At 40.1% G+C, this 57,671-nt stretch carries 45 protein-coding genes and 1 pseudogene (2 of these 46 cut by a window edge); 28 read left to right on the top strand and 18 right to left on the bottom strand.

The window, feature by feature from the left end; translation table 11 throughout:
* Positions 1-67, top strand: partial view of a ketose-bisphosphate aldolase gene (locus IGI82_RS17460; RefSeq protein ID WP_252708837.1) — the 3' portion only. Its footprint begins 833 nt before the window's first position; 67 of the gene's 900 nt are visible here — the last part of the coding sequence; its start codon lies off the left edge, out of view; it ends in the stop codon at positions 65-67.
* A 63-nt stretch (positions 68-130) separates the two neighbouring features.
* On the opposite strand, the gene IGI82_RS17455 is transcribed toward IGI82_RS17460, so the two are convergent.
* Positions 131-1,546: a helix-turn-helix domain-containing protein gene (locus tag IGI82_RS17455; protein WP_252708836.1), complete on the bottom strand. Its 1,416-nt coding sequence runs from the start codon at positions 1,544-1,546 to the stop codon at positions 131-133.
* Positions 1,547-1,838: 292 nt separating this feature from the next.
* Here IGI82_RS17455 and IGI82_RS17450 point away from each other — a divergent pair, with 292 nt between their 5' ends.
* Entirely contained in the window at positions 1,839-8,033 is a 6,195-nt protein-coding gene (locus IGI82_RS17450) for a Spy0128 family protein (protein WP_438842577.1), read from the top strand.
* A gap of 81 nt (positions 8,034-8,114) precedes the next feature.
* Here the strand turns inward: IGI82_RS17450 and IGI82_RS17445 are convergent, their stop codons facing one another.
* A complete protein-coding gene (locus IGI82_RS17445) occupies positions 8,115-8,786 on the bottom strand; it encodes a prepilin peptidase (RefSeq protein WP_438842576.1) in 672 nt (223 codons plus the stop codon).
* 125 nt (positions 8,787-8,911) lie between these two features.
* On the opposite strand from IGI82_RS17445, the gene IGI82_RS17440 reads away from it, so the two are divergent.
* Positions 8,912-9,400 (top strand): Dps family protein, encoded by a 489-nt coding sequence (locus IGI82_RS17440; RefSeq protein WP_005230382.1) that lies wholly within the window; start codon positions 8,912-8,914, stop codon positions 9,398-9,400.
* A gap of 40 nt (positions 9,401-9,440) precedes the next feature.
* On the opposite strand, the gene argH is transcribed toward IGI82_RS17440, so the two are convergent.
* Positions 9,441-10,820 (bottom strand): argininosuccinate lyase, encoded by a 1,380-nt coding sequence (gene argH / locus IGI82_RS17435; RefSeq protein WP_438842575.1) that lies wholly within the window; start codon positions 10,818-10,820, stop codon positions 9,441-9,443.
* A 54-nt stretch (positions 10,821-10,874) separates the two neighbouring features.
* A complete protein-coding gene (locus tag IGI82_RS17430) occupies positions 10,875-12,089 on the bottom strand; it encodes an argininosuccinate synthase (RefSeq protein ID WP_429968889.1) in 1,215 nt (404 codons plus the stop codon).
* 406 nt (positions 12,090-12,495) lie between these two features.
* On the opposite strand from IGI82_RS17430, the gene rplM reads away from it, so the two are divergent.
* Positions 12,496-12,942 (top strand): 50S ribosomal protein L13, encoded by a 447-nt coding sequence (gene rplM / locus IGI82_RS17425; RefSeq protein WP_301280258.1) that lies wholly within the window; start codon positions 12,496-12,498, stop codon positions 12,940-12,942.
* Between the two features lie 15 nt (positions 12,943-12,957).
* Positions 12,958-13,350 (top strand): 30S ribosomal protein S9, encoded by a 393-nt coding sequence (gene rpsI / locus IGI82_RS17420; RefSeq protein WP_003128901.1) that lies wholly within the window; start codon positions 12,958-12,960, stop codon positions 13,348-13,350.
* Between the two features lie 216 nt (positions 13,351-13,566).
* Here the strand turns inward: rpsI and IGI82_RS17415 are convergent.
* Positions 13,567-14,019 (bottom strand): annotated as a pseudogene (locus IGI82_RS17415) (transposase family protein); the annotation flags it as partial.
* Between the two features lie 191 nt (positions 14,020-14,210).
* Between IGI82_RS17415 and IGI82_RS17410 the strand changes: the two are divergent.
* From IGI82_RS17410 to IGI82_RS17375, 8 genes are all read left to right on the top strand, one after another.
* A complete protein-coding gene (locus IGI82_RS17410; RefSeq protein ID WP_438842574.1) occupies positions 14,211-14,360 on the top strand; it encodes a hypothetical protein in 150 nt (49 codons plus the stop codon).
* A gap of 342 nt (positions 14,361-14,702) precedes the next feature.
* Positions 14,703-16,748, top strand: a complete 2,046-nt coding sequence (locus IGI82_RS17405) for an NACHT domain-containing protein (protein ID WP_438842573.1) — start codon at positions 14,703-14,705, stop codon at positions 16,746-16,748.
* A gap of 1,249 nt (positions 16,749-17,997) precedes the next feature.
* Positions 17,998-19,785 carry an RNA-directed DNA polymerase gene (locus IGI82_RS17400; RefSeq protein ID WP_438842572.1) on the top strand — a complete coding sequence of 596 codons (1,788 nt, stop codon included), beginning with the start codon at positions 17,998-18,000 and terminating at the stop codon, positions 19,783-19,785.
* Positions 19,786-20,476: 691 nt separating this feature from the next.
* Complete coding sequence (locus tag IGI82_RS17395; protein WP_438842571.1) at positions 20,477-21,544, top strand: hypothetical protein; 1,068 nt, start codon at positions 20,477-20,479, stop codon at positions 21,542-21,544.
* Between the two features lie 376 nt (positions 21,545-21,920).
* Entirely contained in the window at positions 21,921-22,499 is a 579-nt protein-coding gene (locus IGI82_RS17390) for a restriction endonuclease subunit S (RefSeq protein ID WP_438842570.1), read from the top strand.
* Between the two features lie 4 nt (positions 22,500-22,503).
* On the top strand, positions 22,504-25,578 hold the full coding sequence (locus tag IGI82_RS17385; protein WP_438842569.1) for a type I restriction endonuclease subunit R: 3,075 nt from the start codon (positions 22,504-22,506) through the stop codon (positions 25,576-25,578).
* A 165-nt stretch (positions 25,579-25,743) separates the two neighbouring features.
* The gene (locus IGI82_RS17380; RefSeq protein WP_438842615.1) at positions 25,744-26,910 is read left to right on the top strand and encodes a restriction endonuclease subunit S; all 1,167 of its coding nucleotides are present in this window, start codon (positions 25,744-25,746) and stop codon (positions 26,908-26,910) included.
* Positions 26,911-26,925: 15 nt separating this feature from the next.
* Positions 26,926-28,542: a type I restriction-modification system subunit M gene (locus tag IGI82_RS17375; RefSeq protein WP_438842568.1), complete on the top strand. Its 1,617-nt coding sequence runs from the start codon at positions 26,926-26,928 to the stop codon at positions 28,540-28,542.
* Positions 28,543-28,924: 382 nt separating this feature from the next.
* Here the strand turns inward: IGI82_RS17375 and IGI82_RS17370 are convergent, their stop codons facing one another.
* Positions 28,925-29,146, bottom strand: coding sequence for a helix-turn-helix domain-containing protein (locus tag IGI82_RS17370; RefSeq protein ID WP_438842567.1), 222 nt, complete (start codon positions 29,144-29,146; stop codon positions 28,925-28,927).
* Between the two features lie 256 nt (positions 29,147-29,402).
* Here IGI82_RS17370 and IGI82_RS17365 point away from each other — a divergent pair, with 256 nt between their 5' ends.
* The 10 genes from IGI82_RS17365 (at position 29,403) to IGI82_RS17320 (ending at position 43,256) form a co-directional block, all read left to right on the top strand.
* Positions 29,403-32,450: a glycoside hydrolase family 2 TIM barrel-domain containing protein gene (locus IGI82_RS17365; protein WP_438842566.1), complete on the top strand. Its 3,048-nt coding sequence runs from the start codon at positions 29,403-29,405 to the stop codon at positions 32,448-32,450.
* Positions 32,447-33,742 carry an ABC transporter substrate-binding protein gene (locus IGI82_RS17360; RefSeq protein WP_438842565.1) on the top strand — a complete coding sequence of 432 codons (1,296 nt, stop codon included), beginning with the start codon at positions 32,447-32,449 and terminating at the stop codon, positions 33,740-33,742. The genes IGI82_RS17365 and IGI82_RS17360 overlap by 4 nt, the downstream gene beginning before the upstream one ends.
* Positions 33,743-33,764: 22 nt before the next feature.
* Complete coding sequence (locus tag IGI82_RS17355) at positions 33,765-34,646, top strand: carbohydrate ABC transporter permease (RefSeq protein ID WP_015510593.1); 882 nt, start codon at positions 33,765-33,767, stop codon at positions 34,644-34,646.
* On the top strand, positions 34,643-35,458 hold the full coding sequence (locus IGI82_RS17350; protein WP_375838794.1) for a carbohydrate ABC transporter permease: 816 nt from the start codon (positions 34,643-34,645) through the stop codon (positions 35,456-35,458). Before IGI82_RS17355 ends, IGI82_RS17350 begins: the two co-directional genes overlap by 4 nt.
* Positions 35,459-36,132: 674 nt before the next feature.
* Positions 36,133-37,125, top strand: coding sequence for an ABC transporter permease (locus IGI82_RS17345; RefSeq protein WP_005233042.1), 993 nt, complete (start codon positions 36,133-36,135; stop codon positions 37,123-37,125).
* A 15-nt stretch (positions 37,126-37,140) separates the two neighbouring features.
* A complete protein-coding gene (locus IGI82_RS17340) occupies positions 37,141-38,025 on the top strand; it encodes a carbohydrate ABC transporter permease (protein WP_005230433.1) in 885 nt (294 codons plus the stop codon).
* 48 nt (positions 38,026-38,073) lie between these two features.
* Complete coding sequence (locus IGI82_RS17335) at positions 38,074-39,681, top strand: ABC transporter substrate-binding protein (RefSeq protein ID WP_002323465.1); 1,608 nt, start codon at positions 38,074-38,076, stop codon at positions 39,679-39,681.
* Complete coding sequence (locus tag IGI82_RS17330) at positions 39,682-41,166, top strand: glycoside hydrolase family 32 protein (protein ID WP_034869507.1); 1,485 nt, start codon at positions 39,682-39,684, stop codon at positions 41,164-41,166. It begins immediately after the preceding gene.
* Between the two features lie 176 nt (positions 41,167-41,342).
* Positions 41,343-42,335, top strand: a complete 993-nt coding sequence (locus IGI82_RS17325; RefSeq protein ID WP_008381799.1) for a LacI family DNA-binding transcriptional regulator — start codon at positions 41,343-41,345, stop codon at positions 42,333-42,335.
* Positions 42,336-42,386: 51 nt separating this feature from the next.
* Positions 42,387-43,256 (top strand): ROK family protein, encoded by an 870-nt coding sequence (locus tag IGI82_RS17320; protein WP_002323462.1) that lies wholly within the window; start codon positions 42,387-42,389, stop codon positions 43,254-43,256.
* Positions 43,257-43,688: 432 nt separating this feature from the next.
* On the opposite strand, the gene IGI82_RS17315 is transcribed toward IGI82_RS17320, so the two are convergent.
* Entirely contained in the window at positions 43,689-44,228 is a 540-nt protein-coding gene (locus IGI82_RS17315; RefSeq protein ID WP_438842564.1) for a DUF1697 domain-containing protein, read from the bottom strand.
* A gap of 43 nt (positions 44,229-44,271) precedes the next feature.
* On the opposite strand from IGI82_RS17315, the gene IGI82_RS17310 reads away from it, so the two are divergent.
* On the top strand, positions 44,272-44,424 hold the full coding sequence (locus IGI82_RS17310; protein ID WP_228766589.1) for a hypothetical protein: 153 nt from the start codon (positions 44,272-44,274) through the stop codon (positions 44,422-44,424).
* 78 nt (positions 44,425-44,502) lie between these two features.
* On the opposite strand, the gene IGI82_RS17305 is transcribed toward IGI82_RS17310, so the two are convergent.
* Genes IGI82_RS17305 through IGI82_RS17260 form a run of 10 tightly spaced genes read right to left on the bottom strand, consistent with a single transcriptional unit; the run spans position 44,503 to position 52,224 of the window.
* Entirely contained in the window at positions 44,503-45,894 is a 1,392-nt protein-coding gene (locus IGI82_RS17305; protein ID WP_438842563.1) for an oxaloacetate decarboxylase subunit alpha, read from the bottom strand.
* On the bottom strand, positions 45,891-46,445 hold the full coding sequence (citX, locus tag IGI82_RS17300; RefSeq protein WP_050759624.1) for a citrate lyase holo-[acyl-carrier protein] synthase: 555 nt from the start codon (positions 46,443-46,445) through the stop codon (positions 45,891-45,893). Before citX ends, IGI82_RS17305 begins: the two co-directional genes overlap by 4 nt.
* On the bottom strand, positions 46,426-47,958 hold the full coding sequence (citF, locus tag IGI82_RS17295; RefSeq protein ID WP_213335044.1) for a citrate lyase subunit alpha: 1,533 nt from the start codon (positions 47,956-47,958) through the stop codon (positions 46,426-46,428). The genes citX and citF overlap by 20 nt, the downstream gene beginning before the upstream one ends.
* Positions 47,959-47,960: 2 nt before the next feature.
* Positions 47,961-48,848 carry a citrate (pro-3S)-lyase subunit beta gene (gene citE, locus IGI82_RS17290; protein WP_438842562.1) on the bottom strand — a complete coding sequence of 296 codons (888 nt, stop codon included), beginning with the start codon at positions 48,846-48,848 and terminating at the stop codon, positions 47,961-47,963.
* Positions 48,836-49,144, bottom strand: a complete 309-nt coding sequence (citD, locus tag IGI82_RS17285) for a citrate lyase acyl carrier protein (RefSeq protein WP_005230465.1) — start codon at positions 49,142-49,144, stop codon at positions 48,836-48,838. The genes citE and citD overlap by 13 nt, the downstream gene beginning before the upstream one ends.
* Positions 49,145-49,156: 12 nt before the next feature.
* Positions 49,157-50,152 (bottom strand): [citrate (pro-3S)-lyase] ligase, encoded by a 996-nt coding sequence (gene citC, locus IGI82_RS17280; protein WP_115232991.1) that lies wholly within the window; start codon positions 50,150-50,152, stop codon positions 49,157-49,159.
* Positions 50,153-50,164: 12 nt separating this feature from the next.
* Positions 50,165-50,290, bottom strand: coding sequence for an OadG-related small transporter subunit (locus IGI82_RS17275; RefSeq protein ID WP_008381833.1), 126 nt, complete (start codon positions 50,288-50,290; stop codon positions 50,165-50,167).
* Positions 50,291-50,314: 24 nt separating this feature from the next.
* Positions 50,315-51,430, bottom strand: coding sequence for a sodium ion-translocating decarboxylase subunit beta (locus tag IGI82_RS17270; RefSeq protein WP_005230469.1), 1,116 nt, complete (start codon positions 51,428-51,430; stop codon positions 50,315-50,317).
* 23 nt (positions 51,431-51,453) lie between these two features.
* Positions 51,454-51,867: an acetyl-CoA carboxylase biotin carboxyl carrier protein subunit gene (locus tag IGI82_RS17265; RefSeq protein ID WP_005230471.1), complete on the bottom strand. Its 414-nt coding sequence runs from the start codon at positions 51,865-51,867 to the stop codon at positions 51,454-51,456.
* 9 nt (positions 51,868-51,876) lie between these two features.
* A complete protein-coding gene (locus IGI82_RS17260) occupies positions 51,877-52,224 on the bottom strand; it encodes a hypothetical protein (RefSeq protein WP_438842561.1) in 348 nt (115 codons plus the stop codon).
* Positions 52,225-52,655: 431 nt separating this feature from the next.
* Here IGI82_RS17260 and IGI82_RS17255 point away from each other — a divergent pair, with 431 nt between their 5' ends.
* From IGI82_RS17255 to citG, 3 genes are all read left to right on the top strand, one after another.
* Positions 52,656-54,002, top strand: coding sequence for a CitMHS family transporter (locus IGI82_RS17255; RefSeq protein ID WP_167827245.1), 1,347 nt, complete (start codon positions 52,656-52,658; stop codon positions 54,000-54,002).
* Between the two features lie 116 nt (positions 54,003-54,118).
* On the top strand, positions 54,119-54,814 hold the full coding sequence (locus IGI82_RS17250; protein WP_005230494.1) for a GntR family transcriptional regulator: 696 nt from the start codon (positions 54,119-54,121) through the stop codon (positions 54,812-54,814).
* Positions 54,807-55,670: a triphosphoribosyl-dephospho-CoA synthase CitG gene (gene citG, locus IGI82_RS17245; RefSeq protein ID WP_438842560.1), complete on the top strand. Its 864-nt coding sequence runs from the start codon at positions 54,807-54,809 to the stop codon at positions 55,668-55,670. The genes IGI82_RS17250 and citG overlap by 8 nt, the downstream gene beginning before the upstream one ends.
* On the opposite strand, the gene IGI82_RS17240 is transcribed toward citG, so the two are convergent.
* Positions 55,647-56,363 carry a response regulator transcription factor gene (locus tag IGI82_RS17240; RefSeq protein WP_005230498.1) on the bottom strand — a complete coding sequence of 239 codons (717 nt, stop codon included), beginning with the start codon at positions 56,361-56,363 and terminating at the stop codon, positions 55,647-55,649. The genes citG and IGI82_RS17240 overlap by 24 nt on opposite strands.
* A 53-nt stretch (positions 56,364-56,416) precedes the next feature.
* On the opposite strand from IGI82_RS17240, the gene IGI82_RS17235 reads away from it, so the two are divergent.
* On the top strand, positions 56,417-57,671 hold the 5' portion of the coding sequence (locus IGI82_RS17235; RefSeq protein WP_438842559.1) for an ATP-binding protein. The gene runs 551 nt beyond the window's last position; the window shows 1,255 of its 1,806 coding nt (coding positions 1-1,255); the start codon lies at positions 56,417-56,419; its stop codon lies off the right edge, out of view.

Here is a 57,671-nt window from a genome sequence, read left to right as displayed (position 1 = left end):
TGCAATTGGGAAAGCAGCTCTGTATCGCCAGCAAAACGTCCAGCCATGGCGTAGTGAGCAAAATTAAACAGTAAATAAACAACAAAAAAACCCTCAAAAATCGCTAAATTGCGGCTTTTCGAGGTTTTTTTTATTGCGCATTCTTTTCTTGCAGCATCCGAATCCCCTTTTCCTGAATCTGCCGAGCGATAAACGCCAAATCATTCGAAGTCAGGTTGATGTCTGCATAATGAAACACATTTTTTCTGCAGGAGGGGGTCAAATTGCCGATGATCAAATCATAAGTCTCGTCCAGTTTGGTCAGAGAAAACGAGTCCAGAGGATTTAAAATCGTGATTGTTAGCTGATAAGGAATAAACTGTTGGATTTTCGTCTGGATAAATTCCGTATGGTAACTATTTGTATCATAAAACAAAGCTAAGCGAAAGTCAGCGTGGGCATCGATGATTTCTTTGGCGAAATTTGGAAAAGAGGTATGGAAAATATAAATTAGGTAATTGATTGTACTTGGTCGAATGATTGGCAAATTTGAATGGGTCAAAACCTGAACGATGTCTTGATTGACTGTCTGTTGGACCAAATCACAGTTATTGACAAAACGAGCAAAGCGATCATCCAAGATGCAGTAAGGAACCTGCAAGTTGATTCCAAGAAAATAGGAAAAGACGACGGCATCCAACTTCTCTTCAAAATTGGCTTCATGATAGTTGTATTTTTTAAATATACGCTTGGTCATTTGATAAAACTCTTGTTTGGTCTCGCGAAATACAGCGGGGTCTTGACCGATATGGGTTGTGATATAGCCGACCATTTTCTCGACGTAAGCACGACTGTAGCCAGTAAATTCGCTTAAATCGATTTTTTCTAAGAAATATTCGATGTGGTTCCCATTGGGATTGGAAGCGTATAAGCGATCGCGCTTCGTGTTGATATAGATTACAAAGGCAATTTTTTTGATGTCGGAAAAATAAAGTTTTAAGGGTGTCGCAGCCGCCATGATACGGGCGATCTTCAAGAAATCCTGCTCTTGGTTAATGTTGGCATCCACAAATTCATACTGGTACTTCTCTAAGAAGAAAATCAGAAAAAATTGGCGAATATTGTTTTCATTTCCTTTTAACTGGATGGGTTTGGTTGCGATGAAGAAATCATACGGTGCCAGAACCAAATTGATCCTCTTGATCAAACGAATGATCGATGACTTGCTTAAATTTAATTCTAGTGCCAGCATGTCATAACTAGTGAAACTCGATGAGAAGAGTAGTTCTAACAATTGAAACGCAGACGAGCGATTTAAAAACTGGCTGTATACGTCTAGTCGAGTAGCGAAAGGATGCAAGTGTAGGCGAACAGCTGAATAATCGTCAAATTGTAAGTCCAGAAACGAAAATTCATTGTCGATTTCCGCGATATAGGTTTTTGTTGCAGACATTGAAATGGAAAATTTCACTGCCAAATCGTGAAGACTCGTCCCCTGATCGTCTAATAAATACTCAATCAGCTGTAGTTTCTTTTGTGTTGTAGATGATAACAATTTCCGTAACATGATTGCCCCTGAGCCCCCTTTTAAGTAAATAGTATCACGTTTTTACATGTATTCAAAAAAATTGCGTGTTGTATTTTTTTTGAATACATCCCACCCCAAAATTTTGGGAAAATAGAAGTGTGGGATAGTAGTAATACGTTTGATACAAGTAGCAAAGACCAAAATTTTTGAATCATGGGGAGGAGGCAAAAAGCAGTTGTTTGTTGGGATATCTTGCTCACTGTTGAACAATATTATTCGTCGAGCGCTTCCGAGATCAATTGAAAAAATTTATAAAAAGGAATGAGCAATTATGAAAAAACAATTTTCTATTTATATATGTTTGCTAGTCTTGCTTGGTTCTATCCTTTGTGAACCAACGATCATACTGGCAGAAGCAATCAACGCAACCGAAAGCACCGAAAGAACGACCGAAACGTTAGAAAGTACTGAACCTGTGACCGGAACGATCGATACGGAAAAAGCACCTACGGATTCATCGACAGCGGGAGCAGTTCAGTCAGCAACGAGTCAAGCAGAAGAAGAACAAGCAACCGTTCCTAGTGAAAGTCAAGCAACCCAAGCATCTTCGACACTGAATCAAAACAGCATTCAACCCCGAGCACCAGATGCTGAGACGGAAACGGAAGCTTCTGCTACCGCTGAAAATCTTAGTGCCAACCTGAATGAACGGGGCGTGCAGCTTTTTGACAATGTCCGAATCACTGACTTAAACGATCAGCCTTTCACTGCCGAAAATCCACCGATGTATAATGACAATATCAAAATTCATTTTGACTGGTCGTTAGCAGATACGGAAGAAATTCGTGCTGGTGATTATTATACGTATCAATTGCCGAATTATTTTGCCATTCATAACACCGTCAGTGGTGAATTGACCCGTTCCGGCGGACAATCGTTCGGAAGCTTTACCTTAGCACTCGATGGTACATTGACCGTTACTTTTAATGAGGCAGCACAAACACTTTCCAACCGCTCAGGGACTATTGATCTGATCACTGAATTAAGTGTAAGCACCGTTACTGAGGAAGTGACCATTCCTACCGGGATTTACGATGAAGATGGCCATGAGATCATCATTACATTACCTATTTATGAGGTCGATATCATTAAGACGGGGAACGTGACTTCCAGCGGTTCAGTGGTTTGGGAAATTATTTTTAACCAAGCCAGTCGTGAATTGCATGATGTTGTGATCACCGATAAGATGCCACAAGGATTAGCTTATAGTACCTCGACAGGCTACTTGTACGATGAATCCACCGATGAATGGATTCGTACTGATGGCTTATATACGTTTAACAGTGTTAACAACACGTTTACCTTCAATCAAACGGTTAATCAACCGGTTCGAATCGTGATCAATAGTGCAGTCACCGATCCAACGGCTTCTTCTTTCAAAAACACGGCAACAATCAACGGTAGCGATTTTACAGAAAAAACCGCAGAAGCAACGGTTACCTACGATGAACAATCAGAATACAAACGATTTAAAGGCTACGATCCAGAAACGAAACGAGCATCTTGGGAAATTTCCGTTACATTGGACAAAGATCAAGCCAGAGTTTTGGATCAGACCTACTCGGGAACAGATCCTGAAAAAGCCTTGCACTTTTTTGTTCCAGAAACTTTGGTGATCACTGACAAAGACGGTAATCCAATCCCTTCAGAGGACTGGTCCTTTGATGGGACAGAACAACAGAATAAAGAGGGGGAAATCGTACGCTTTGGCATCACGTTTGCCAAAGCTGGCTACTACAAGATTCAATACGACACTCAGTTGTATGAATCGGTTTTAGCCGATACCCGTATATACAACTACGCTTCGATCCGCGACAATCAAAATACCTCTTTGACGGGCAGTGGGACAGTGACACCAACCAAAACGATCGGTGTCGTGAAAACCGCTGGCACCAAAGACTATGAAACGAAGACTGTCGCATGGAAAATTGAAGCTAATACCAATCAGCAAAAAGTTAGCGATCTGATTATAGAAGACCGCTATCAATTGATCTCTGGCGCAAACAGCAGTGCTTTAGCTTTATTGGCGGATACGCTAGTAGTGACAGCCAGCGGGGTGACCGAGCCTTTAGAGCTCAATACCGACTATACGCTAGAGCTGATCACAGAAACGAAAACGCTAGCCGATGGCTCAACGAAGGAACTTGAGAGTGGTTTTCGCATCAAGTTGCAAGGGGCGTACCAAACGACTTCGACAACGATCACTGTCAACTTCAAAACCAGCTTTGATATCGTGCAACAGGGTACGTTACCGGGCAGCTCTACCGGACGTTTTAGTAATGCAGCGTTTGTTCATTATAAAGACGAAGCTGGCAATACGTTCACGGAAGCTTCTGAAACCAATACATGGATGGACACCAATTGGTTAAAAAATGCCTTGAAATACGGCCTATTCATTGGTGAAGGCGAAGATGTCGCCAAAGCGATTACCGCTGTATTTGGTCGGAATCTAGGAACTATTTTTGATGAGCAGACAGCTTCAAGCGATCAAGTCTATTGGATGGGGCTATTCAATACGTACAAAGAAAAAATCAATAAAGATGCAACCATCACGGACCAGCTGCAAGAAGGCCAAACCTTGAAAGACTTGGCGCTTTACACGGTCACAGTAACTGGGTATACGACGCAAGTCAGAGCGCTGAAAGAACAATTGGTGGAGAACGAGGATTACATCTACACCTATGATCCTGATACGAAGAAAGTTACGATCACCTTGCTGAAAGAAACGTCTGAAACACTGGCGGTCTTCTTGGCAACCGAAGCAGCTGAAGAGGTATTTACCTACAAAAATACCATCACATTGACGGACAATGACACAACCTTGACTGCCGATGGCCAAGTCGACAAGTCCGCGAAAACGGACTGGTTGATGAAAAACGGCAGCCAGAATGCCGAGAACAATCGGTTGCTCGATTGGGAAATCATGATCAACGCTGACAGTCGCAAAATCCACAATGCGGTAGTGACCGATACCATCAACTACAATCAGCACACCTTTTTACGCGATGCCGACGATAACGTGATCGTAGATGTGTATGAAGCGGTCTTAAACAATGGCACTTGGGAAAAAGGGGAAAAAGTCACCTTCATCAACGAAGACAATCCGAAAATCACCTCGGATGTGGTCGCAGGGACGCAATCGTTAGTGATCGCTTTTGAAGAAATGATTGATAAACCGTACTTTATCGTTTATCAAACACAGCTTGATCCCGGGATTTTGAACAATGAACGGGTGGCCAATAGTGTCAATTTGACGGGTAGTGAGATCGAAATTCACACAGTGACCAAAGAAGTTACCATCAAGTCGACAGACGGTAGCGGAACCTCTTCTGGGACAAACGGCTCCTTGACGATCGTGAAATACGATGCCGATGGCACGAAAGAACGAGGGATCGATGAAGAAGCAGTTTTCCAATTAAGCCGCAAAAATGCGCAAAATACCTATGAAGTCATCTTGTCGAATCTGGTGGTCAAAAACAATCAGATCATGGAAAACGGCAACGCCATTGATCGGATCGACAATCTGCGTTACGGCGATTATATGATCCAAGAAATCACCGCACCAGAAGGATACGAACGAGATGCGACTCAGTACACCTTCACTATCTCTGATAAAGAAGTCAATTATGTCTTTGAGCTAGCCAACAAGCGAGAAATCAAAGAAACGACCCATGCTTTGAATGTCCAGAAGCTGCTTCATGGACGCGAGCTGAAAGACGGCGAATTTACTTTCTACCTGGTGGATGAAGCTGGCTCTGTGATTCTAACCCAAACCAATGACGGTAACGGACAAGTCACCTTTGACGACATCACTTACAATGAGCCTGGCGATTACCATTACACGATTCGGGAAAAAGCCGGCGATGATCCAACCATCACCTATACTGACAAAGAACTAAAGGTAACTGTGACGGTGACAGAAGAAGACAGTCAGTTGATTGCGACAGCAGTCTATGAAGGTAATCAAGTCTTCGAAAATGATTATACGCCAAAAGCCGGTAGTGTCGTTTTGAATGCTGAGAAAGTACTGATCGGTCGTGATTTGAAAGCAGAAGAATTTGACTTCGAATTAGTTAATGAAGCAGGAACTGTACTTCAAACAAAAGCCAATGATGCCACGGGCAAGATCTACTTTGACGCTATTCCTTACGATAAAGCAGGTGAATACCGCTACACCATCCGTGAGAAAGCAGGAACTGACGGTACCATCACCTACGATGCAAAAGAACTTGCGGTAGTTGTGACCGTCACGGATGAAGACGGGCAGTTGACTGCAGTAGCGGAATATGAAGGCAATCAAGTCTTCGAAAACAGCTATCAACCAAAAGCTGGTAGTGTCGTACTAAGTGCCGAGAAAGTCTTAACTGGTCGTACCTTACAAGCAAATGAATTCGATTTTGAACTAGTCGATGAAGCAGGCAACGTACTTCAGACAAAAGCCAATGATGCCACGGGCAAGATCTACTTTGACGCGCTCCCTTACGAGGAAACAGGTGAGTATCACTACACCATTCGTGAGAAAGCAGGAACTGACGGCACCATCACTTACGATGCAAAAGAACTTGCGGTAGTTGTGACCGTCACCGATGAAGACGGACAGCTCACGGCAGTTACCGAATACGAAGGCAATCAAGTCTTTGAAAATGACTATGCGCCAAAAGCTGGCGGTGTGGTCTTGAATGTAGAGAAAGTGTTGACGGGTCGCTCGTTAGAAGCCAACGAGTTTGCCTTTGAACTAGTCGATGAAGCAGGCGATGTAGTACAGACGAAAAGCAATGACGCAATTGGTCAAATCTATTTCGATGAATTGACGTATGACGAAATCGGCGAATACCGCTATACGATTCGGGAAAAAGCTGGTGCAGATAGTACCGTTACCTATGATACGAAAGAAATTGGCGTTGTTGTGAGAGTCACCGATGAAGACGGGCAACTGGTGGCAACAGCAACGTATGAGGGCAATCAAGTCTTTAAAAACGACTATACGCCACAAGCAGGCAGTGTCGTACTAAGTGCCGAGAAAGACTTGATAGGTCGTACCTTACAAGCAGAAGAATTTGCCTTTGAACTAGTGGATGAAGAAGGGAACGTTCTTCAAACAAAAGCCAACGACGCCACTGGCAAGATCTACTTTGATGCTCTTGCATATGACGAAGCGGGCGAATACCGCTATACTATCCGTGAACAAGCTGGCAACAATAGTACGATCACGTATGATGCAAAAGAACTTGCAGTAGTTGTGACTGTGACGGATGAAGGGGGACAGCTCACGGCAGTTGCCGAATACGAAGGCAACCAAGTCTTTGAAAACAGCTATCAACCACAGGCTGGCAGTGTCGTGCTAAGTGCCGAGAAAGTCTTAACTGGTCGCACGTTACAGGCAAATGAATTTGATTTTGAACTAGTCGATGATGAAGGCAATGTGCTTCAGACAAAAGCCAATGATGCCACTGGCAAGATCTACTTTGACGCGCTCCCTTACGAGGAAACAGGTGAGTACCACTATACCATCCGTGAGAAAGCAGGAATCGATGGCACAATTACGTACGATAGGAAAGAACTGGCGGTAGTTGTCACTGTAACGGATGAAGACGGACAGCTCACGGCAGTTGCGGAATACGAAGGCAATCAAGTCTTTGAAAACAGCTATCAACCACAAGCAGGCAGTGTCGTACTAAGTGCCGAGAAAGTCTTAACTGGTCGTACGCTACAAGCAAATGAATTCGATTTTGAACTAGTCAATGAAGACGGAACTGTTCTTCAAACAAAAGCCAACGACGCAACCGGACAAATCAGTTTCGATGCTCTTGCATATGACAAAGCAGGTGAGTACCACTACACCATCCGTGAGAAAAAAGGAACTGACAGCACTATCACGTACGATACAAAAGAGCTTGCAGTAGTTGTGACTGTGACTGATGAAGACGGACAGTTGACCGCAGTTGCCGAATACGAAGGCGATCAAGTCTTCGAAAACAGCTACCAACCACAAGCAGGCAGTGTCGTACTAAGTGCTAAGAAAGTCTTGACGGGTAGAGACTTGCAGGCCAACGAATTCGCATTTGAATTAGTGGATGAAGCTGGAAAGGTTCTGCAAACCCAACGCAATGACGCAAATGGAACGATTACCTTTGATGCATTGACGTATGACGATGCTGGGGAACATCGTTACACGATTCGTGAAAAAGCTGGCAACGACGCCACGATCATCTATGATGAAACCACCTATCAAGTAACGGTCACCGTCAAAGATCAAGCAGGAAAATTAGTAGCTGAAGCGGAGCAAACGGCAGACATGGTATTCAACAACCGTGTCAAAGAAGGCAAAACAACGAAACCGGGAACTGGCAACTTACCGAAAACCAATGACACCACAACCGCTGGTTGGGTCGTCTTGGGACTGTTGTTAGTAGTGATCGCAGTAGGCATCTACCTTGATCGCAAAAAAAGGACGCCGTTATCATAGGCAGGGGAAGCAACAGAGCAGAAAGAGAAAGCGGGATGAGGCCAACTTGTCCCGCTTTTTCCTGTCCTGTTTTTCTTCACTTCAAAGAAAAAAAGCGTCAAAAGTATGAAACACTAGAAAGCGAACAATCAGCAAACCCAGACTCAAGAAGGGGACGAAGGGCAACTGCGCCAATCGTTTCTTCCAGATGCTTTGATAGCTAAAAAAAGCGAGAAGCCCGAGACTGCTGGCTACTAGTAAGAGGGCCAAAAGTGTCGACGGCGATAGCCAAGTGCCCCAGCCTGCCAGCACTAAGAGATCGCCGCCGCCCATTTTTTCCTGCCAGACAAAAAAGACCAGTGGAACCAGCAAGCCTAAAGACAGCCATTGAAAAGAAGCGCCGCTTCTAAGCTGTGCCAGCGCTAGCAGTAGGTGGGCGGGGTACAGCAGTTGCGGGTAGACGCTATAGTCTATCAAGTCGGTCAAGCTGAGTAAAAAGGCACTGGTCAGCCAGACAAAAGCCAGGAAGCTTTCCGAAACATGAAAGGCAACCCCGCAAAGTCCGCCATAGCATATGCAAGCGAAGACCCAATAAAACGGGGGTGAAAGCCATCTTGTAGGAAGGCGAAGAAACCAATGGTTATCCGAAACTTTGTTCACTTTCTGGTAGTGAGAACGAGAATCACTTTTTGGCAGATTCCAAAACAGGGTTTGTAAGAGCAAAAGCCAAAAGAAGCCGAGTAAAGCACCTAAAAAAAACACGAAAATCGTCATTTTTCGTCCCCCCTTATAAAGAAATACGTAAGAGAGTGAGAAATTTTCTCAAATAGATGATTTTGTTGTACTTTTTATTTGTTTCGTATTATCCTTAAAATAGATAATTTAGAGGAGGAATCGTTATGAAATTTGAACAAACAAAAGAAGTATTAAACCAACTTGTTGCTGATTTAAGCCAAATGGCTATGGTCGTTCACCAAACACACTGGTACATGCGTGGACCTGGCTTTTTGACATTGCATCCAATGATGGACGAATTCATGGATGATCTAAATGAGCAATTGGATGAAGTTTCTGAACGCTTGATTACATTAGACGGTTCACCATATTCAACTTTGCGTGAAATGGCAGAACACACTCAAATCCCTGATGAAGTGGGTAACTGGGACCGCACGATTCCAGAACGCTTAGCTACATTGGTGGAAGGTTACCGTTACTTAGCGGACTTATACCAAAAAGGGATCGAAGTATCTGGTGAAGAAGGCGACGATCCAACCCAAGATATCTTCATCGGCTTCAAAACAGCCATCGAAAAACGTATTTGGATGATCCAAGCGCACTTAGGCGAAGCGCCATTGATCGATCCAGCGAAATCTCGCGTACGTCATTAATCAACAAAAAACCAGCGAAGAATTTTCTTCGCTGGTTTTTTTACTTGCCCGCCAATAATGCTTTAGCGGCTTCAATTTGCTGTGCCACTTGATCAAAACCGGTGCCGCCATAAGAATGACGATTTTTGACGGCGGTATAGGAGTCAAGTTTTTCAAAAATATCGCTGTCGATGGCAGGATGGATCGCTTGGTATTCTTCCAAGGAAACATCTTGTAGATAGATGCCTTTACTCAAACACTCGCTGACGAGCTTGCCGACGATCTCATGGGCTTGTCTGAAAGGCACGCCTTTGCCAGCTAAGTAATCCGCTAATTCTGTTGCGTTGGAAAAATCCTTTTCAGTGGATTCTTGCATTCGTGCTTGATTGACCTTCATCGTTGCGATCATGCCCGTCATGATCTGCAAGCTTTTCGTGATGGTTTCGGCACTGTCAAACATGCCTTCTTTGTCTTCTTGGAAATCTTTGTTGTACGCCAGCGGCAAGCCCTTCATGACCGTCAAAAGGCCAAAGAGATTCCCATAGACACGTCCTGTTTTTCCACGGATCAGCTCCGCCATGTCAGGGTTTTTCTTTTGAGGCATAATGGAGCTGCCGGTGGAGAAGGTATCGGTCAGTTCCACGAATTGGTACTCGTGGCTGCACCAAAGAATCAGCTCTTCACAAAAACGAGACAGATGCATCATCAATAAAGAGGCGTTGCTTAAAAATTCCAAGATAAAATCACGATCACTGACCGCATCTAGGCTGTTGCTGTAAATATTGCTGAACCCTAACTCTTGAGCAGTGAAAGCACGATCGATAGGGAAGGTAGTTCCTGCCAAAGCAGCACTGCCTAAAGGCATCACATCGATGCGGCTCAAACTCTCTTTGAAACGCTCCTGGTCACGCGTCAGCATACTGTAATAGGCTAAGAGGTGATGGGCAAAAGAAATCGGCTGTGCATGCTGCAGATGGGTATAACCGGGCATGATGGTGTAGATGTTGGCTTCGGCTTGTAAAACCAGCGCTTCTCGCAATTCAGCGATCAAAGTGATCACGTCTTGCACGACTTCTTTCAAATACAAATGCATATCGGTCGCCACTTGGTCATTACGACTACGGGCAGTATGCAATTTGCCTGCCACTGGTCCAATCAATTCATGCAAGAATGTCTCGATGTTTAAATGGATGTCCTCATTTTCAATCGTGAAGGTCAATTCGCCAGCGGCTAATTGCTGCTGAATCGTGGTCAAGCCGCCAATGATCGCTTCGCCATCGGTTTGATTGATGATGCCCGTATGGACCAGCATTTTGACATGTGCCAAACTGCCAAGAATGTCTTGCTTTGCTAACTTTTGATCAAACGTGATGGAAGCCCCAAAAGCATCGATCCATGCTTCGTTTTTCCCATCGAAACGTCCGCCCCATAATTTTGCCATATTCTCACCTCAAAAAAAGATTACGGCTGAAGCGGCAGCTTCAGCCGTGCATACTTAAATCAATGTTTCTGTTAGTTGCTGTTGTGCTTGGATCTCAGCGTGCACTTTGCTTGGCAGTCCCCATAATTTGATGAAGCCGATAGCCGCATGCTGATCAAAGGTATCTGCAGAAGTATACGTTGCTAAGTTTTCATCGTACAAGCTGTTTTCAGATTTCCGTCCTTCACAAATGACGTTGCCTTTGAACAATTTCAAACGCACGATCCCGTTGACGTAGACTTGCGTGCTTTTCAGGAAGGTAATCAAGGCTTCCGTCAATGGATTGAACCAAAGACCATCATAGATGACTTGGGCTAATTGCTGCTCAATGATTGGCTTGAAATGCGCCAATTCCCGCACGAAGACCAAATCTTCCAATTCTTTATGAGCCGTCATCAAAGCGATCGCTCCCGGACATTCATAAACTTCCCGTGATTTGATTCCCACCAAACGATTTTCGATATGGTCGATCCGACCAACGCCATGCTCGCCAGCCACCCGGTTCAGTTTCATGATCAATTCTGCTAGATTCATCGTCTCACCATCAATGGCGGTCGGTATCCCTTGATCAAAAGTGATCTCAACGATCGTCGGTACGTCAGGAGTATCTTCTAATTCTTGCGTGATGGCGTAGGCTCCTTTTGGCGGGGTTGCCCAAGGGTCTTCTAAGACGCCGCACTCACAGGCACGTCCCCACAAGTTTTGATCGATGGAATACGGATTGTCCAAGTCAGCGGGAATCGGCACCCCTTTTTCAGCCGCATAGGCAATCTCTTCTTCCCGGGACCATTTCCATTCCCGAACCGGCGCGATGACTTTCAAGTGAGGCGCTAAAGCGGCGATCGCTACTTCAAACCGAACTTGGTCGTTGCCTTTACCAGTACAGCCGTGGGCGACGGTTGTTGCGCCAGTCGCTAATGCCAATTCCACCAATTTCTTGGCGATCAATGGACGAGACAAAGCGGAAACAAGAGGATAAGAATTTTCATAAAAAGTATTGCCTTGTAAAGCGATCAAAGCAAAATCTTGGGCGAATTCTTCGCGGGCATCGATGGCATAAGATTCAATCGCGCCAACTGCCAAAGCTTTGTCTTTAATGGATTGGGTGTCGCGACCTTCACCGATATCTAGGCAGCAAGCCACCACATCATATCCTTGGTCCGTTAACCATTTAATTGAAACGGAGGTATCTAATCCTCCAGAATAGGCCAATATTACTTTTTCTTTCATACTTATTAACTCCTTTTCCGCGTGTTTTCAAGTGATTGAAGCTATCTTATCAGAATAAAAATAATAAATCAAGGGTAAAATTAAATATTTATACATAAAAGTGGTTATTATCAGGTTTTTATACTATTATCGATGGTTAAGGAAAAGAAGTGGATGCTCACTTTGTTAATGAAAGTTTATACATAATATTCATTATGGTATTCAGTTTTAGAAACCTGCAACAACAAGTTTCGTTTTTCAGAGAAAATGGCAGAAAACGAATGGAGAAAATTTTCAAAAAGAGGCGGAATTACGTTGACATTAGGCTTTATAGAAGGTATTATGTTATATGGTATTGTTTGCCCCACAAGAGCCCCGGAAACTCAAGTGTATGTCAAACATTCGTGAAATTGAATTGGAGGAAAAAATTGTGCGTACAACATATATGGCCAAACCAGGCGAAGTAGAACGTAAATGGTACGTAGTAGATGCAACAGATGTTCCTATGGGTCGTCTTTCAGCAGTAGTAGCATCTGTCTTACGTGGTAAAAATAAACCAACATTCACACCTCATGTGGATACAGGCGATTTCGTAATCGTCATTAATGCAGAAAAAATCAAATTAACAGGTAACAAAGCAAGCGATAAAATTTATTACCGTCACTCAAACTTCCCAGGAGGATTGAAATCAGTCTCTGCTGGAGAATTACGTGCTAAAAATTCTCGTCGTTTGATCGAAACTTCTGTAAAAGGCATGCTTCCTAAAAACACTTTAGGCCGTAAACAAGGAATGAAACTTCATGTTTATGCTGGCGCTGAACACCCACATGCTGCACAACAACCAGAAGTATTGGACATCACAAACTTAATCTAATAGGAGGGAATTTCATTGGCACAAGCTCAATATATCGGCACTGGCCGTCGTAAAAATGCAGTAGCCCGCGTACGTTTAGTACCAGGTACTGGTAAAATTACTGTTAACAAAAAAGATGTTGAAGAATACATCCCACACGCAGACTTGCGTGAAGTAATCAACCAACCATTCGGCGTTACAGAAACTAAAGGTTCATACGATGTTTTTGTAAACGTAAATGGTGGTGGATACGCTGGACAATCAGGTGCAATCCGTCACGGTATCGCACGCGCATTGTTACAAGTTGATCCTGATTTCCGTTTAGCTCTTAAACGTGCTGGCTTACTTACACGTGACGCACGTATGGTTGAACGTAAGAAACCAGGTCTTAAGAAAGCTCGTAAAGCTTCACAGTTTTCAAAACGTTAATCTTTTTATATCGATATTTTCAAAACACTCTCCTTTGGGAGGGTGTTTTTTTTGCTCTTTAACATTTTGTATTTATAGAGAAAGGTACAACTGAAAATTTAGTCATAGCTAGTTAGACAGAGTGTTTAACTGGTTTTTATTTCACTTGGAAGATTAAGCCTTGACTGAGGTGAATTTTCGCTCGAAAGTTGTAGAAATTTCGATAGCTGTAGGTTATGTTTTTAAACAGATGTGCAGGACACGCAGGATGGTTAAGTCAGAGACAAAACAGCGATCGGCAGTTTCTTTTCTTGTTGTATTCTTCGCCAGTTCCAAGGCATTTTGAACCTTTAATTCCTTTGAAAGATAGCAGTTTTCATCTACCAAATTTGTCTGAGTATTGAATGTCGACTGACATTCTTTACAGTAAAAGCGCGTACGTACCAAGCGTAATTCTGTTTTGGTTGCTCGATAAGGCAGAAGTTGGACCTTCGTTTTGTGGGAGCCATTTTTGATGGTTTGTCCTTCATTTTTGATGCCACATTTACGGCAATGACTTGGTATATAGCTAAGTTTGGCATGGATAAGATTGGTGCGAAACCCCTCTTCTTCTTTAGTCTCTAACCATTCTTCTTCGAAGAATAAATTTTCATCTGTTAAACCTAACAATTTTCTAGTACAATGATCCATGGAGATATCCTTTCTTGGTTTGGTTTTGTTTTAGTCGACTAAATTCTACCAGTTAGGCTATCTCTTTTTCTATATTTTTTGCAAAAAAAGTGTCAGTAGAAAATCCATAGACTTTCCATCAAAACTAAATATTGTAGAACCGCAATTTATACAGTTATACTAGGTAGTAATAAATAAGGGAGATCACAGGAATGAAGCATGACAATTTCAATTTTGAAGAATACCCGAGTAAGGAAGAGTCGTTGAGAATTGAGCAAATGATACAATTTCATGAAAAAAATATAGTTAATGTAGATACAGAAAATAAAGATTTTCAAGAAGTCTGGGAAAATATTATTTAATCAGCCATCAATTATACAACAATCCGTGCTGAATGGAACTATTTAAATAATGAACTAAAAGCTGAAAAAGATCCATCAAGAATAATGATACATAATACTGTTCTTAGTAATTTTATTGTCTTGGAACGCATATTAAGTTAAATTCATAGAACAGTATTAGTTGGACTAAAGAGCTATTTTTACAAGGCAAGGAAGAGAATAGAACAAATTATATATTTATATGAACAAACAATTGAAGCTTCTATAGTTAACGATGATTAAAAATAACGGGAGTAGATTTTATTTTGATGAGTGATGTTAATTTGGAGATGAATACTATAATAGTTAAAAGGAGAATATTTTATGTTAGGTGAGTTAATTGGTGGTGCGTTATTAGAATATAATCTTGGAGAATTAAGCCGACTAACAGTAGGTGGGCTAGTTGAATCATGGGAACATTTTGAAACTAAGTACAATAAAAGCTTTGAAGAATACTTTCGAAAGTCTTTTGAAAAATATAACAAAATTCGTACAATAATTGATAGCAGTAAAGTTGAAAAGTTGACAGAGGTTTTTCAACCGACATCATTACAACAAATAGACAGGGAAAAGAGACGATCTGAAAAAAGAAGACTCACATCAGATGAATTTTTACCTTACATTCAAAGTAAAAAATACGTTTGGATTACAGGGCATGGTGGGATAGGGAAATCGACATTAATGAAGCACACTATGCTAACTATTCTTGGAGATGAGAAAAAAAGTAAGAATAAAATTCCTGTATATATTGAGCTTAGAAAATACAATCATGAGAAAGGTAAACGGGAGGGGATTCTTGATTTTATTTATCATGAAATGAGCTGTGTAGGATTCAATTTTGAACAAAATTTATTTGAGTATATGTTGGAACAAGGGAGATTTCTTTTTTTATTTGATGCTTTTGATGAGATTGTCTCAGATAAATCTTTTAAATTTTTACAAGAGCTTGAAAATTTTTTGACAAAGTATGATAAAAATCAAATGATAATTTCAAGTAGATTTATGCCACGAGGAAACTTAGATAATTTACTGGAATTACATGAATTAGAAACCAATGGACTTACTAAATATGAAGCAATAGAAATGATAAAAAAAACAAAAATTGAAGATGAAGAGATCAAGATAGAGTTTATTGAAAGGTTAACTGATGGATTGTTTGAAGAATATGAAAGTATAGCATCAAATCCAACATTATTATTATTGATGATGAATCTGTTTGGAGAAAATTCAAATTTTCCGAAAGAAAAAAGTGCATTCTTACTTGAGGCGTTTACTGTATTATTCAATAAGCATGACGGAAGAAAAATTGGTTATTCGAGAGAATTTCGGAGTAAGAACTTGCGACAGGGACAGATGATGAAAACTTTCTCAGCTTTTTGCTATTTAACTTATTTTGATACCAATGGATCTCAAGGAGAGTTCACTGAAAAATACATTCTGGGAAACTTGGAAAAAGTTATCCAAAGTAAAGTTTGGCTTTCAGAAGATCCAAATGTGAATGTTGAAAGTTTATTATATGACTTTAGAGTATGTATGTGCCTTCTTTATAAAGAAGGTGAAAGATTTTATTTTGTACATAATATTTTTCAGGAATTTTTTGCAGCATATTATGTATTCAATAGCAATAAAAAATTTAAGGTTAAATTTTTAAAAAAGTATATTTTGAATAATCCTGATAGAAAAGATGGAAGAAGTAGAATTAATCAGAGACTGCTTCGAACAACATTTGACTATATTGGGGAACTTGATAATGCTGAAGAACAGAATGTTATTTCATATGAATTATTGTTACCATTATTGAAAATGATAGAATCAGAACCTGATTTCATTGATTATCATCATTTAAGTAGAGCTAGGAAGTTTAATATAAGCATATCTGGAGATGATATTTATATTTCTATTCGGCCGCAATATGCTGAAATAAAAGAAGTGACACTAAATCGTTTATATAGAATATATAAGAATTTTAATACAAGTGTAGTTGTTGGTTTCAAACCAAGAGAACTAAGAATCACTATGGTAGAACTAGAGGAACTTATTGAAATATTGAGAAGTCAAGAGCGATTGGACTTGAGAATTACAATTCAAACAAAAGATGACAATCGCTATCAAAAAGATAGGGTAATATTAGAAGAATGGGATGATATAAAAGACATCAGAGATATTAGTAAGATGGTTAGAGAAAAAATAAAAGGTATAGTAAATATTATTTGTTCTATAGACGTGGACTTTATTTTTTCTAATAATATTTTATGTAAATTATATAAGGAAACCGCTGCCTTCAAAAGGAATGAAGAACTTCTTACATTATCTTCTTTTTTGGAAAAAGAAAGTGCTATTAGAGAAGATAAAGGTGAATTGTTACTATAGATAATTTGATCAAATTAATTTTTATACTGATTTAGAAAGTGTTAAGAAAGTAAATGAATTATCTTTTAAAGTATTTGTTTCGGCTCGCATGTTTTTATTTAAAAGTTGACACCATTGATTTCAAATTTATTGAAATTCACTGAAACTTTAAAACGTGAATCGCGCTATATCTATTGTTTTTAAAGGCTTTTAAACCTTATTCAAAACCCAATCAATCGAACCAGGTCTTAAGAAAGCTCGTAAAGCTTCATAGTTTTCAAAATGTTAATCGTTGCTATACTAAAGGTTTCAGACACTTTCTCATTGCGAGAAGGTGTCTTTTTTCGTTCTGGTAATGACAATAATTTTTTTGCTTTTAAACAAGTGTATGCAATGCATTTTTTCTTGCATTTTGTTTAGATTTTCAGTGACATGAGAATAAGTGATAAGCGTAGTTTCATTATTTTAAGTCCCCATCGATCTTTTGCTTATTTAAAACTTTCTAGTAAGGGAGGGTCATAAGTGAGTCAAATTCCGAGAATACTAATACGCTTAAAATTATACTTTTTTTTTAAATATTTCGTTATATTACTTGAATAATCTGTAAATTTATTTGAATTAAGGGAATGAGTAAAGAAAAAAAGTTAACAGAAAGCAGATATTATAATTATTTTAGTAGAGAAAGTTATTCAGATTTTTTAGGAAACATAAAAAAATTTATTCTTACTGTAATCAACCATTAGAGAATCTTCGGTCATTGAAGGAATAGGTTTTTGATGTATGTTAAATATCAAATAAAAAAACAAGTGTTGAAATGATTTTTATTCCCTCAATACTTACTCATGACAGTTTATAATTTAATTCAAAAAAAGGAATTATTTCATTCAGATGAAATTTCTTCATTAAATTTCAAAAAATATTGGTATAATAAGAAATAATACATAAAGATAGTATGCTGATACATTTGATTAGAATTAAAAAGACAATTTATTGAAATATTAGAAGAGCTGAAGGGAGTGTAGATGAAGCAAAAGAAGTATTATGGAAGTTTTTAGAGATAAAAAAATAAATATTAGTTAAATATAAGAGCAATAAACATATTTTTTGCTCTTATATTCAGTATCTAATCATAGTAAGTATATTATTTTGAGTAAGGATTGATTTTTGATCGGAAAGGATAGATAATTTACTAAAAAATTTATCATTATCAAATTTTATATGGAAAAATCTTATGTATATTGTGAAATTATAAAGGAGGCTGATTTCATAAGTGACCAATGATTTAGAAATCTTAGTAGAACAATTTGCGTCAACATATTTGCCACCATTCTTAGATTGTTTCTCAGGTGCTGAAGAATTAATCAAAAAAATTGAGAATAACCATATCAAGATATATAAGCGTAGTGCAACAAATAACTATGTATCTGTTGATAAGAGTCAAGTTAATATACCGAAATATATTTTCAATAAGGGATCAGAATCTATTAAATATTTTTCTTTTAAAAATGATCTGAGTAAGCGGCCAATGGGAATAGCTAATCCAATTTGGTTCTTTTGTTTTGCGTATAATATTCTTAGAGCTGAGATCGATTGGCTTGAAACGTTTTATCACGATGAGAAAAACATGAGTAGTTTTTTGATTCATTCAAATTCTCCAATTTTGGGACGAGAAAATATAAACAAGTTTGAATATGATGAACGAGACATGATTATAATAAAAGAATTTTTGAGTGGATTAACCAATGAAAAGCAAAAGAATGCAGCATTCAAAAAAAATCAAGAAAAGACGATGAGAATAGAAGGCATTAATCCGCTATATATGCAGACTGACATCGAGAGCTATTATCAGAATATATACACTCATCAATTTTCCATGCTTAGCGATCGAGAGCCTTATTTATCAATAAAAAAAGATTCTTTAAAGGAGTTTTTTAATTTTCTTGATGAATACAACATGGGAATTAATGATAACCATACGAAGGGAATATTACAAGGACCTATTTCGTCTTCTATAAGTGCAGAATTTTTAGGAATATATCTAGATTTCACAATTCAAGAGATTACACCTAATATTGCATTTGTTCGTTATGTAGATGACTTCACATTTTTTTCAACAGAGGTTTCAAAATTGGAGAAACAAATTGAAATATTTGATAGAATTTTAAGGAAGATGGGCCTATCAAGGAAAATTGAAAAAACTGTCTTGGAAAAAGGTTTCCCAATCAGTAAAGAGGCAGATTTAAATGAAATATTCTATTATTTTCCTTTTCTGAATGAGAAATCAAATAAACATCAGTTAGACGAAGAAAATACTTCATCTTTAAGACAGTATGTATTTAAACTGGTTAATGAAGAAAGAATACCTCAGATTAGAGCGTTACTTACTATTCTTAAAAATTACGTAGATCGAAATTATCAAACGAAAAAAATGCATATCAAACAATCACTTTACTTGATTCCCTTACTATTAAAATTGGAATACTCATTTCCAGTTGTTTCAACACATGTTAATCGATTGATTTTTTCAATATGTAAATATTCAGAGCGAAAAGAACTAAAAAGAGTCGTTAGCTTTCTGTATAAAAACATTGACTATGTTGAATCACATTATGCAGAAACAGAAATACAAATCTGGCACTATTATATAATTACTTCTTTTTGTACTGCAGATTTAAGAAAAAAACTCTTCAGGAGAATGTTACGTCGCTGTAAAACTGATTTTCATTCAACTGATACTATTATTTTAAGTTTTTTTATAAAATCAAATCTTGAAGAAAATTTTGCTATATACAATTTTGTAAAAGATAATTATATGGAAAGCTGCGGATACGCTCCTAAAACATCAAATCTTAATGGAATAGGGTCCTCTGCATGGTGGTTAGTATTTGTAAGATTATATCAGTATGTTAGTAGTCAACAAAAAATATATAGTGCCAAAGGGAAGAGCAATCCACAAAAATTTAAAACGCTTGCGAGAAAGGTAAATGTTTTATTTGGGAGTAAACAAAATCCCAATTATTCTGAGTTAGGAATCTTTATTGATTTATTAAGGGATTAAGGCGTAACCTTCTTGTCATAAAAAGTCTGACACGATTAAAATAGAAGGTGTTATTCTTTAAACAGTCAGCTCGAAAAGTTTCGGTATTTGTAATAGACAATAACAGCATATAATTTTATATAGTTCAGTAAAATTCCATGAAATGGAAAAATCAAATTCATAATGTTTATAATTCTGTAAAATGCTATGAAAAATAAATATACTAAATCAAGTCCTAGAAAAACTCATGAAGCCTCTAACTTTCAAAATATTAATAACTTCCGTAGTCTAAAATCGTTTATAAGAGATTTTAGGTATAATGAGCTATGTGTATTTTCCATATAATACAGTAAATAAATCATGTCTTATAAGCACCATTCTTTTAATTAAAGAACTATCCCAGTATAAGATGAGATTAAAAAGAAGAAAACTAAATTTTTTATTTAGCTCGTCTCTAAGTTGATTTCTTTTATTGGAATATTCAAAATTAAGTCCCTTCTCAAAATGGGGTCGAATGTTGCTGCGCATATCATCTAACTGTATGATAGTAATTTTAGCCACCCTATTGTGGAATATGTGATGATAAGTACAATTTAGGAACAACTAAGAATAATTTTGTTCGAGTAAAATTTTAGGCAGGAAACTTTAGTAAAAAACTATGTTGATTTCAATATAGATGAGTTGAACAATAGTCTATTAAGGAGAATAGTTGATGTTTAAAATACTGCAGCGTACTTCATTAAAGACAATAGAATTGGATTATTCAGGTGAGTATAGATGTATAAATGTAGATTCAATTTTAGTAACTAGAATTCGGAACCTATTGAACAGTATTTATCATGGAGGGGTTAGATCTGGAATCTACGGGTACGCAAGAAAAAATGAAAACCATGAGTTGAATGTAGTATCTTTTTTTAGAGGATTTAGACCTGACTTCAATCATGGAAATTATGAGGAAGTGATATCTAGGTATTTCCACAATTATTTCGAAGTTGGCGAAAAAGGAAAGGCCTATCGAGAGAATGTCCTAGATGATGGTATACCAACTTATTTTTACGATACACCAGATAGTGAAGAAATAGATGAATTACTTCAGTTAATAAATTCAATACTAAAAAAGAACAATTTTGGGAAAATTAAACCTGAGAAGATACGTTCTTTGATCGAGAAAGATACTTTAGGTACTTATATGTATTTATTGAATTTGGCTCATAATATTGGGGGAAGATGGGAAAACAAATGTAGAAGTCCGTTTGTGTCTGCATCTTATGGGAGTAAGGGGTTTGAGACAGCGCTTCGCTTTGCCCAAGCTAGAAATACTGATATCAATTCATATGTAATTTGGGGATTTACGAATATATATGATAGTGGAAACTATATTTTTACAAAAGAACTATCTCGAAATCTAGGCATGATGAATGTAAATTGGTATGAAGACATTCATTCAGAGATAATCATCAAAGACAGTATTGCTCCACAGAATATTTTAGGCGTCTTTGAAATAAACAATGAGACAGGCGCAAAACAATTTATAATAAATCCCTCTCTTTATAAATTGTTTTATGCAAGTAAAGATATGCATAGATACAAATTTTCTGAATTAGTTAATTATATATGTCGCGAAGGCATACCCATAGATCAGTCAAATTTCATGGAATGTGCTCGAGAATTAGGATATAAATCATATGGATACCGTCTGCCCAATGGACAAACTTTTGCAGGAGAAATTGATAGGGAAGCAAATATACGCTTACCTGAAAATACAAATATTTGGGAATGAAAATTATTTTTTTAATCATCTTGAATATGGCTGAGTTATGCTCTTGTTTATGGTTTTATGAATTTAGGAAGTTGATGGATGCTGATTAATAGTACAAGTCTACTGGGATTTAAGGATATTCTCCCATTATGAATGATATTGAAATAAGGAATATTAAAAGAGTTATTTGAAGATAGTGGTTTTGATCTCGGTAGTAAACTATACAGATAAAAACCGCATTTTTTTAATGCGGTTTTTTGTAATATGAAAATATTTCAAAAGAAAGCGGTTGACATGTTATCAGTAAAAAGGTATCATAACACCATGAATATAAGTTATATAAATATATTTCAAATAATCGAATTGAAAAAAGTTCTTTTTAAAGGAGACAACCAAAATGGAAAAAAGAAAACTGTCCGATTTTGTTAGCTTTGTTCAAGGGGTTAACCAGTCGAGAGCTGAAAAGCAGTTTGGGGATCAAGAAATACCATATTACGATCAAGCCTCCTTTGAAGATGACTATCGACATTACAACGAAATGAATCAGGAAGAGAAAATAAATGAATCTTTTACGAGTGAAGTAACCTTGGATAAGCGTGATATTGTAATTAGCAATTCACTGCAACGTGCGACCATGGTGGGCGAGACGAACATTGGAAAAGTACTCTCTATCAATTTTACTAAAGTAAATTTTATTAATGAGGAGTTAGACAAGCATTATTTTTTATATTTGTTCAATAATTATCAAGATATCCAACGTCAAAAAGAACGTGAACTGCAAGGAACAGGACCAATTCTTCGGTTGACAAAGCAATCTCTGGAGAAACTTATTATTCCAATCGTTCCTTTAAAAGAACAAAGAAAAATTGGAGCGATTTATGTTGAATCACTAAAAGCACAAAGTAAATTGAGTGAATATGCGCGTTTACTTGAAAAATTTACAGGCACCATGCTGGAAAATAAACTAAAGGAGTAGAGAGATGAAAAAGAACTCGAGTGTAAAGAGCCTATCTGAATTAAAATTCGAGCAAGAAGTGATTGATCACTTAACAAAAATTGGTGGAGTAAAGCAGTGGGAATACAAAAAGGAAATAAAAACGACGGAACAATTGTGGGACAACTTCAAAAAAATACTTGAGCAAAATAATCAAGCTCGTTTAGTACAGCCACTATCAATAACTGAATTTAATCAAGTAAAAAAGATCATCACAAATATCGATTCTCCTTATTCCGCTGGACAGTTTCTATATGGTGTGAATGGGGTTTCCGAAATTGAAGTAGATCTCGATGATGGTAGACATGTATTCCTTACGGTTTTCGATCAGGCACAAGTTGGTGGGGGGAACACTGTTTATCAAGTAGTGAATCAAATTGAACGACCCAAAGTGGTTGACGGCAAACAAAATCGGCGATTTGATGTAACACTTTTGATCAATGGACTGCCTATCATTCAAATTGAGTTGAAAAAAGCATTACATAATGCAACGGAATCGCTAAATCAAATGGAACAATATATTGCTGAAAAACAATTTAGCGGTATCTTTTCTACGTTACAAATACTAATTGCAATGACACCATTTGACATTCGTTATATGGCAAATACGACTTTGCAAAGCTTTAATCGTGCATTTGCTTTCAATTGGCAAGATGAAGAAACGGCACAACCAGTGCGTTCGTGGAAGATTTTTGCTGATAAAGTGCTCTCCATTCCAATGGCTCATGATTTAGCTACTCGGTATATGATCCTTGATGGGACAAAGAACAAAGAAAGTATCAAAGTTATGCGGCCTTATCAAGTATATGCAACGAAGCGAGTACTAGATAAAGTACGTAAATTTGATTTTAAATATGGCGATGGAAAACTAGGATATGTTTGGCATACTACGGGATCTGGAAAGACCATTACCAGTTTTAAAACAGCATGGTTAGCAAGCCGATTGTCTAATGTGGATAAAGTGATTTTTTTGGTTGACCGTATAGCTCTGACTAATCAAACTGCAGATGCTTATCGCGCATACGATCCCATTGCTGGGTTTGAAGGGAAAACAGGGGTAGTTAGTGACACAGCCAATATTTCAGATTTACATCGGAAACTGACGAAGAAAAGTGATAAAAACATTATTGTGACAAGTATTCAAAAAATGTCTCGTTATGTAGCAAGAGATAGTTACAAACCATTGACCGAAAATATTTTATTTATTGTCGATGAGGCTCACCGATCAACAGGGGATGGGCTAAAAAATGAAGGAATGCTTGAAACCATTCGAAAAGCATTGCCAAATTCTGCATGGGTGGGTTATACGGGGACACCGAAGTTTCCAGAAACAAGAGAGATTTTTGGTGATTTACTCCATGCCTATACTATAAAAGAAGCAATCGCTGATAGAAATGTCTTAGGATTTAAAGTTGAATTTAAAGAAACGATTGAAGCACCTAAAGATCCAACAGAAGAAGAAATCGATGACACTATCCGTGGGAGCGTATATGATTACAGCCCAGAACATGTAGAACTTGTTGTCAACGACATCTTTAAAAATTGGAAAGAGCGTTCAAATAATCGTAGATATAACGCGTTACTCACCGTCCATGTTGGTGGAAATCGCGCCAGCACTCCACGTGCGATGGAGTATTTTGATAAATTTATGGAAGAAAACAGCAAGCGTCCAATGGAAGAACGACTGAAAGTTGCTGTGAGCTTCTCAGTTGATACGACAAATGGTGTTCATCAACTTCGAACCAATGAAAGTCTTCACCGAGCTATCAAAGCTTACAATGCATTATTTGGCACAGCTTTCGATATGACCTCGGTCAAAGCTTACACAGAGGATTTGACAAGGCGTTTGAACAAAACGGCTGATGATGGAAACTACTTAGATCTAGTGATCGTCGTGGATCAATTGTTAACTGGATTCGATGCCCCTGAGCTGAATACGCTCTATATTGATCGCACATTAAAAGGCGGGAATTTGATTCAAGCCTACTCACGAACGAATCGTATCCATGATCGTGATGCAAAACCACAAGGAAATATTGTGAATTACCGTTGGCCCGTGCAAAATGAGTATGAAATGAATGAATCATTCGCAATTTATTCAAACCGCGAATCCGCAGCAGAGCAGCTTACACTAGATGAGCTAAAAGAGAGCAATGAAGAGTCTGGAATTTTAGCAAAATCATTTGGTAAAGTCGAAGCTGAAACCAAAGCAGTCATTGAAAAATTATCCGAGTTAACAGATAACTTTGTTCAATTGCCTCCAAGTGAAAAAGCGCAAGAAGAAGTATTTAATGGATTGAAGGACTACAACCGGTTACTCAATCAATTGAAGCAATTTACCGAAGATGATGACAAGAATCCAGTATCTGCTTATGATGAGCCAGAAGTATTTTATGAGCGTTTGGGAATTACAGAAGATCAAGAAGTTATGCTGACAACTGTCCTGGCCAACGAATTGCGGGAAAGACGTGCTCAAATAGAAGAAATTGATATTTCTCAAGTCAATTTAGAAATGGTTCATATCCACGATGTAACCATTAACTATGATTATTTGATTGAACTGATTGCGCGCATGGCTGATGAAGTGCATGAAAATAAAATGGATGAAGCTAAACGAACGAAAGAGGATATTGACATTGAAATTGCAAAATCAGACAGTGATAAAGAAATAACAAAAGTTCGTAGTTTTGTTTCCAAAATTTTTACCAAAGAATTTGTTTTCGATAAGTATCCAGCTCCGCGCGATATTGAAAAAATGAATTTAGCAATGGAACAATCGCAAAAAGAAGGAAACATTAAACTACTAACAGAATTTATTCGCAAATGGGGATTGGACAATAGTACGAAGCCCAAAGAGTTGGATAAATTAATTCGACGTCACCGAATTGGACAAGAAGATATGGACAAGCAAGGGGAACTCACAGCAATCATGAATGATGCAAGATCTGACTATAAAGAAATCGCCGCAGCTGATATTGCTGCATTGTCATGGGTTAAATACCGCATTGAATTTCGTAAAGCCTTTTATAAAATGGCGGATGAAATCAAAAAAGAAGAATAATGAATATTATTTTTAAAAAATAAGGACCAAAGGTTGAAAATAATCAGTAGACAGTCATAATAGCTATACAGATGCCAAAAGAAAAGCAAGTGACGAATAGAAGTTAGGTAAACGTCAGTAATTTGCTTCTGATTTTGACAAAGAAATAAGGAAGATCAGAGGAGAATAAATATGAATGATGAAATAACAAATATACCGAAAATAAGGTTCAAAGGATACACGGAAGATTGGGAACAGCGTAAGTTGGGAGAAGTGATAAGGTTTTTAAATGGTAAAGCATATAAACAACAAGAACTACTAGATTCAGGAAAATACAGAGTTTTAAGAGTGGGTAATTTTAATACTAATGATAGGTGGTATTATTCAGACTTAGAACTTGAAGAAAATAAGTATGCTAACAAAGGTGATCTTTTATATTTATGGGCGACAAGCTTTGGTCCTGAGATATGGAATGAAGAAACTGTAATCTACCATTATCATATTTGGAAACTTGAATTTTTGACTAATGAACTCGACAAACAGTATTTATATACTTGGCTATTGACTGATAAAGAAAAAATTAAGCAAACAACAAACGGAACTACGATGGTGCATGTGACTAAAGGGATTATGGAACAAAGACTATTTCAGTTTCCAAAAGATGTAAAGGAACAACAAAAAATCGGCACCTTCTTTAAACAACTCGACGACACGATCGCTCTTCATCAGCGAGAGCTTGATCTGTTAAGAAAAACAAAACAGACATATCTTCAAAAAATGTTCCCAAAAACAGGTGAAGATAGACCAGAAATTCGTTTCACTGGATTTACTGAACCTTGGGAACAGCGTAAGTTGGGAGAACTGACTAAAACTACAATTGGTGAATTTGTAATTAGAAGTAAGCAGAACCCGGCGGGGGATTATCCTGTTTATAATGGTGGTAAGACATATACCGGATTTTATGATGAGTATAATAATGAATCAAATAAGATTGTTATTAGTGCACGTGGAGCTAATGCAGGGTTTATAAATCTTGTAAAAACCAAATATTGGGCAGGAAATAGTTGCTACTCTGTTGACATTATTAATAAAAAAGATATTAATTTAGACTATCTTTATCAATTTATGAAAAATAAACAACATTTTTTTACTGATTATCAACAAGCAGCAAATATCCCATCAGTATCAAAGAAAGATGTTGAAACTTTCAGTATTTTACTTCCAAGTCTTAGCGAACAACAAAAAATCGGCTCTTTCTTCAAACAACTCGACGACACTATCGCTCTTCATCAACACAATTTGAACGCATTAAAAGAAATGAAAAAATCATTACTACGACAAATGTTTGTCTAAAAGGAGAAAAAATAAATGAGTACTGCAAATGAAATTACAAAAAAACTATGGGCAATGGCCAATAAGTTACGTGGAACTATGGACGCAAGCGAGTATAAGAACTATATTTTACCATTTATGTTCTATCGTTACTTATCCGAAAATCAAGATACCTATTTAACAAAAAATGGTTTGGAAGAATACTACGAAGTAACAGATCCAGAAGAAAAAGAAGATTACTTAGAAGATATTAGTCGTGGGATTGGCTATGCTATTGATCCCGAATATACATGGGATCAATTAGTATCTAAGATTGAAAACCATCAAATCAAAGCCAGTGATTTCCAAGACATGCTAGATTCATTTAATGTAAATGCAAAACGTAATCCTGTTGCTGAAGATGATTTTGCGAATGTTTTTTCGGATATTAACCTCGGTGATACACGTTTAGGATCAAATACAAATGAGCGTGCAAAAGCGTTAAACGATGTTGTATTAATGGTGAACGACTTTAATTTTAAAGATGAATCGGGACACGATATTTTAGGAGATGTCTACGAATACCTAATCGGACAATTTGCAGCTAATGCTGGGAAAAAAGGTGGCGAATTTTATACACCACATGAAGTTAGTCAAGTCCTAGCAAAAATCGTTACCAAAGATGCGAAAGCTGATGGTCATCAATTTCGTGTGTACGATCCCGCGATGGGATCAGGCTCATTATTGCTAACGGTAAAAAATGAATTACCTGATGGACATAAATCAGGTAGTGTTGATTTCTATGGTCAGGAATTGAATACTACAACATATAACTTAGCTCGTATGAACTTAATGATGCATGGCATTAATTATCGCAACATGAACTTAAAACGTGGGGATACACTTGAGGCAGATTGGCCATTTGCAGAAAAAGAGGGGATGCAGATTCCGATAAAATTTGATGCTGTCGTTGCCAATCCTCCCTATTCAGCCAAATGGGACGTAAAAGGAATTGACCGTGAAAAAGATACGCGCTTTAAAGGATTTGGTGTTGCACCAGCATCAAAAGCTGATTATGCCTTTATTTTGCACGGACTATATCATTTGGACAAAAATGGGACAATGGCGATTGTATTGCCGCATGGAGTATTATTCAGAGGCGCTGCAGAAGAGAGAATTCGCAAAAATATTATTGATAATAACTTATTGGATACTGTAATTGGAATGCCACCGAATCTTTTTTACGGAACAAGCATCCCTACCTGTGTATTGGTATTTAAGGGAAGAGAGGCACGTACAACTAAGGATATTTTATTCATCGATGCATCCAATGAATTTGATAAAGGGAAAAACCAAAACAAACTTACGTCAGCTAATATTGCGAAAATTATTGAAACATATGAGAATCGTGAAGATATTGAAAAATATGCATATGTAGCGTCTTTAGATGAGATTAAAGAAAATGATTACAACTTAAATATTCCGAGATATGTAGATACCTTTGAAGAAGAAGAAGTTACACCATTGCCACAGTTAGCGCAAGAACTAGCAGAAGTGAGACAGGAAATCGCGGAATCAACCGATAAACTATTTGAAATGCTGAATGAACTACAAGGCACAACAGATGAATCTCAAGAAGAATTGCAAAAGTTTATGAATATGCTTAACAAATAAAACTGAGTGTAAGAAATTTTTTTCTTTTTTTACCTTGCTTATTTTATTAGTTTTCATCCATGAGAAATCAGAATATAGTAATTTCTGGTTTCTCATGGATGATTTTTTATGATGATAGTTTCTTGTATTTATAACATATAATAAGGAGCTTATTTTTTATAAAGATACTTAGTAGTGCAATTTTTTCATTTATACATAAAAAATGTTGCTTATAAGAGTAACAGGTAGTATAATAAGCACCGAATGATACTTATATAAGTATCATTCGGTGCTTATTATTTTATTTCGGAGGTTATGGATGAATAATTTTGATTGGAACTCAAGAGGTTTTCCATGATCAATCGCATCTAGTATTATTATCTTTTTCTATTTATGAAAACTTTTATTTATCTTCAATCGTCAAAATCTCACGAATATCATCTATATTCAAAGCTTCAGCTATTCGCTCGATGTATTCAATATTGATCCGTTGACGTTTTCCACTGGATAATTCACTTAGTCTTGCAATGTCTATATCTGCTCGCCTAGAAAGCTCCCGTAAAGAAATATTATGTTTTTTCACAAGTTCTTGAATATGAATCACCAATATCTTTTCCTTATACACAAAATCACCCCTTTTATTGATGCTTATATAAGTATCGTAGAATAAAACACTTCTTGTTGTGTTACTCATTAAGCAATCATTAGACAGTTTTTTTGTTTAGCTTTTTAAAAGAGAAAATGCTTCTAGCTAAATTTATAAGAATAATTTCAAATATTGGTTCAGCTAGTCACCATAAGAAGAGAGAATCACAAATGGAAATAAACTACCTTAGTTTCTTAGATGCAACAAAATAATATATTTATTTAAGGAGGAAGCTATGTTCCAAGAAAAAATATTCAATCCAGCAATACTACATGAAAACCGCTTGTCACCTCGAACCAGTTTTTTTAGTTATGAAACGGTCGCAGCAGCTATGCAAGGAGATCCGCAGGCATCTTTTGGGTATCAGTCATTAAATGGACTGTGGGATTTTTATTTGGGTGAGGCAGAAAATCAAATTGTGTATGAACAAAAAATTGAGGTGCCTGCTCATTGGCAGTTTCAAGGGCATGGAAAACCAATTTATACGAATGTCCAGTATCCTTTTCCAATTGATCCGCCATTTGTTGCGATGGAGAATCCAACCGCCTTTTATCGAAAAGCATTTATTGTGGAGGACATTGATCTTGAGCATGTGCTCCACTTTGAAGGTGTGGAATCGGTGTTTGAAGTGCATGTCAATGAGCAATATGTTGGCTACAGCACCGTCAGTCGCTTGGTATCTGAGTTTGATATCACACCATATCTTCAAAAGGGCAAAAATGTCCTTAGTGTAAAGGTGAAGCAGTGGAGCGCGATGAGCTATGTCGAGGATCAAGATATGTGGTGGCTTGGTGGAATTTTTAGAGAAGTCTACTTGTTTTCCCGTAAGCCGCAGTCGATTCAAAATGTAACGATCCAAGCAGATTTATGCAATCAATACAAAGATGGCATCTTGGAAGTTTCGCTTTTCTTTCAGCCTACAATGCCAGAGCAGTTAGAAAGAACGATAGAAATCGAATTGCTAGATCAAGAAAATGTAACCGTTTTAAAGAAAGCTGAGAAAACCCAAAGAGGAGCAAAAGCGGATTGGACGATTTCCGCAACCATTGAAGGGATAATTCCTTGGAACGCAGAAGAACCATATCTATACCATCTGTTGGTGAAACAGTATCAAGGCGAGGAACTGTTGGAGGTCATTCCGTTCCAAGTCGGCTTTAGACAGATTTCCATAGTTGACGGTATTTTCCAAATTAATGGAAAGCGGGTGGTGCTAAAGGGCGTCAATCGCCATGAATGGCATTGTGAGTCTGGTAGAAGTCTGACAGTTGAGACGATGGAACAAGATGTGCAGATGATGAAAGCATTTAATATCAATGCTGTACGGTGTTCTCATTACCCAGCAGACACAAGTTTTTATCACCTGTGTGATCGTTATGGGCTGTACGTCATTGACGAAGCAGACATTGAAACCCATGGGATGGATATCACCCAAAGGATCAATGAATTGAGCAGTAGTGAGGAATGGTTGCCGACGTATTTAGACCGAGCAAAAAGAATGGTCGAAAAAAATAGAAACCATCCTTCGATCATTTTCTGGTCGTTAGGAAATGAGTCTGGCTATGGGAAAAACCATTTGAAGATGGCGCAGCTGATCAAGGAATTAGATCCCAGTCGTCTGGTTCATTATGAAGGAGAAGCACGGCACTTGAAAGCCTTGGGAGAATGGCAAGCGTGCCAAGCATCTGATGTCGTTTCGACTATGTATACATCTGTTGGCGAAATGGCAGAACAGGGGGAACGTTCACTAACACAACCGCATATCTTATGTGAATATGATCATGCGATGGGCAATGGTCCCGGTGGATTGAGTGATTATCTGGAATTGTTTTATCGCTATCCTCGGTTGCAAGGCGGCTTTATTTGGGAATGGATCGACCATGGCATCAAGAGCATAGATCGCGTTTCTGGTGAAACGTACTACAAGTATGGCGGTGATTTCGCAGAGGAAATCCATGATGGCAACTTTGTGATTGATGGATTACTATTTCCAGATCGTACGCCATCGCCAGCATTGTTTGAGTATAAGAAAGTGATTCAGCCTGTCAAAATCACCTTCCAGCTCTCAGAACAGACCTGTCGCATCACTAACCGTTTCGACTTTCGAAATTTAGCGTCTTTACAGCCAGTCCTGCAAATCAAAGAAGACGATCAGGTGATTTTCTTACAAGAGTTGCCAAGAATCGATCTCCTGCCTCAGGAAGAAACGATCATTTCCCTACCAGAAGAAGCTACGCTGAGCTTAGCAGGAAGAGCACAGGCAGTGGTCACGCTGTTTTTCTTTGAAGAAAGTGCGCCAGATTTGTCTTTAGAACACGCAATTGCTTGGGAACAAGCCATCATTGATCAACCAGTAAAAAGCGTACAAATACCTAAAGCGGATGCCTTTCACTGTTCAGAAACGGCCGATGAACTGAGGATTACTTTGGCTAAGCAGACCTATATTTTTCATAAGAAAACAGGTACCTTGAGCCAGTGGCTCATCGAAGGGCAAGCCTTGCTTACTGAACCGCTTGAAATGAACTTTTGGCGGGCACCGACTGACAACGACTTGTTAGGTAGTGAAGAGTTTGGTTCGGCAAGCATCGCCAAGGAATGGGAAGCGTTTCGTATTCGCCACTTAAAGGAGCGTGTGCTCGCCTTTACCTATGAACAGCGCCCTGATGAAATAAAAGTCGAGATTCGCCGCAACAGCATGCCTATTTCTCTCGACTGGGGAATTGAATTGTCCTTTACGTATCTGCTTTCATTGGCAGGCGATATTCGTGTAGCAGTCCAAGGAACCCCGTTTGGCAACGGGCCGAAAACCCTGCCGCGAATCGGTGTGCAGCTGATGATGGATAAAGAACATCAGAACGTGCAGTGGCTGGGACTTGGGCCGCATGAAACCTATCCTGATAGTTGCCAAAGCGGGTTTTTCGATTGGTGGGAAAGAACCGTTCCAGAGATGCACACGCCGTATGTGCGGCCGCAAGAAAATGGCAACCGCATGAAGACCAAATTCTTCCGTTTGTCTAAGCCTTCTGGAGCGGGACTGACTATTTTCAGCAAATCGTTGAATTTTAGTGTGCATCACTACACCCAGAACAATTTGGAACAAGCGACCCATGCCAATCAATTAGAAACCAGCGATGCAGTTGCCCTCAACATTGACTATGGGGTGCAAGGATTAGGAAGTGCCAGTTGCGGTCCCGGCATTTTACCGAAGTATTTATTAAAAAATCAGGCATTTGCCTTTGATTTTCATATGAATTATCAAAAAAAAGTGGAAGGAGCAAAACAATGAAAAAAATAGCTTTATGTATGGCAATGATAGGACTAGGAGGCTTAGCTGCTTGTGGGAATGGCAGCGATACGCCAGAGCGTGAGGGGGGCGATCAAAACGGCGCAGAGGAAATCACCATTTGGGCGTGGGACCCAAAATTCAATATCGCAGCCTTTGAGTTGGCGGAATCATACCATCAAGAAGAAAACCCTGATTTTAAAATCAATGTCACTGAGATTTCCCAACAAGACAGCGTACAAAAAATGAATACCATCTTTAGTTCAGGCAGTACCCAAGGATTGCCTAATATCGTCTTGATTGAAGATTTTCGCGCTCGTAATTTTTTAGAAGTGTTTCCAGAGTATTTCGTTCCATTGACTGAGTATATAAATGTTGACGATTTTATGGATTACAAAATCGAGGTGTCTTCGATCGATGGCGAGCAGTATGGGATGCCGTTTGATTCAGGGGTAGCAGGCGTTTACTTGCGAAAATCGATCATTGAAGAAGCGGGCTTGGAGCTGTCAGATTTCACCAATATCACTTGGCAAACCTTTAATGAATTGGGGATCCGTGTGAAAGAAGCAACTGGCAAACGATTGCTGTCTATCGATATGAACGATCTAGGACATTTGCGAATGATGATGCATTCCAGTGGTTATTGGTATACCGCAGAGGATGGTGAAACGCCGTTTATTGACGGCAATCCTTCTTTGAAACAAGGGCTTGAAGATTTGAAAATGCTGCTTGATTCAGGAGTAATGACAACGCATAATGGCTGGGACCAAATGCTAGCAGGTTTTAACAGCGGCGAAGTAGCGGGCGTTTTACAAGGCAACTGGATCACTCCATCGGTGAAAGCAGAAGAAAGCCAAAGTGGCGATTGGGCAGTCGTTCCCGTACCAAAGCAAGAATCGATCGAAGGTTCTGTCAATGCGACCAATCTCGGAGGTTCGTCAATTTATGTGTTAGATATCGATGGGAAAGAAGAAGCCCTGAGCTATATTGCTGACGTATTCGGCAAAAATATCGCCTTTTACGAAGAGCTGATTCAAACCGTCGGAGCAATCGGTTCTTACGTTCCCGCTTCACAAGGAGATGCGTATCATGCACCAGATCCTTTCTTCGACGATCAGGCTATCTATCAAGATTTCATGAACTGGGCAAATGAAATTCCTTCGGTAAACTTTGGGAAAAACACTTATGCGTTGGAAGACATCATGAATCAAGGCTTTTTGGACTATGTCAATGGAGCAGATTTGGATGAAGTCTTAAAAAATACGCAAATGATTGCTGACAATCAATTGAATTAACACGGACTGAGGGGCATGTACGATGAAAAATAAATTATTTTATAAAAAAGGAGTGATCACGGGGTGGCTATTTATTGCTATCCCAACACTCTTAATCTTCTTTTTCTCTTTTTATCCAATGATCCAAGCGTTTCTATTATCCTTGCAATCAGGAAGCGGCACCGGGCTGACCTTTAGCGGACTCGCAAATTATCGGCGGCTGTTTTCGGATCAAACCTTTTTGACAGCCACGAAAAATACCTTGATCTTTTTGGGCTTTCAAGTGCCTGTCATGGTCTTGCTGGCCATGTTCTTTTCCGTCCAGCTCAATCAGAAAACCCTAAAGCTGAAAGGCCTGTTTCGGACGATCATTTTTTTACCAGCAGTGACGTCATTAGTCGCATACTCCATGGTCTTTAAATCACTGTTTGCAACAAATGGCGTGGTGAACGCCCTTTTAGTGAGACTGTCGATTGTCTCTGAGCCAATCGCCTTTTTCTCCAGTCCCTTTTGGGCAAAAGTCATTATCATTTTAGCCATCACTTGGCGCTGGACCGGCTACAATATGATTTTCTTTTTATCGGCTTTGCAAAATATCGACCCAGCAATTTATGAAGCTGCTAGAATCGATGGTGCTTCTCCAACGAAACAATTTTTTAAAATCACCGTCCCTTTGCTAAAGCCAGTCATTTTATTTTCAGCCGTGACCTCAACGATTGGCACACTACAGTTATTTGATGAACCGATGAACTTGACCCAAGGGGGACCAGGAAACGCCACATCGACGATTTCCCAATATATTTATAATCTCTCCTTTCGCTATACACCAGATTTTGGCTACGCCTCTGCAGTTTCTTATGCCATTGTCGTCATGGTCATCTTCTTTTCCATGATCCAATTTAAGATCGGAGGAGAGGACAAATGAAAAAAGTAGGCACATATGTATTTTTAGGTGTTTTTACCATTCTGTTTGCCTTTCCCTTTTATTTCATGTTAGTGAGTATCACCAATCCTACCGTAAATATCATGCAAGGCAAACTATTGCCAAGTACACATTTGCTAGAAAACTGGCGTAACCTAGTCGCAACCTATGACTTGAAACAAGTATTCTTTAATAGTGCAAGAATTGCGTTGTTACAGACGATTTTATCCGTGACGATCGCTTCGTTGGCCGGCTACGGATTTGAGATCTATCAAAGCCGATTAAAAAATATGCTTTTTAATATTTTGCTTTTGTCGATGATGTTGCCTTTTGCCGCCACCATGATTCCGCTGTTTCGAATCTTCGGCAGCTTTTCAGCGACGATTCCTTTTATTGGACTCGATACAGTAGCTTCAGTCATTTTGCCAACACTATCGACCGCCTTTCTGATTTTCTTTTTCAGACAAAACACAAAAATGTTTTCCAAGTCACTGCTTGAAGCTGGGCGAATGGATGGTCTGTCGGAACTAGGCTTGTTTTTCCGAATATACATGCCAACCATGAAAACAACTTATGCGGCAGCTGCCATCATTACCTTCATCAATAGTTGGAACAGCTACCTTTGGCCGTTGATCACCCTTCAATCACCAGAAAAGCAAACCTTTCCCCTGATGATTTCTGCCATCGGTGCCGCCAATAATCCAGATTATGGCTTAATGATGTTAGCAATCGTGATCGCAACTCTGCCAACAATGGTGGTCTTCTTCTCGCTGCAAAAGTATTTTGTGGCTGGGATGCTGGGATCGGTGAAGTAGGGAAAAGCTATATGCGAGAAAATACTAGCTCATCGTTAGAAAATTTGATTCCATAAAAGAAGATCCGTATATCGATTTGGAGTAAATTCACAATTTTTGTGAGTTTACTCTTTTTTCGCTAATTTCTTTCAGTTGGCGGATGAAAAGTGAATACTCCTAATTCCTGCATTTTTTTCAATCCTGATTGGCGACCTTAGTTTTCCGAGATTCCCCTAAAAGCTCATCTAACAGCTCCTAACCTTATATACATTTACATATCTAACTCTTATCTTTTCGCTTTTAGTTAGTTAAAAAGCAAAAAATAAATGTGAATCCGAGCTATTTTTAAATAATTAACCAGATAATCTTCCGATTGGAACGGTTAAATAGTGAATGATTGGTAGAAAAGAGATTAGAGGATGCGAGTTGTGATAAGTAAACTCATAAAAGAAGAATGCTAGAAAAGTAGAGAAAAATAGGATTAATGAAATAATCGAGATCCTTATTTTTTAACAATTTTCGAAAACCATAAATGAATTGAAGGAAGCTTAGTGTGGGTGAAAGAATAATTACAAAAAAATATTGACTTAAAAAAATGGCTATGGTAATCTATAAACGAAAATAGTGGGAACGTTTCCAAAAAGCGTCTTCGTTAAATTTTTATTTTTTTAAACAAAAATGGAAACGTTTCTAAAATGTATTGGGAGGAGATTGAATTGGAAAAGACATTGGGACCAGGTGGTGAGATAAGGGCGGTACAACGGGATAAAAAAAATATCTCGAAGTGGGAAAAATTAAAGAAACAGTTGCGGCGTGATAAGTGGATGTACTTGTTGCTCTTACCAGGTATCATCATGACGTTTATCTTTAAGTATGTGCCAATGTACGGTGCTGTGATTGCATTTAAAGACTATAATCCTATGCTAGGAATTTTGGAAAGTCCTTGGGTAGGACTAGATCACTTTAGGGAATTTATCAGTTCACCAAATTTTACACTTTTGCTGAGCAACACATTAAAAATTAGCATTTATGGTTTATTGTTAGGTTTTTTTCCACCAATTATTTTAGCACTGAGCTTGAATCAAATTATCAATAAAAAAATAAAACAGAAAATCCAGTTGATTCTATATGCGCCGAATTTTATCTCAGTAGTTATTATCGTGGGTATGCTGTTTTTGTTCCTATCCGCAAATGGACCTATTAATGGGTTAGTAGAAAAGGTTACGGGGCAACCAATTATGTTCATGTCTAATCCAGCTTATTTCAGAACGATTTATATTTTATCTGGAATTTGGCAAGGAATCGGCTGGTCATCCATTCTTTACACCGCAACACTGGCGGGAGTCAGTACCGATTTATATGAAGCAGCAAATATCGATGGGGCAAATATTTTACAAAAGATTTGGCATATCGATTTGCCTGCATTGAGGCCTGTGATGGTGATCAGCTTCATCTTGGCCGCCGGCGGTATTATGAATGTAGGATATGAAAAAGCCTACTTGATGCAAACTTCAATGAACATCCCTGCCTCAGAAATCATTTCCACTTATGTATACAAAGTCGGCTTGCAATCAGGTGATTATGCCTACTCTGCTGCTGTTGGTCTGTTCAATATGATTATTAATGTCGTTTTATTACTGATTGTCAACAATATAACCAAGCGGCTAAACGATGGTCAAGGCTTGTAATGAAAGGAGAAAATTATGAATAGTGCTTTATCAAAAATCGACCGTCAAATCTTATGGTTGAACCGAGTGATTGTAACATTTTTAGTCGTTATCACCATTGTTCCGCTGATTTATGTACTGGTAGCTTCTTTTATGGACCCAGCTACTTTGATCAATAAAGGTATAAGCTTCAATCCGAAAGATTGGACAATACAAGGATATCAGCGGGTATTTGCAGATGATTCCATTTTACGCGGTTTTGTAAATTCGTTGTTTTACTCTTTTAGCTTCAGCTTATTGACTGTATTTATTACGATGATCACTGCGTATCCTTTGTCTCGACCTAACTTGGCTGGGAAAAAGATTATTATGACTTTTTTTGTCATTACAATGTTCGTGGGTGGCGGCTTGATACCTACCTATTTATTGGTAAAGAACTTGGGCATGTTAGATAGTGTATGGGCGATTATCGTACCAGGTGCTATAAATGTGTGGAATATTATCTTAGCGCGTACCTATTTTAGTGCTTTGCCAAAAGAACTTTCTGAAGCTGCTACTATCGATGGGGCCAATGACTTGCAAATACTGTTCAAAGTCATGCTTCCATTAGCTAAACCAATTATGTTCGTGTTGTTTCTATATGCCTTTGTTGGACAATGGAATTCATACTTTGACGCCATGATCTATATCAAAGATCCCGACTTACAGCCGTTGCAACTTGTATTAAGAAATATTTTGATCCAAAACCAACCCTCACAAGACATGGTGGGAGCCAATACAGCCATGGCAGAAATGAAACAAATTGCTGAGTTGATTAAATACGCAACGATCGTCATTTCTAGTCTGCCATTAATCATAATGTATCCTTTCTTCCAAAAATATTTTGATAAAGGTGTTTTAGTTGGTTCTGTTAAAGGATAAGTATTGTTCACTATTTGTATGAATAAAAATTATAAAGGAGATTTTAAGATGAAAGCAAAATGGATGCTGCCAATCGTTTTTACTTCCGTACTAATTTTGGGGGCTTGTGGAGGCTCAAAAGAAAAGAGTACATCAAGCCCTGATTATGAATTAGAAAATGTCTCTTTTCCATTGAAAGAAAAAGTATCTTTAAAAATGATGTCTCAAAGTGCCCCTTTGGCTCCCAATGATCCTAATGACAAATTGATTTTCCAGCGATTAGAAGAAGAGACCAATCTCCATATTGATTGGACAAACTACAGTAGTGATTTTGCCGAAAAAAGAAATTTGGATATCGCTAGTGGTGATTTACCAGATGCCATCTTCAACGCCGCTGCAGGTGACTATGATTTATTAAACTGGGCGGAAAGTGGTGTTATTGTACCGATTGAAGATTTGATCGAAGATTATATGCCAAATCTGAAGAAAATTTTTGATGAAAACCCCGAATACCGACAAATGTCTACTGCACCTGATGGTCACATTTACTCTATGCCTTGGATTGAAGAATTAGGCGAAGGAAAAGAGTCGATTCATACAGTAAATGGGATGGCTTGGATCAACAAGGAGTGGTTGGATAATTTGGGTCTTGAAATGCCGCAAACCACTGATCAGTTGATGACTGTGTTGGAGGCTTTCAAGACGCAAGATCCAAATGGTAATGGTGAAGCAGATGAAATTCCTTTTAGCTTTATTAACAATGGAGGAAACGAAGACTTAAAATTTTTAATGGGGGCATTCGGTCTAGGTGATAATGATGACCACTTAGTCGTTGATAACGATGGCCAAGTACAATTTACTGCTAACAAAGAAGGGTATAAAGAAGCCATCAAATATTTCAACGAAATGAATAATAAAGGTCTTATTGATAAAGAGGCTTTCGAACAAGATTGGAATACGTATGTTGCCAAAGGGAAAGAACATAAGTATGGCGTGTACTTTACTTGGGATAAAGCAAATATCACGGGTGCAGATGATAGTTATGACGTCTTGCCAGTCTTAGCGGGACCAGATGGAACGAAACACGTTACTCGTACGAATGGCATGGGTTTCTCAAGAGATCGTTTCGTAATTACTAGTGCGAATAAAAACTTGGAACTTACAGCTAGGTGGATAGATAAAATGTATGAACCGTTACAGTCTGTCCAAAATAACTGGGGAACCTACGGTGATGAAGCACAGGCGAATATTTTTGAATTAAAGGATGGTATGTTAAAACATTTGCCTTTAGAGGGGACAGCACCGGGGGAACTAAGACAAAAAACCGAAGCTGGAGGACCATTAGCAGTTCTTGATTCTTATTACGGCACAGTCACTACTATGCCAGATGATGCGAAGTGGCGTTTAGATTTGATGCATGACACGTATTTGCCATATATTACAGAAGACAATATCTATCCACGTGTCTTTTTAGAAAAAGAAGAAACAGATCGATTAGCAAAAATTGAAACAGATATGTGGGATTACATCTATCGCAAAAGAGCAGAGTGGATCACCGGCGGTAAAATCGATGAAGAATGGGAAGAATACCTTGCTGAATTGGAACGTGTAGGTTTGGAAGAATGGATTCAAATAAAACAAACTGGCTATGATAATTTTTTGAAGGGAGCACAATAAGTGTTAGTAGAAGAAACGGCGATTTTGGATAAAGCAAATCGATTTATTGAAATGATGCGAGGAAAAGTTAACCCTCAGTATCGACAAAACTATCATTTTTCCGCACCCATCGGGTGGATAAATGACCCCAATGGGTTTATATATTACAAAGGGCATTACCATCTCTTCTATCAATACTATCCTTACGATAGTCGATGGGGGCCCATGCATTGGGGGCATGCGCGCAGTAGTGATTTGGTCCATTGGGAAGATCTACCAGTAGCGTTAGCCCCAGATCAACCTTATGACAGCGGCGGGTGTTTCTCAGGAAGTGCAATTGAAAGAGACGGAAAACTATATTTATTTTATACAGGCTGTCAAGAAATTGATGGTATTAGCCATCAGCATCAATGTTTGGCGGTCTCTGAAGATGGTATTCATTTTAGCAAATACAGTGGTAATCCTGTGGTAGCAGAAAAACAGCTAGGTGAAAATGGGCTGATACAAGAATTTCGTGATCCTAAAGTAATTGTTCACAACGATGCTTACTATATGGTAGTAGCTACTAAATCTACACAGTCTACTGGTAGAATAGTGATGTTTCAATCGTCAGATTTGTATACTTGGCACTTTTACTCTGTGTTGCTAGAAGGGACTTCAGAGCAAGGAATAATGTGGGAATGTCCTGATTTATTCCATTTAGACGGACGAGATGTCTTAATCATGTCTCCGATACAAATCAAGAAGAACGGACTGGAATATCATAATATCAGTTCTACCATGGCTTGTATTGGTGAGGTAAACTGGGAAACAGGTCAGATGATAGTTGATAATTTCCATGAAATGGATTTTGGAATGGATTTTTATGCACCACAAACAACAACAGATCCTAATGGTGGACGGGTGATGATTGCTTGGATGCAGATGTGGGATCGTACATTGCCTACACATGAGTTAGGCCATCTTTGGGCAGGCTCTATGAGTTTGCCCCGAGAGTTAAGAGTGAAAAAAAATCGATTGGTACAAAAGCCCATCTCAACTGTATATAGTCATTTAGTTTATCAACAAGGCAGTGAAAATATCGCAGTGACTGACACATCAGTCGTATTTCGAAACGCACTGTCGGATTCTTCATATTTACATCTAGTCGCAGATTTGGAGAAAGCAGAAGTTTTTACAATTGAATTACTGCGGTCTAAGACGGATTGTCTCAAACTAACTTATGACACTGCTAAACAGGTTTTTGAATTGGATCGTCAGAAACTAGGAAGAGAGCTTACAGGGGCGGAAGAAGAATCTCTGAATGTCCGAAAAGTTGAAGTACCTTTGATTGATAATCAGCTCGTTCTTGAGATTTTTAGAGATACCTCATCAGTTGAAGTCTTTATTAATGGTTTAGAAGTTATGACGGCTACTTTCTATGAGCTGGAAAAAGCTCGAGATATCTTGTTTCATTCGATTGGAGAAAGTCGTATTCAAGCTTTTGAAACAGCGAGTGTGAAATAAATGTTTGATTGCTTAGGCGGTGTATCAATTATTTAATAGGTTTTGAAGGATAATATTTTTAGAAAAGAACAGATAGCTAGATTTCCCATGGCTTTGCTATTAGTATTTTGAAAAAATTAGTAATTTATGACAAAATTCATTATACTAAACTTGTGCAGAAATGTGAGGGATCAACTATGAAAGCAACAATGAAAGATGTCGCAAAATTAGCAGGTGTCGGAGTAGGAACTGTTTCCCGGGTATTGAATAACGGCTCTGTTAAAGCTTCTACTAGAGAAAAAGTTGAAGCAGCAATGACAGAGTTAAACTATCAACCAGATTTTTATGCCCGGGGGTTAAAGATGAAGCATACGAATACGGTTGCTTTGATTCTACCCACTGTATGGCATCCATTTTTTGGCGAATTTGCCTACCATGTAGAAACAGCATTAGAAAGACAAAACTACAAGCTTTATTTGTGTAACTCCAGTGGTAATAGTGAAAAAGAACAAGAATATATCCAGATGGTCAGCCAAAATAAAGTAGACGGCATCATTGGAATTACTTATTCAGATATCGATGAATACATTTCGAGTAATCTGCCTTTTGTTAGTATTGACCGTTATTTCACTGAAGAGGTGATTTATGTGACCGCTGACAATGCGGCCGGTGGACGTTTGGCTGCAAATGAACTTTATCGCCGAGGATGTCAGAATGTAGCATATATCGGTGGGTACCAAGAAACACCGAATGAAACGAAGAGTCGTCGAAAATATTTTGAGATCGAGTGCCGTCAACTGGGGATTTCCTATAAAGCGTTAGATATGTTAGAACCTTTAGACCATCTCTCAGAACGTGTAACAAATTTTTTGTTAGAGAATCCCGATATCGATGGGATTTTTACGATCAACGATCCGATGGCATTAGCTGTCATTGGTATGCTTGAAAAAATAGGGAAAAACGTACCAGAGGATGTCCAAGTTATCGGATTTGATGGTCAAAAGATGACAGAAGGAGACCCTTATCTCGTCTCAACAATTGCCCAACCTACAAAGCAAATGGCGGAAGTGGCAGTGGCAAAATTAATTGCTGTCATTAATGGAGAGACAGTAGAAAAACGTACCGTATTGCCGATTGAATTTGGTGAAGGTGGAACAACGAAATCTTTAGTGAGAAACGATTTTGCTTAGTGCAAATACGTTTCTTTTTTTGAAAATGAGTGAATGAAAGGTGTAGATAAAATGTTATATGGCGGGATAGAAGCTGGTGGAACAAAGTTTGTCTGTGGGATTGGTAACGAACAATTACAAGTGATAGAACGGAAAAGTTTTCCTACCACAACACCAGAAGAAACGATGAAGCAAGTGTTTGATTTCTTTGATAAGTACAAAGGAAATATCGCATCAATTGGTGTAGGAGCATTTGGGCCTATTGATATTCAAATCGAATCAAGAACTTACGGATATATCACCAACACCCCGAAGTTAGCTTGGCAAAATTATCATTTTGTAGGAGCTTTGGAAAACGCCTTGTCGGTTCCCATCTATTGGACTACCGATGTAAATGCTGCTTGTTATGGAGAATATATGGCAGGGTATGGAAAAGGTAAAAATAGTGTTCTTTATTACACCGTTGGTACTGGTGTTGGTGGTGGTGCTGTAGTCGATGGAAAAATAGTCACAGGTTTCAGTCATCCTGAAATGGGACATATGCTCTTACAACGTCATAATGAAGATCAATTTGAAGGAATCTGTCCTTTTCATCATGATTGTTTGGAAGGGTTAGCCTCAGGCCCCGCGATTGAAAAACGCTTTGGAAGAAAAGCCCAGACCATTTCATTTGATCATCCTTATTGGGCGATTGAGGCAGATTATCTTGCTCAGTGTGTGTATAACACAACTTTACTATATGCACCGGAAGTAATAATTTTAGGTGGGGGTGTAATGAAACAGCCGCAACTACTCGAGTTGATTCGCCAAGCGTTTAAAGAAAAAATGGGTTCCTATGTGGATACCCCTGCTCTTGAAGAATACCTACTAACTCCAATGCTTGCTGACGATGCAGGTTTGATCGGCTGCTTAGCTTTAGCAATAAAGAAGTTGGAACAATAGCAGCATGTTAAAGAACGTGTGAGAGAGTTTTTATAGCAGTTAGGATAGATAAAAAGGTTAACTAAAATGAGAGCTAGTAAAAAGGATGGCTAATAATAGATGTTCATATATATTTTTTGCGTAATCGAATGTCGCAAATAAGAATTTTTTCTTTCGTTCTATACTATTGTCTAGTTGCCTCAAATTGATTCTTAATGCTTGGGTTTTGTTTTATCATAGATATTCAGTATAGAAATACACGATGTGAAAATCTATTATTCTTCTCGGTAGTTTATTGCTTCTAGTTGGGATGATTGCGTAGAAACTTAACGTCAGTTAAAGCGCGTCACGAATAGTAGTAACGAGAACTAATGAGACATTAGAATGTTATAAGAAACCCGTCAGAAGAGTCTGCCTGACGGGTTTTATAATTATTAGAAGGCTTGCTATTCCTCACATCTTCGCAATCTTCCGCACGGTATTGATAGTCCGAATCGTAATCTGTTTACCGACGCTGGTGCTGGCTGTTTTTTTCCACCAATTGGTTTTTTGATAGTCTTTGCGGATGTAGGACCAGAAAACGACGTCTTTGTAAGGGAAAACCTGTTCAAGGTCGGCATTTGGAGCCCCGAGTTTTTCAGATAACACCTCGTAGGTCAGTGAAGGCATCAAAAAGATCAGGTTGTCATAGATGGTTTTATCTTCCGTTCCTGACCAGTCAGGTCTATGGGTCAAGCGTTCCTGCAGGTCTCTTTGGCGAATGATATAAATAGCGATATCAAAGGAAAAGTACCGTTTGATCATTGCTTTAATCATTTCGGCAAGGGCTTGTGGATCATCATCTTCGCTAGAAAAAATCACATTGCCGCTATTCAAATAAGTGACCACATTGCTAAACCCCAGTTCTTCAAAACCGGCTTTTAATTCTTTCATAGAAATTTTGTTCTTTCCACCGACATTGATGCCTCTTAATAAAGCGATGTATCGTTGCATGGATAACCCCTCCTTTAAAACGCTTCTTTTAGCTGATTATAGAATGGATGGAGAAGAAGCACAATCCTGGCTTCTCAGCTACCCAAAATACGTGAGTGAGAAGCGATTAATGCAAGCTTATTGGTGGAGTGGCCGTGGCGTACGTATTTTTGCACTGCTGATTAGTAAAAAAGAAGAAACAGCCTATAGATGGTAATACCCCTCACAAATTTGCTAAAGCAAGCGAATTTGTGAGGGGCACTTTAAGTTGTTTTCTCTATTTCTGGTTTCATTGTTAATCCACCGCAATCCTCACAGATACGGTCTGTAAGGGGACGTCATAAAAGGGATCTTCTCGTCGGCCTAAAAAGTCTTGGGCTTGCTGAGGGAAGAGGGCGTACATCAGCACGTCTTCTTCGCTTTTGGCATACTCAGCGATTTCTTCCTTGAAGGCTGGCAATTGCGGTGCCAGTAGATCAGCTGGTCTGACGGTGATCACTTCGGCATCTCCGATAATTGTTTCTTTGATTTCGTCGCTGATGGGTGCTGGCGATTGTCCATAAAGTCCTTTGACGTAATCTTTGATCTCACTTGGGACAAGTTTGTAGCGTTCTCCTGAAATTACATTCATCAAGGCTTGAGTGCCGACCATTTGCGACAATGGGGTCACTAGCGGTGGATAACCCAAGTCCGCTCTGACTTTTGGTACCTCTGCTAGGACTTCTTCATACTTGTCTTGCAATCCTTGTTCCGTCAATTGGCTGAGTAGGTTCGACAACATGCCGCCAGGTACTTGATAGATCAAGGTTTTGGGTTCGATGTCTTTGACTTTCGGATTCAGCAGCCCTTCTTCACGGAAACGATCACGAACGGGATTGAAATGTTCTGCAATCTCAGCGACTTTCTGCAAATCAAGTCCAGTAGCAAAGCCGCAATCTTCTAAGGCGATCGCCACAGATTCGGTCGCTGGCTGACTGGTGCCGCCAGCAAAAGAGGAGATGGCAGTATCAATGATGTCTGCGCCAGCTTCCGCAACTTTCAAGTAAGTCATCTCAGCAATGCCGCTGGTGGCATGGGTATGGACTTCCAGCGGCAGATCGACCGCGTCTTTGATTCGGCTGACCAATTCGTAGCCGGTTTGCGGCGTCAAAACGCCTGCCATATCTTTGATACAGATAGAATCTGCGCCGAGGTCTGCCATTTTGTTGGCAAGGTCAACGAAGTAATCCACGGTATGGATCTGGCTAGTAGTATAAGAGATCGCCGTTTGACAGTGTCCACCCGCTGCTTTTGTGGCGCGGATGGCAGTTTCCAAATTGCGGACATCATTTAAAGCGTCAAACAAACGAAGAATGTCGATGCCGTTTTCGACCGATTTGGTCACAAAGTCAGCAACGACGTCATCGGCATAGTTTTTGTAACCTAAGAGATTTTGTCCCCGTAAGAGCATTTGCAGTTTGGTCTTTTTCACTTCTTTGCGGATCGCCCGCAATCTTTCCCATGGGTCTTCATTTAAAAAACGCAGACAAGCATCGAAGGTCGCGCCGCCCCACATTTCTAGGGCATGATAGCCTGCTTGGTCCATGGTTTTTAGAATCGGCAACATATCGCTGGTAGGCATTCGTGTAGCGATCAGACTTTGTTGGCCGTCCCGCAAGACGGTTTCGGTAAATTGGATTTTTTTCATTCTTTCACTCTTTCCTGAATGATTTTACGGATCTGCCGCTGCATGTCTGCCACGCTATGAGTTCTAGAACGGCCACAAACTTTGGCGTCTTGTTCACAGACGTAGCAGCTTCTTGCAGGCAGTCCAATTTCGGTGCGGCTGATAGGTAAAAGCTGGTCTTGGGTTTTGGTTAAGACATCCAGATCCACCAACCGGCCGTAAGGATGATTGGTCTCAATTTGAACCATCATTCGTTTTAGTTCATAAGGATCTGTGGGCAGTACGAGATAATATTCTGGTCCGGTCTCCAAACTGCGGTAGAGGTTTGCCAGTGGAATCAGTTCCTTGACGACCTCTTCGATTTCCGTAATGAGTTCTTCAAAAACGGCGGTCAATGAGGCAGAATTTTTCACAGGACCAGGAATATTCATGGTGGCAACAAGTAATGCCGCTTTTTCATCTGCAGCGAGAAGCTCCCGTTGAAGGGAGCTTCTATTTTCTCGCGCCTGCAGCATGTCGGTTAGCGTCACAGGGGTTCCTGAAAATAGGGCATCAGACATTTTTGACCACATCAATGATCGTGCCATCGCGGTATTCGATCAAAGCGACGGTTTTTTCCCCGTACTTGATTGGTTCGGGTTGACCGACAATGCTGTAGGCTTTTTCTTTTAATTCTTCAATGGTGTATTGGGGAATATCCAATGCTTCAAAATGGCTGATCAGGTCTTTGCGAGCTGGATTGATGGCGATCCCGATTTCTGTGACGACGACATCAATGCTGGCGCCTGGCGTGACGATCGTGTTGACGGTATCGACGATCGTTGGGATCCGTCCCCGCACGAGAGGAGCGATCACTAAGCTCATTTTGCACGCCATACTGGTATCTGAGTGTCCGCCAGAAGCACCGCGGATCACACCGTCAGAACCGGTGATGACATTGATATTGAAATCCGTGTCGACTTCCAGTGCGGAAAGAATGGCGGTATCCAATTGATTGATAAACGCCCCTTTGCTTAACGGTGAGGCATACATATTGGCATCGATCTCGTAATGATTGGCGTTTTTTCCTAGCGATTGTGCGGAAGGGTGATCAAAGTCTTGGACATCGATCAGTTTTTCCACTAATCCTTCTTCTAACAGTTCCACCATGGCATTGGTGATGCCGCCAAGGGCAAAGCTGGCTTTGATCTCATCTTGGATCATTGCTTCGCGTAAAAAACGAGAAACGGCTAATGCGGCACCGCCTGTTCCAGTTTGGAAGGAGAAGCCTTGTTGGTAGTAAGGCGAGCTCGTGATGACCTTGGCTGCATACTCAGCAATTAGCAATTCTTTTGGATTTTTGGTAAAGCGGGTCGCACCTTTTGCGATCCCTGCAGGATCACCGATGGCGTCGACTTCCACGACATAATCGACATCCGTTTGAGGAATGCTGATTGGGGTATTTGGAAACGGCACCAGGGTGTCGGTGATGATCACGACTTGGTCGGCGTATTTTGCATCGACCATCGCATAGCCCAATGAGCCGCAGGTTGCTTTTCCGACGGTGCCATTAGCGTTGCCATACGCATCTGAGCTAGGCGCTCCTAAGAAAGCGACATCGATGTGGATATCGCCGGCGGCAATCGCACGAGCACGACCGCCATGAGAACGGATAATGACTGGGGCATCCATAATGCCTTCGGAGATTGCGGCACCGACTTTGTCCCGCAGACCGCTGGAGGTGATATTGGTCACGACCCCAGATTTGATATGTCCGATCAATGGTTCATGGACATTGGCGATGGAACTAGGGGCAATCGCAAGATTCTTGATGCCCATTTTTGCGATCTCGTCCAAAACGAGATTCATGATAAAGTCCCCTTCGCGAAAATGATGGTGGAAGGAGATCGTCATGCCGTCCGTTAAACCTGTTTTTTCAATGGCTTCACGTATGCTGCCTAAGACCTTGCTCTTGCCTGGCAGGACTGGCTCGATCTTGCGACTCGCTTCTTTGTAGGCATGGATATTGGCCGTTTCATTTTCAAAGACCCCGTATTGGTTGGCATAGCATTCAGGGATGTCTTTTCCTGCTTTGTTTAACACCATAATTACACTTCCTCCTCGGTAATCAATTTCGCTGCTTTGGCAAGGGCGATCACGCGTTCCGCTCGCTCAACGATTGGTTTATCGACCATTTTGCCATTCAAGGAGATCACACCAGAACCTTTGCTTTCGGCTTCGCGAATGGCCCAGATCACTTCTTTGGCCTGTTGGATCTCGGCTTTTGAAGGCGCATAGATCCCATTGACTAGGGGAATCTGCCGTGGATTGATCACTGATTTTCCGTCAAAACCAAGCTGCTTGATGCGAGTCGTTTCAGCGATAAAGCCATCGGTGTCATTGATATCAGAAAAGACGGTATCGATGGCGGCGATCCCTGCAGCTCTAGCTGCATGCAAGATCATACTGCGGGCAAACAACAATTCTTGCCCATCTGGGTAGCGACGAGTCTTCATATTGGTGACATAATCTTCTGCCCCTAAAGCGATCCCGATCAAACGATCGGAAGCTGTGGCGATGTCTCGGGCATTTAAAACGCCTTCGGCCGACTCGATGGCAGCCATCATTTTGGTGGTTCCTACAGGCAGATCGTTTTCTTCTTCTACTTGTGTGATCACAGCGGCAACGTCAATGATATCTTGGGCGGTTTCGGTTTTCGGTAGTCGAATGACGTTGACCCCCGCTAGGACCATCGCTTCGATATCAAGGGCACCCAACGTGTCGAGGCCGTTGATGCGCACGACGGTTTCGATGGCAGAATAGTCAAAGGTTTTTAAGGCAAAATGCACCAGGGTCCGAGCAGAGTCTTTTTCATTCAAGGAGACCGCATCTTCTAAATCAAACATAACGGAATCGGCGCCATACAATGGCGCATCCCGTAGCATGGCAGCGTTAGCTCCTGGTACAAACATCATCGTTCTTCTTAAACGTTCCATGTGTCGATCTCCTTCCAAGCATACTGTTCTTGTTCGGCTGCCCGATGAACGGCTGTCAGAGTTCGGGCTTTGATGGTACAGTCCAATGCGCCTTTATCGGTGGCGGTGATTTTGGCCTGTGTCACGCCTAGATGGTTCAGCGTCTCAAGGATGACGGCGCGAATTTGTTTGCCGAATTGTTTTTCGACACTGCTATCGAGGGTCAGCTCGATGGTTTGGGTTGTGGTAGGCTCGATCGCGATCAAGATATCACTGGATTCAACAGAGCCAGCAACCGCACTTTTTTTGATTTCCACTTATTATCACCTCTAAATATAGTTATGCTGCATTAAAAATGAGAACGTTGTTTCTGGTAAAAATTGCTGCAAGGAAAGTAAATCTTTTTCTGCAATCGCTTTCCGAACGTTTGTAGCCGAAACGGTTGATTGGTTGATCTTCAGACGGTCGATCACGATCAGTTCAAGCTCGGGTGAAAAAAAGGCAGCCATGGCCTCGTTGTAGAGTTGGGTCACGGGCGAGTAAGGCTCTGAGCCTACAAAACGCGTAGTGATCGCCAACAGCGGGGCAATTTTTTCTTTGAAGAGGGTTGCATCAAAGGCGGCTTGTTTTTTGGCGATCGCCTCAGGTGCTTGCTCTTTCAAGAAATAACTGGGAAAGACCGCCGAAGAGACGAGATAGTTGTTGGTCGGCAGCACCGTTACATTTGGCAGATGAGCCACACCATCCGTCACCATCTGCAGCCGTTCGCTGGTAGAAAATTGCGAGCGGTCTTCTGATAAAACGAACACATAAACCTGTTCTTTTTGACTCGCAGCCGTTTCGACTAAGTACAAATGTCCTTTGGTAAAAGGATTAGCGTTCATGACGATCGCGCCGTTGTTTTGTCCAATTCGCTGCCGTTGCAGTTGCTGGGCATAGCTTTCAAAAGAAGGAACGCCTTGTTCCATGAACAAGATGTCTTGTGCTGCCAGCACTTCACGAAACCCGAGGGATTCAAAAAACAGGCGGTTTTTCGGTGCTGTATAGACGAAGGACTTGGTGAAGCCTTCGTCTTTGATATGATCGCTAAGGTGTGAAATCAATTGCGTCAACAGCTGTTCGGAGCGTCTTTTTTCACAGACCACCACATACTTGATGATATTGGCATAGCAAGAAGCAGTAGCAATCAAGGTTTGCTGGTCAAAAATGCCGACGGTATAGGCTACTTCTTCACCGACGGCTAAGCCAGCACGGGTGATCAATTTTTGCCATTGCAAAAAGACTTCTGGATCTTTTTGCAGCCAGATTCTTTTTAGGGTATACATACAATGCCTTCTTTATTTTTTTACTGGGAAGAGCTTCGACAAAAGCAAGGATGCGAAGTAGATGATCAGGATCACGACAAAGACGCCGCCCCAACCGAATAACAACAATTCAAATGAAGTCAGTAAATCTTGACTCATAGTTTTCCTCTCCTTTCTAGTGACCTAAGCAATCAGTGCCAGCAGTAAGCCACCGGCGATGACCGAAGCAATCTGTCCTGAAACGTTGGCACCGGCTGCATGCATCAAAATAAAGTTTTGCGGATCTTCATCTGTCGCCATTTTTTGGATGACCCGACTAGACATTGGAAACGCAGAGATACCAGCGGCACCGATCATTGGATTGATTTTTTCTTTACGGAACAAGTTCAGCACTTTCGCAAACAACACGCCGCCGACCGAGTCCATAATGAAGGCAACCAGCCCTAAACCAATAACCATCAATGTATCGACTTGTAAGAATTCTTCATATTGCATTTTCACAGAAATTGATAAACCTAGGAGGATACTAATGATATTCACTAGTTCGTTTTGAGCAGTGATGGACAAACGATCCAAGACACCACATTCCCGTAAGAGATTTCCAAACATCAAAAATCCGACCAATGGCAATGAAACAGGCGCAATCAACCCTGCTACGATCGAAATCACGATCGGGAACAAAATTTTGGCCGTTTGCGAAACTTCGCCGGCACGATACGACATACGAATTTTTCGTTCATGCTTGGTCGTCACTGCTTTGATGGCTACCGGTTGAATGATCGGTACTAGCGCCATGTAAGAGTAAGCTGCTACCATGATCGCGCCCATATATTTCGAGTTCAGCGTATTTGCGACAAAAATCGAAGTCGGACCGTCAGCAGCGCCGATGATCCCGATGGAAGCTGCGTCGTTTAAATCAAAACCAAGCAACACGGCAACGATGATCGTAAAGAAGATCCCGAATTGCGCAGCAGCGCCAAACAACAAAAGAAATGGATTTTGCAGCAAGGGACCAAAGTCGATCATGGCGCCAATCCCGATAAACAAAAGCAAGGGGAACAATTCAGTTGAGATCCCCATATCAAACAATACTTGGAACGGGCCAGCTTCTCCGCCAGCACTTAACACACCTGAGTTCGGGAAGTTCACTAACAACGTGCCCAATCCCATGGGTACTAATAAGGTCGGTTCATATTCTTTCTTGATCCCTAAATACATTAATAGACCACCGATGAACATCATAACGATCCGTCCCGGCTCCGATCCTAACCCGACTACACCTTCAATTAACGTTTCCACTACGTCACTTCCTTTTCAATAAATTAGCCGATCGTAATCAGCAGTTCTCCTGGGTTGACCATGTCGCCCGCATTGACTGCAATGGCAACCACGGTTCCTGCTTTTGGTGCCACGATCTCATTTTCCATCTTCATGGCTTCTAAAATCATCAACGACTGGTTTTCTTGTACAGTATCACCTACATTGACCAAGAGACGTAAAATCGTTCCCGGCATCGGAGAATGAATCGGCTCGCCATCAGCAGGAAGCGTAGCTGGCGCTGGCTGCGGTGCTACTTCTGGTTCTGGTGTGCTGACTGCCTCTGGTTGAGCAGGTACCGCTGCAGGAGCCGGTGTTGGCACTGCTGGGGCAGGAGCGGTAGGTTGCGGCGCACCGATTTCTTCCATTTCGACAAGGTATTCTTGCCCATCGATCGCTATTTTAAATTTACGTAACATGTTTTTCCCTCACTTGTTTTCATTTTTTTTTGCTATTTTTTTGATTGTGAACTGAGAATCAGGCAGCTCTCCTGCGGCAATACTGGCAGCAATCAGGGCGACTCGCTTAAATTCAGGATTGCGTTTCTCAATTCTTCGAATGACAAACTGACTTTCAGGGTAACATTCAGCCCCTAGTGCGGCGGCTATCAGACTGACTAATGGATAATCTTCTGCAGGCGCTGGCTGATAGCTCGACACTTCTTGCCAATCAGACGCGGGTGGATCCGTTATCATTTCCTCGGGCTTCAAAGGGGAGCTGACAGGCGCATCAGGTTCATCATGCGTTTTTTTGAACAATCTTTTAATAAGATTCATGGGTTTCTCCTTTCTCAATGATTCGTTCCCTTTCATTATAGAAACTCCCGTTCAATCAGCGAGATTTATTTCGGCTAAAAATTGTTTTTTCAGTGTTCCTTTTTTGAAAAAAGAGCGAAAAACCTTATTAAACGTTGATTTATCAAGGTTTTTATTGCGTTAATATTCTATTAAGAACTTTTTAAACGAAAAATAAGATTTGAAAAGAGAAATTGTTTTTTTGCTGTTCTTTTTTAAAACGGGTCTTTTTTTCTATTTCTTGATTGTTTATTCTTAGACGTGTAAAGCATTCAATAACATTATTTCCTTTAAGAAAAGAAAAAGATTCACAAACTAGTGACGCTTGTCGCTAACAAATTACGGGCCTGTAATTTTTTTAAAATGTTTTTTGATAACGCTTACACATTTCGATGCATGAAAGGAAGAAGAAAATGTTCTTAACGATTTTATCCTATGCTATGATTATTGTCTTCATGTTCGTCATCATGAAGAAAAAAATGTCACCCTTTACATCCTTAGTAATTATCCCATTACTATTTACCCTTGTTGCGATGGTTGCTGGTGTTTCAGAAAAAGGCAATATCGGTGATTTTGTCCTTGAGGGAATCTCCACCACAGCCAACACAGGGATCATGTTGCTGTTTGCGATTTTGTACTTTTCCATTATGTTGGATGCGGGATTGTTTGATCCAATCACAAAAAAAATGATTTATTTTGCTAAAGGCGATCCGATGAAAGTCTTGATGGCAACGGCAGTCGTTGCCGCTGCAGTCTCTTTGAACGGTGATGGAACGACCACGACCTTGATCTGTTGTTCTGCGTTTATTCCCATTTATAAGAAGTTGAATATGAAAATGATGAACCTTGGTGTCTTGATCATTTTGCAAAACACCATCATGAACTTGTTGCCATGGGGCGGACCGACTGCTCGGGCAATGGCCGTGCTGGAAGTTGATGCGGATATTCTTTCTTATCTGCTGCCAGGAATGATTTTGTCTCTGCTCTATGTGGTTTTCTTTGTAGCTCGCAGAATGGGGATCCAAGAACGGAAACGTTTAGGAGTTACCGAGCTGACGAACGATGAGATTTTAGAAATGACAACTGTGACTGATCCTGATACATTAGCGATCCGCCGTCCGAAAAACTTTGTCTTCAACGGTATCTTAACGATCGTCTTGATTGGCTGGTTAGTAGCAAGCTCCTTTATCTCTAGTATCGCTTTACCACCAATCTTGTTATTCCTTGTAGGTACGTGTATTGCATTGATGGTCAACTACCCAATCTTGAAAGACCAGTCGTCACGGATCGGTGCCAACGGCGGCGACGCCGTGCAAGTCGTGATTTTAGTTTTTGCAGCAGGCGTCTTCATGGGCTTGTTCCAAGGCTCAGGGATGGCAACGGCTTTGGCGAATAGCTTCACGCAAATCATTCCTAAACAATTGGCTGGTTTCTGGGGCATAGTTATCGCCCTGATCTCTGCACCTGGGACCTTCTTTATTTCCAATGATGGGTTTTACTTTGGGGTCCTACCGGTCTTAGCAGAAGCAGGTCGTTCGTATGGCTTCACCAATATGCAGATGGCCTTGGCGTCCTTAATGGGCCAAGCGTTCCACTTGTTAAGTCCATTGGTTGCCTTCATCTACTTGCTGTTGCGCTTGACGGGCTTAGATATGGGGCAATGGCAAAAAGAAGCTGCGAAATACGCACTGGGGATTTTCGTGATTTTCGTCGTTACGATCGTGCTATTAGGTCACATGCCGTTTTATATTCCACAGTAATTTCATACAGAAACTATCGAGCAGGCTGCCATTTTGCTCGGTAGTTTTCCTTGTTTATCGATAAACTTATTTTTTCCCAAAAATCTCATTTGTTTTTAGTATGATAGGAGTAAATCATGAATCCAATTATTGATGCAGTAAATAAAAATCTGGATCTGACCAAAAATAAACCATTAAAAGATTTGATCTATGAAGCATTCAAAAAAACCATCATTTTAGGAGATATTCCCGCAGGCTCTCGCATCAATGAGAAAGAATTTTCCGATACGCTAAATATCAGCCGAACCCCGATTCGTTACGCCATGACTCAGCTCGTGGCTGAAAAACTGGTGGAGCATGTGCCAAAAATCGGCATCGTCGTAAAAGGGATCAGTATCAAAGATGCTTATGAGATTTACGATATCCGCAAATCATTGGATACGTTAGCGACCATCAAAGCGATGGACTTGATGACTGAGGAAGATTTCCAAGAAATGCGCTGCTTGTTAGAACATGGCGAACAGCTGAATCGTGAGGATGATGTGGATGGGGTCTTGAAAAACTTTTCGGACTTCAATGCGTTTATTTACGAAAAAAGTCAAATGCTGCGGTTAAAAAGTATCGTGCTAGATCTGCAAGCGTACCTCGTGTATTTTCGTGACATTGCGATTCGCTCTTCTAGAAGAAGGGATGCGGCATTGGCGGAACATTGGCTGATTTATCGCGGCATGAGAACCAATGACACGGAACAGATCACGTTGTTGACCCATGAACATTTGGATCACTCCCTGCAATTTATTCTTGCTGAAATGGAGCGAAGAAAAATTGACTGATTCCCGTCTTTTTATCGCCAGCAGCTATGCAGTCAATGCGCTGCATTATGAGGTAGCGTTAGCACCCAAGCCTGGTTTAGTAGATCCTTGCTCCTCTGGTGCGCATCAGGACATGAATGTGTTTACCTTTATCAACAGTATCACTTGTTTGGCGCCTTTTTTTCAGCGCTATAGCCAAGCTGGCTTTGCCCATACAGGCGCCCTGATCCAGCTGTTTGACCAGTTACGTGGGATCGGTCAAGAAGCAGAAACAGCGATGCTTCAGGCAACCAAAGGCATCAATACCCACAAAGGGGCGAACTTTTCCTTTGCAGTTTTGTTGGGGGCGACAGGAGTCTATTATCAACAAAATGGCAAGGCGGAGCTGACGGCTGAAGATACCAATCAGATCCTGCAGCTTGCCGCCGACATCTGCCAGCATTTGGTCAAGCAAGACCTGCAGCAAATCACCCACAAAGACCAGTTGTCTTACGGAGAAAAAAATTATTTGACCTATGGCACGATGGGAATTCGTGGAGAAGCCGCAGCTGGGTATCCAACGGTTAAAAAACTGCTGGAGTACTTACGGCAGCAACCACAAAAAACCTCCGTTTCCTTGTTACGCGGGTTGGTCTATCTAATGAGTGAAACCGAAGACAGCAACCTCGTCCACCGAGGCGGCTACGAGGCGATGAAGACCGTGCAGCAGGAGATGCAAAAAATTCACCAAGCCAATCTGTCGGATACAGACTTGCTTCGTGAATTAACGACCTATGATCAAGTATTGATTGCACGCCATTTGAGTCCCGGCGGCTCGGCGGATCTTTTAGCCTTGGCCCTTTATTTCTTGCAGCTAGAAGGCGTCTCCTTCTGGTAAAAAGGTATAGCCGATCCCCCAAACGGTTTTCAAAAAGCGGGCGTGCTTCGGCTCATCTTCAATTTTGTTTCGCAGATGATTGATAAAAACCATCACGGTATTGGCATCGAATTGGCCATCTTGCCAGACATTGCTGTAAATCTGTTCTTTCGAGAACACTTGATCCGGATTTTCCATGAAAAAGCGCATCAGCATGATTTCTTTTGAAGACAACTTGATGGGCTGGTCATTTTTGAAAAACTGATAGCGTTTTTGGTCAAAACGAAACATGCCGCTGCACAGATCCCCTTCCGGTTTGGCGATCCCTTTTTCTCGCAGCACGTTGCGGCGATCAAGAATCGAAACGATTTGTGCTTTTAAGAGTGCCGGTGAAAAAGGTTTCGTAATGTAGTGATCGGCACCGATCTCATAGCCGTTGATCATATCTTTTTCGTCACTTTTACCGCTCAAAAAGACGATCGGCACCGTGGGGTTTTCTTCTCGAATCAGTTGTGCCAAATGATAGCCGTCATTTTCATGCTCCAAACTGATATCCAGTAAAAAAAGATCAAAGCTGACACGAGAATTGATCGCAATCGTTTTTTCAACGGAATCAGTCTGGTAGATCAAAATACCCGTCGATTGTAAAGATTTCCAAATTAGCCGCCGAATAGCAGGGTCATCATCAACGATTAAAATTTTTTCATCTCGCAAAATATCCGCCTCCTGTATCAATAGTATTATAGTAAATATGAAAGGGGTTTACAATGAAACCGCCATCAAAGTTTTGGCTGTATTTAAGTGTGGTCGCTACCTTATTCATTACACTGATTGGACTTATTTTTACCTTTACAAGTTATAAAAGCGCACAAAGACAAGCTGAAACCGTCGGGTTGCGGCAGTTGGAAACGGTCAATCAAGCGGCGATCAAGCTGATCAGCCGCAGTATCGAATCGTACCATATGGCTCTTGCCAATTATGCCGATGACCACCTTGAAGGCGCCGCCTTGGCTGATTTGCAGCGGCCTTTAACGTTACCAGTGATCAATTCCGCGAACAATGCCATGGTCGGATTGTTTTTGATCGACCAACAAGGTCAGATCATCGCTCAAAATACCGCAACGGCGGTCAATAAACCAGAAGACCCGCCGGTGCAAGAATTGTTATTCAAAGACCCATCCTTAGACAAAGTATTGGCAGGACGGCAGGTACAAAATGGGCAAGTCTATTTTGATGGCAAGCAGGCCTATCTAAATGTGTATCAGTCCTTAACCCTTGACGACAAAGAAGCGATTCTTGTGATGCCTTTGAATCTACAGCGCATGTACCATCATGAATTTACCACCGATCGCAATGTCTCCGGCTATACGATGGTCAAAAACGCCGAGATGCGGATCGTTATGCACCCATCGGACGAACAAATTGGTTTTTCCATCGTTGAAAGCCGCAAAAAAGAATTTCCAGAGCTGGATTTCACCGATCTTGAGCGCTTGGAGCAAGAACAAATCGACAATGAAGCAGGCACCTCCGTCTATTATTCTTATTGGTGGAACGAAGAAACACTGCAAAAAGTGCTGAAATTGGCTGCTTATCAATGGATCACCATCGGCGACAGTCGGCTGATCGTCGCTAGCAATGCCGATTTTTTGGAGCAAAGCGGTCTCTTTTTACAAGACAACTTGATTTTGATTGGCCTACTAGGTTTGTTGTTTGTCATTATGATTTTATTGACCGTCCTGATCAAAAACTACATGAAACGCAATCAAGCCTATGTCGAAAACCAAGCATTGAAAGAACGACAACGGCTGTTAAAAGAAAAGCACGAAATCGAAAAAAACATTTTGCAAGAATCAAAACTGGAAACCATTGGCTTGCTAACGACCTCGATCGTCCATGACCTAAACAACTTTTTGACGCCAATGATTGGTCATCTGCAATTGCTGATCGAGGAAAACCAACACGATGAAGTCTTAGTGGAGGACTTGCAAGAAGTCTGCAAAGCGGCGGAAAAAGGCAAAGAGT

This window comes from Enterococcus sp. AZ067, from assembly GCF_051715005.1.
Taxonomy (GTDB): Bacteria; Bacillota; Bacilli; order Lactobacillales; family Enterococcaceae; genus Enterococcus_D; species Enterococcus_D casseliflavus.
Note: the sequence above shows the minus strand (reverse complement) of the source record. Positions and strands in the feature narration are given on the sequence as shown.

Bases quoted from the DNA above. Each gene is read 5' to 3' on its own strand.
- IGI82_RS17455 (WP_252708836.1), bottom strand. From the start codon at position 1,546: ATGTTACGGAAATTGTTATCATCTACAACACAAAAGAAACTACAGCTG.
- IGI82_RS17450 (WP_438842577.1), top strand. From the start codon at position 1,839: ATGAAAAAACAATTTTCTATTTATATATGTTTGCTAGTCTTGCTTGGT.
- IGI82_RS17445 (WP_438842576.1), bottom strand. From the start codon at position 8,786: ATGACGATTTTCGTGTTTTTTTTAGGTGCTTTACTCGGCTTCTTTTGG.
- IGI82_RS17440 (WP_005230382.1), top strand. From the start codon at position 8,912: ATGAAATTTGAACAAACAAAAGAAGTATTAAACCAACTTGTTGCTGAT.
- argH (WP_438842575.1), bottom strand. From the start codon at position 10,820: ATGGCAAAATTATGGGGCGGACGTTTCGATGGGAAAAACGAAGCATGG.
- IGI82_RS17430 (WP_429968889.1), bottom strand. From the start codon at position 12,089: ATGAAAGAAAAAGTAATATTGGCCTATTCTGGAGGATTAGATACCTCC.
- IGI82_RS17410 (WP_438842574.1), top strand. From the start codon at position 14,211: ATGAAGCATGACAATTTCAATTTTGAAGAATACCCGAGTAAGGAAGAG.
- IGI82_RS17405 (WP_438842573.1), top strand. From the start codon at position 14,703: ATGTTAGGTGAGTTAATTGGTGGTGCGTTATTAGAATATAATCTTGGA.
- IGI82_RS17395 (WP_438842571.1), top strand. From the start codon at position 20,477: ATGTTTAAAATACTGCAGCGTACTTCATTAAAGACAATAGAATTGGAT.
- IGI82_RS17390 (WP_438842570.1), top strand. From the start codon at position 21,921: ATGGAAAAAAGAAAACTGTCCGATTTTGTTAGCTTTGTTCAAGGGGTT.
- IGI82_RS17385 (WP_438842569.1), top strand. From the start codon at position 22,504: ATGAAAAAGAACTCGAGTGTAAAGAGCCTATCTGAATTAAAATTCGAG.
- IGI82_RS17375 (WP_438842568.1), top strand. From the start codon at position 26,926: ATGAGTACTGCAAATGAAATTACAAAAAAACTATGGGCAATGGCCAAT.
- IGI82_RS17365 (WP_438842566.1), top strand. From the start codon at position 29,403: ATGTTCCAAGAAAAAATATTCAATCCAGCAATACTACATGAAAACCGC.
- IGI82_RS17360 (WP_438842565.1), top strand. From the start codon at position 32,447: ATGAAAAAAATAGCTTTATGTATGGCAATGATAGGACTAGGAGGCTTA.
- IGI82_RS17355 (WP_015510593.1), top strand. From the start codon at position 33,765: ATGAAAAATAAATTATTTTATAAAAAAGGAGTGATCACGGGGTGGCTA.
- IGI82_RS17350 (WP_375838794.1), top strand. From the start codon at position 34,643: ATGAAAAAAGTAGGCACATATGTATTTTTAGGTGTTTTTACCATTCTG.
- IGI82_RS17345 (WP_005233042.1), top strand. From the start codon at position 36,133: ATGTATTGGGAGGAGATTGAATTGGAAAAGACATTGGGACCAGGTGGT.
- IGI82_RS17340 (WP_005230433.1), top strand. From the start codon at position 37,141: ATGAATAGTGCTTTATCAAAAATCGACCGTCAAATCTTATGGTTGAAC.
- IGI82_RS17335 (WP_002323465.1), top strand. From the start codon at position 38,074: ATGAAAGCAAAATGGATGCTGCCAATCGTTTTTACTTCCGTACTAATT.
- IGI82_RS17325 (WP_008381799.1), top strand. From the start codon at position 41,343: ATGAAAGCAACAATGAAAGATGTCGCAAAATTAGCAGGTGTCGGAGTA.
- IGI82_RS17320 (WP_002323462.1), top strand. From the start codon at position 42,387: ATGTTATATGGCGGGATAGAAGCTGGTGGAACAAAGTTTGTCTGTGGG.
- IGI82_RS17315 (WP_438842564.1), bottom strand. From the start codon at position 44,228: ATGCAACGATACATCGCTTTATTAAGAGGCATCAATGTCGGTGGAAAG.
- IGI82_RS17310 (WP_228766589.1), top strand. From the start codon at position 44,272: ATGGATGGAGAAGAAGCACAATCCTGGCTTCTCAGCTACCCAAAATAC.
- IGI82_RS17305 (WP_438842563.1), bottom strand. From the start codon at position 45,894: ATGAAAAAAATCCAATTTACCGAAACCGTCTTGCGGGACGGCCAACAA.
- citX (WP_050759624.1), bottom strand. From the start codon at position 46,445: ATGTGGTCAAAAATGTCTGATGCCCTATTTTCAGGAACCCCTGTGACG.
- citF (WP_213335044.1), bottom strand. From the start codon at position 47,958: ATGGTGTTAAACAAAGCAGGAAAAGACATCCCTGAATGCTATGCCAAC.
- citE (WP_438842562.1), bottom strand. From the start codon at position 48,848: ATGGAACGTTTAAGAAGAACGATGATGTTTGTACCAGGAGCTAACGCT.
- citC (WP_115232991.1), bottom strand. From the start codon at position 50,152: ATGTATACCCTAAAAAGAATCTGGCTGCAAAAAGATCCAGAAGTCTTT.
- IGI82_RS17275 (WP_008381833.1), bottom strand. From the start codon at position 50,290: ATGAGTCAAGATTTACTGACTTCATTTGAATTGTTGTTATTCGGTTGG.
- IGI82_RS17265 (WP_005230471.1), bottom strand. From the start codon at position 51,867: ATGTTACGTAAATTTAAAATAGCGATCGATGGGCAAGAATACCTTGTC.
- IGI82_RS17260 (WP_438842561.1), bottom strand. From the start codon at position 52,224: ATGAATCTTATTAAAAGATTGTTCAAAAAAACGCATGATGAACCTGAT.
- IGI82_RS17255 (WP_167827245.1), top strand. From the start codon at position 52,656: ATGTTCTTAACGATTTTATCCTATGCTATGATTATTGTCTTCATGTTC.
- IGI82_RS17250 (WP_005230494.1), top strand. From the start codon at position 54,119: ATGAATCCAATTATTGATGCAGTAAATAAAAATCTGGATCTGACCAAA.